Below are 53,019 nucleotides of genomic sequence, written 5' to 3' on the forward strand. Positions count from 1 at the left end.
TCGATTTTTAATTTCAGGATGTGGAACTATTAATCGTTCATCGTTAAATACATCATTTGCATAATACAAGATGTCCAAATCAATGCTTCTAGGTCCCCAATGAATTAATCGCTTTCGATGCAATTTTTGCTCAATCTCGTGGATTTTATCAAGTAAATCATACGCTGATAATGTGGTTTTAATGCTTACCGCAAGATTCAAAAAATCATCTTGAACAACGCCACCAACTGGTTCCGTTTCATAGACACTAGAAATAGCTACAACTTCAATTTTATACAATCTTAATCCGTCAATTGCACCCTGTAAATTAGCTATTCGATCACCAATGTTGGATCCAATACTTAAATACGCGCTAATCATTGGAATTACTTCCGGATACTTCAATTTCAATATTATCGAAAATCCCCGCAATTGGGACACTATATTTTCTAACTTTTAAGGTAATCTCGGTAATCATTGGGTAGTCAGCTAATAACGTTTGTAGTACATTATTGGCTAAGCTTTCAATCAAGTTATAATTATGGTTCAATACAAACCGTTCGATTGTGTCATAAACATCCGCATAACTGACTGTTTCTGTTAAATCATCATTCTTAACTTGTTCCTCAATTGGATAAGTTAATTCAACATCAATTTCTAATCGCTGACCCATGCGTTTTTCTTCTGGAAAAACCCCATTGTAGGTATGAAAACTCATATTATTTATTCTTATCTTACCGATTTTAATCACGTCCTAATAGTTATTGAATACATGAGATTATCATATCACGTTTGATTAGTTCACAACAAATTTTGAACTAAAAGACTGGCTTTATTTTGAATAATTTTTATTTGTGCTAAAATAATTAAAAACAATACATTGGAGGAACTTAATATGTTTCAAACAACTGGTGGTATCGGACAACCTCATGAAATGCTTGGAATCGTCAATGCAACTGCACATTTAATGCTATCTTCAGAAACAATTGATGCTTTTGAATCAATGGATCAATTATTTGTTGAAGTTCAAGAAAAAATGGCAGAACGTGCTGCTGCTAATGGTGCAGATGGCATTATTAACGTTCGATTCAATACTCAAACGGTAAGAATGCAAATCGCACCTAAATTTTTAGTGGTTACCGGTTATGGAACGATGGTTAAATTGGTTGAAGCTTAAACTTTCCTTTTAAATATAATATTAATGGTGTAAACTGTTAATGTTATTCAGCCGCAATGGCGGAACTGGCAGACGCGCATCGTTCAGGTCGATGTATGGTTTTCCATGTGCAGGTTCGATTCCTGTTTGCGGCATAAAATAGTAATATCTTATTAATAAGATTAAAGTTAATATAGCAGTCTTTACATTGATATACTTGGCTTCAATTGAATTTTAAAACTTTTAAATAATATTACAAAGTATCAAATAAATTAAACTCATGGCACAAGTTTGGCACACATAATAAAAAAAGTATTTTCATTTATTTGTACTATCTGGTATAATTTGCACCAAAGTCAAGGCCATTTGGTCTCTTCTTTGGTCATCTTTTACAAGATGAATTTTATTTCGATTGATAGGACCGTAGATGCTTATTTTGATGGTAACTTCTACACCTTTCAATCTTTTTTTGTACCTTGAATTGTCCAACTTATTTTCATAAAAAACTTCATATGGTGTTTTCCAACCTAAATATTTTCTAGGCCTATTAATCAATTTATTAGTAAAGTGATTAATGTATTCATCATCTATTGGATCAATATCTTTTGTTTTTGGTAAATATTATCTAATTAAGCCATTAGTATTTTCACATGCTTCTCTCTGCCAAGGAGCATGTAGATTTGGAAAATAAAACTTTGCTTTGAATTGTTCAGTTATTTGACCATGTTTAGATAATTCTTTACTCCTATCAGGTGTAATTGTCTTTATTCTATTTTGAGGTAATGGTTTTAATAAGGTTGTAATAACGTTTGCAACTGGTTCAGAACTTTTTTGCAACTTTACCAACTAATGTGTACCTTGATTTCATATCAACCATTATAACGACACTTTAGTACCTTTTACCAGGTACTTAAAGTGCAAATTCAATCCATAAAAAAGCACCTCACTATCATTAGACTATTTGTCTAATGATTATGAAGCACTTCATAGGCATTCAAATCGATACTTTTTACAAATTTTTTTTATTTTATTCCACACGCCTAATTCTATCAATCGAGATTAATTGATTATCATTAATCACAATATCATTTTCATTGTATCCAGATACAATTGCCTTTATGTCAGGCACATTGACATTATCTTTATTTACCTCTTTTAATTGAATAACTACTTCTCGTTTTTCATTATATGATTCAGCTAGGATTTCTGAAATTTCTTTCAAAGTTTGTTGCAGACCAACTTCATAATCTTTATTTAATTCATCATTTCTTTTTTTAATAGCGGCTGTATGATCAGATAAATAAAACCCCTGCCACTTAACCATCCCCCGATCATAATAATCATGTTCAAAAAATTGATTAACTACATCCATATCAAATTCATAATCATGATTACTCAAGATGATTTTTCTCCCACTGAATTTTCTTTTGACTATTTGGCCAAACTTCCCCAGTAAATCCTACATATTTGATCGTTAAATTTGATTGCTTCCTAAATCCAGTAATAACTTCTTCCAGGTATTCAAGCTTATATTCATCAATTTTATGCACTGGTGTCGAACGTAAATGACTACCTTTTTTTTGCTGGCAAAAAAAGACATTATAGCTTTTATCATATTTATCGTTCACCACTTCTATCCAATACTGCGTATAGCTAATTCGTTTAAACAATAACGAAATTCGGCTTACAATTACATCTAAATCTTTATTCATAGCTATTACCACCTGAATGACCACCAACTAATTTAGCCCGGTCAATCGCCGTTCCGCCTTCTTTTAAACTGGTTGCATATACTAATTTAGTAAACCCAAATTTTTTATGAATATCGTCAACCACACCATTTAATTTTGCATTCTGAATTTGTCGCGTTGGTGTATCAAAGATATTAAGTTGCTGCCCCTGATTTTCAACTAAACCACTTCCGTAGACCGCAATATTTCTAACTGATTGATTAACCCAATTCTTTTCAAACAAAAATAATAATTGACTAGTAATTACACTATCTTCATTAGTCGGTTCAATCACGATTGTATGACTAAAGCCATTCTTTTCGTTTCCAGTTGCTTCTGCAAATGAAAATCCAATGCTTAACGATAAGTGGGTTGTCAATTTATTACGACTTCTTAATCGAGCGGCTACCTGCTCGCCAATTTCTTTGATTACCGTTTCAATTTCAATCTTTTGATTATAATCACGTGGTAAAACTTGTGAATTACCAATACTGGCTGATTTTGTTACATGTTTATATTTCATGTTAGATCGATCGACACCCCACGCAGTCGCAAATAACTGGGATCCAATAATCCCAATTTCTTGCTTTAACATATACGGATTTGCATGTGCCAATTCATTCATATTAAAAATCCTTAAACTATTTAACCGTTTTTCCGTTCTTGAACCAATACCCCAGACATCCGTTAAATGCTTAATCTTCCAAATTTTGTCTGGTACCGATTCATAATTTATTTCACCAATCAAATCTGCATCATGCTTAGCGTATATATCTAACGCAATTTTAGCTTGCACTGGATTATCACCAATTCCAACGGTTGTATACAACCCTAATTCTGTTCTCACTGTTTTCTGCATTAATCTAGCAACGTCTTTCGGTGAATCACCAAACAGATGCCAAGAATGGGTCATATCAACTAAACTCTCATCAATTGAATACGGTAAAATATCTTCTTCAGCGGCAAATTTAGCAAAGATTCCATTGACTTGTAAATTCTTCTTGATATATAAATTCATTCTTGGCGGTACAATCAATAATCGCGGGTCAATTGGTAAATCACGCTTTCTTGAAACATTAGCTTTGATATTGTACATTGCTTTGGCCGCTGGTGAAGTTGCTAAGATTAAACCACCATTGGTATTCCTAGCTTCACTAATCACAACCATCGGCACTTTTAACGGATTGAAGCCACGTTCAACTGCCTCGCAACTTGCGTAAAATGACTTATTATCAATTAAGAAAAATACCCCATGTGGTTCTTTATCTGTAAACAATTTCATCACCGCCTTTAATTCAATTTATATTTTATCACAAATACGAACGCACGTTTGCTAAATGTGCAAAAAAATACCCACAAACTAATGTGAGTAGTTTTTAATTAATGTTCTGCTGATTCAATTTCTTCATTCATATTGGCTAAATTTAAATTAGCTGAACGAAAGTTTTTATCTGTAACTGGTAGATGTTGCAATAAATTTTCAAGTTCTTGAACTTCTAATTGAGCTTGGTCAATTTCAAAATCTAGAATGTGCCCACCAAAATCATGATCATCATTGATAAAGTGTAAATGAAATCCACCGACCGTGGCCCCTTGGAATAAATATGGTGCATAGTAACCAACAATTGTTCCGGAAACATTATCCCGCGTAAATTCAGGTTGCACTTTAATTGCTTCTGATAACATTGGATATGGTTTTGATTGCTTCGGAACTACCCGCGTATGCATATGCTTAAAGGTTCCACGCATCGTAATAGCTGCAAAATAATTACCTAATTGATGGTCTTCTTCAATCTTAGTTTGTACTTGCGTGCTATTAATATTTTGCACCGCTTCTTTTACTTGTGGTTCATAGTAATTAACTGAAGCAAACGGTACTGTATCCGATGGTCCTAATACATTAACTTGACCAGATTCAACAACTTGATAAACTGTTCCATCAACAATTACAACTTCGCCATCGAAATCATTTGCAGTTCCGATACCCATATCTCCATGTTTAACTAATTCACTAACTGGTAAAGTGCCTTCAAAAAGTCCGACTACCAGCATCGCTAACGTTCCATGTTGATAAACCGTTGTTGTATCTTTCATGCCTATTATCTCCCTTGATGTTTAAAATTGATCAACTAACATTGTCTTTCCTAAGTCTGCATTATGTGAGTAGTCGATTGGAATATCGATCACAACTGGACCTTCTGTGGCAAAAGCTTCGTTTAAAACCGCCCCTAATTGGTCCGGCGTTTCAACTCGTAAACCTTTAGCACCGAAGCTTTCTGCATACTTAACATAATCAATTGGCCCAACTTTAACCCCAGCGTCTTGACCATATTTCATAATTTCTTGAAAACGAACCATATCATAATAACCATCATTCCAAATTAAATGAACGGTATTTAGTTTCAAACGAACGGCCACTTCTAATTCTTGTGATGAGAACGTAAATCCTGCATCCCCAGAAACTGAAATTGACTTCGCATTTGGTCGTTCTAATGCGGCTGCAATTGACCAAGGTAGCCCAACGCCAAGTGTCTGCATTCCGTTACTAAACAATAGATGACGTGGTTGATAGCTTCTAAAGTGACGAGCCATCCAAATATAATGACTACCAATATCAACTGAAACGGTCATTTCATCAGTTACTCGTGCCTGTAATTCTTTGATAACTGCTAACGGGTGATTCAAATTATCTTTTCCAGCTGGTACTGGTTGTTCAACATCGGCCGCAATTTCATGATGTAATTCAGTTAAATATTGACGTGAAGCATCATCTGGTTGATAATTTTCAACTTTATCCGCTAAGCTTGAAATAGTTGCGGCAATATCCCCAATTAATTCAGTTTCAGGTTGGAAGTGTTTATCTAACTGTGGAGACGTTGAATCAATCACGGTAATATTAGCTTCTTGTTCCGCATTCCAGTTACGTGGTTCATATTCAATTGCATCATAACCAACCGTAATTACTAAATCAGAATGCTTTAATAATTTATCCCCTGGTTGATTTCTAAATAAGCCAACTCGGCCAAAGAAGTAATCATTTTCTAAATCTCGTGAAATAATTCCCGCGGCTTGGAAAGTTTCAACAACTGGTAATTTAGCAGCTTTAACTAACTTTTGAATGGCTGCGGTGGCCTCCGGTGAAGAAGCACGCATTCCAGCTAACAATACAGGTAACTTAGCGTGTTTAATCTTATCGGCTAAATCAGAAATCGTTTGTGCATCAGCTGATCCAAGTTTTGGTTCATTCATTGGCTTCAAGCTTGGGGTTGTTACCTCACCATCATCAATGTCTTGTGGAATACTAATAAAACTAGTTCCTTGTTTACCTTCTGAAGCAATTCTAAAAGCATTCGCAAAGACTTCTGAAATATTATCCGTATCCGCAATTTCAGCACTGTATTTAGTGATTGGTTCAAATAACTCTTTATTGGCCATACTTTGATGAGTTGAACGGAACAAATCTTGACGTGGCACTTGACCAGCGATGGCAATCAATGGATCACCTTCAGCAGTCGCTGTCACAGCAGGTGTAGCTAAGTTAGTCGCACCCGGTCCAGAAGTTGAAATTACTACTCCTGGTTTTCCAGTAATTCTTCCCATTCCCGCGGCAATAAATCCCGCGTTTTGTTCATGTCTCGATACAACTAATTTTGGTGTTCGTGGGTCAGTTGGATGTTCTAACAATTCAAATAAGCGATCAATCTTCGCACCCGGAATCCCGAAAACATATTTAACCCCATGATTAATCAAACTCTCAACAATTGCATCAGCACCATATCGTTTTGCTTCTACCATCTCTACACGCTCCCAATCACAAATTTAATATTAATATTCAAAGAATACCATTAATTTTTAATAAACAAAATTAATTATTACGCTTGTGAAATTATCATTTTGTCATTGGCTTGATCTGCTAGTAATTCACTGCTGATACGCATTTTAAAAAGCACAATATAATTATTTATTTCACATTATAAAATTCACAAACTTAAATATTTGTTTCAAATTTTTTTATCATGTAAAATAGACGATGAAAGATACTAAGGAGTTAACAATTATGAAATTTGGCCAACAAGACCTCATTAACATGGATAAACAAATGTGTTTTGCTCTATATAATGCAAATAAGCAATTCAACCATTTTTATTCAGAAGTACTCGAACAATTTAATTTAACCTACCCACAATACTTGGTCTTATCAAGCTTATGGGACAACAATGACGCCATGACTGTTAGACAACTGGGACAAGTGGCTCGCCTTGATGGTGGTACTTTAACTCCACTGCTCAAACGGCTTGAAAATCACGGTTGGGTTGTCCGTAGTAAAGACCCCAATGACAATCGCCACGTCTTAATTAGCTTAAGCACTTATGCTATCGAGCAAAAATGTGACATCGTTAATTTAATTCAAACTAAATTAAATCATTTAAACATGACAGATCAAGAATATCGTGAACGGGTTCAAGAAGTTAACGATATTTCTCACCGCTTAGAACAAATCCTCACAACCTTTTAAATAAATCTCCACAAAAAAAGTTATCAAGCAGCTGATATTTTGCTTGATAACTTTTTGTGTTTATTTTTGTAATAAGATCAACATTTCGGCAATCGCAACGGCGTTATTAACCATATGCAACATAATTGAAATTCTAATTCTTCCTGTCTTAACATAGATAAAGGCCAGCACCGCTCCCATATAAAAGTAGACTAAGAAACTAACAATATTGGTACTAACATGGCCTAAGGAAAAAATAAAACCAGATAAAATCACTTTTGGCCAAAATGTATTTACTTTAAAGAACAGATTAGTAATTAGCCCCCGAAAGATTAATTCTTCCGCAAACGGCGTTAAAAAGATAGCTGAAATACTCAATGCAATTAAAATAACTGAATTGTCTTTCATCATTGATTCAATGACTTGGTTATTAGCGGTTTGACTTTGATTAAAAAACAACTGGTTTAAAATTCCAAAGACAATTTGACCACCAAAAATAGCTAAATAACCGGTAATTACAATCCCAATATCAGCAATAAAAATGCCCGGACGAACTGGAATTTCACGATATCTTCTATATAAACGCCACGTACCAAAAATAATTACGCCAAACAAAGCAAAGTAACCAACGACTGATACACTAGTTAACCACACATTATTCTTAATATATTTAATAAGTGCTAACACCTCTGGTGGTAATTGGATAACTACAAACATGGCTAAGATGATCATGATCCGCGTAAACAGACTTGGACGTTGCGGATGACTACTAAGATATTGACTATTATTCATCATTTCGTTTCTTGTCCTCCTCATTCAAAGCTCGTAGTTTTTCTTGTGCCACAATATATGTAATCACAACTGATGCAATTAAAAAACCAATAATCCACACCACAATCAACCAAATTCCTGAAAAAACGTTTAAATAAGTTAAGACGCCAATAATAATAAACATCACTGCTGGAATTAAAATAATTGGATAGATAATTTCTTTTTTCATTAATTACTCCTTAAATTATATTTGAAATTATAACACGAATTATCTTAACTGTTGACATTAATATATTCACTTGTTATATTATAAAAGAAATCAATACTATATTGAATATAATATGACAGGAGGAATAATCATGAGTATTTCGATAACTACAGAACTACTAGATGGTTGTGTACTAGCCCTATTGAGTAAAGAAGATTACTATGGATATACTTTAACTCAGCGAGTCCAAGAATTTTCACCAGTCTCTGAATCAACTATGTACCCAGTCCTCAGACGTTTGAAAAAAGATAATTGGTTGGAAACATATGATGAAGCCTACCAAGGACGTAATCGTCGCTACTACAAAATAACTGATACTGGATTAGATCGTTTAATTGAAATTAAAAGTGATTGGCATGAATATAAGCAAACATTGGATAATGTTTTAGGGGGAGAAAAATAATGGAAAACACTAAATATATTGAGGAGTTAACAGGTTACTTATCGAACTTAACGGCTGATGAACAAGCTGACGTAATCGACTTTTATAACGAGTACATTCTTGATGCTAACTTAACCACGGATGAAGATATTATGGCTCAACTTGGAAATCCTAAGCAATTATCTCGTAAAATTTTAGCCGACTATTCAATCAAAGCTACTAATGATGAAACTGCTGGTACTCCACACTACGAACCAAAACCTAAAAAGAATATTCGCATGATTTGGCTAGTTATTTTAGCCATCTTCGCAGCCCCAATTGCCTTACCACTCGCAATTGCAATTATCGGTGTAATCAGCGGATTATTAGTTGTAATTTTTGCAGTTGTTGCTTCAGTTTTCATTATTATCATTTCTTTCTTCGCAGCTGGAATTGCAGCCGTTGTGGCCGGATTATCAATTTGGTCCCAATCAGTTGCCACCGCAGGATTATTCATTGGTAGTGGTTTAACAATCTTTGGTTTATCTCTAATCGCCTTACCAATTAGTTACCTAGTCGTCAAAGTTCTGATTCAAATGACTGCTAACTTCTCAAAATTTCTTTATAATCGCTTCGTTACTTCAAAAAATACCACGAAGGAGGCTAAATAATCATGAAAAAGTTTATTAAATTATTAGCCATCTCCAGCGTTGTTTTGGGATTGTCCGGACTTATGTTTGGGATTATGACATTGGGCCATGCTTTAGTCTTAACTATTGCTGGTACCATTTTACTAATTTTAGAAGTTGGTGGTTTAACGATTACCTGCTTAATATTTGATAGTATCGTTACCTTATTATCATTATTCAACATCCTCATTTACAAACTATTCGTGCATGAACATAAAACCCCACAGGAGGCCAAATAATTATGAAAAAGACTATTATAATTGGTGTAATAATCACAATTATCGGTTCAATTATCGCCTTCGTTGGTCTATCTAATGGAGCTTCAACTAGTTTAATTTGGAACAACGGACTAAAAATTAACAAAACTGTTCATACTACTAAAACTGTCTCTGACTTTAAAAATATTCAACTAGATTCTAGTGGCTATGAAGTTGAAATTAAATCGGGTACTAATTACTCAGTTGAAGTCAAAGGATCTAAAGAAAACCGGCCAAAAATTTCAGTTAAGAATGATACCTTAACCGTAACTTCATCAGACAACAGCTCAAGTAGTTTTGGCTTTAATACATCTGATAATAAAATCATTATTACCGTTCCTAATGGTACCAACCTTGAAAATATTACTGGTACATCAAGTTATAACGAGCTTGAAATTAATAACATTACGACTAATAATATCGATTTAGATAATGCTGGATCACTTGAAGCTAACAATTTAACCGTTAAAGCCGGTGGCCGCATCAATAGTACTAATACTGGTATAGATTTTGAAAACTCAAACCTTACTAACGTCACGATTAAAAATGATAATGGTTCCTTATCGTTTGAAAATGGTTCCTTAACTGGTGGTAGTGTTGTAAATAAAAATGGTTCTTTAGAATTCGAAGATACTCATTTCTTACAAACTGTTACCCTAAATGATGATAATGGTACAATTGAAATTGATAATCCAACTACTGATGGCTATCAATTATCATCAACTAATGGCTCAATCAAATTATTTGATAAAAATGAGACGACCTCACTAAATCAAAACGAAACTGCCACTAACAAAATTATTGCTACTACTAACAATGGCACAATTGAAATTTCAAACTAAAACTAAACGAGATCAAAAACATAATTTGTTTTTGATCTCGTTTTAATTTGCTTAACTATTCGGTTCATTAAAAACTTCTCTTAAAATCGACTGACTATTGTGTGCCTGCATCCCCTTAACTCGAATATAATCAATGTCAGCTAATAAGATTGGGCGCTCCCATAATGATGATAAGTCTTCAAAATTTAAATAATGAAGCGTTAATTTAATCGGCGTTAACTCGGTCACCAATCCATCAAAATCATCTTGATCTTTAAATTCCTTAGTTCCAATTACAACTGGTTCTTTTACCGCAAATGCTTCAGTCAATAATTGAACAAGAATCGGTTGCAACCCGTACTTGGCATTAGACAGATATTTTTCTAACTCCCAAATATCATAATATCCATATTGACGCGCATTTTCTTCTCGAATTCTGACATTCATCAAATAATCATTATCTCGTTTTACATCATGAATACTTGATAATCTAACCGCGTTTAGTCCATTAATTTTACTATCCGTATCTAATCCTAATACCAAGACAAATACGCTATCGATTGCAACAATGTACCCAACCGTAAAAGTGTCATCAGACTTGAAATTGTATATAGCAACTAATTCGTTATTTTGCTTTGCTAAAATTAATTCCTGCTTTAATTCATTATTCATTAATTAATTCACTTTCCTGTCTCGTCTGCTTTTGGCATTACATTTTAATATGTTATATTTATTATACATTAAAATACAATCCCACCGGAGGACTCATATGCTTTCTGAATTTAAAAATTTTATTTTACGCGGTAACGTTTTAGACTTGGCCGTTGGAGTTATTATTGGTTCTGCTTTTACTGCCGTCGTTAAATCCTTTACCAATAACTTAATTAGTCCTTTATTAGGGATTTTCTTAGGTAAAGTCGATTTTTCAAAAATTGTACTAACTGTTGGATCAGCTCAATTTAAAGTTGGGATGTTTGTTAATGACATCATCAACTTTATCATTATTGCGTTTGTTATTTTCATTATTATCAAAGCAGTCAATAAAATTGTTAAAAAACAAGATGCTGCGGTTATTCCATCTAAAGAAGAAGAATATTTAAAAGACATTCGTGATTTATTAGAAAAGCAGGCTAAATAACTCATCACATTGATACCTAATTGTAATAATTACGTTTATCCTATTTGAATAGCTTTTTGCTATATACAAATCAATCATAGCTATGTTTTATTATCGACGAAAATGTAGTAAGCTTTTATTCGTTGAGTTTTTTATTCTAAAGTAAAGAAGGACCATTATGGTGATTATAACAGCAGGTATGATTGGTGTCGGTAAAACTACCTTAACCGGACAAATTGCCGAACATTTAGGTACAAAAGCATTTTTTGAACCCGTTGGTGAGAACCCCGTTCTCCCACTTTATTACAAAGATCCTAAGCAATACGGATTTTTACTTCAGATTTTCTTTTTAAACAAACGTTTTTCAATGATTAAAAATGCCCTTGCTGATGACAACAACGTGCTCGATCGTTCCATCTATGAAGATGCATTATTTACTAAAGAAAACAACGCTGAGGGTAATATATCAGATACTGAGCTTGGTGTTTATCTTAACCTTTTAGATAACATGATGGATGACCTTCAACGTCTTCCTAAAAAAGCTCCCGATTTGTTAGTTTATGCTGAAACTGATTTTGAAACGATTCTCTATCGTATTAAAAAACGGGGACGTGATTACGAACAATTCGATAATAATCCTGAACTTGAATCTTATTATCTTAAAATGTGGACTGCCTACAAAGCTTGGTTTGATGACTATGATGTCAGCCCTAAAATCAAAATTGATCTTCAAAAGTATGACCTTGAAGATCCCCAAAACGTAGAACTCGTTCTTGGACAAATTGATAATGCTTTAACTACATTACGTTAATTATAATTGCCAATTGTCATTTCCTGACAGTTGGCTTTTTTAATACCATGATTATGACACCAATAATGATGATAATTATCATCACTACATAAATAGTACTTGGTTCAGTTTTTGATTTATGATTAATTACTTTAGACTGACGATTTTTAACTGGCGCATACTGTAATTTTAATCTGGGCAATGCAATTGGCTTTACCTTTGAACAAACTGCTTGCCGATCATATTTGTCTAATTGGTATGTTTCAATAATTTGATTTAATTTCCGATCATATTGTGTATCAGTCGCATAAGTTCCTGTAAGCTTACGTGTTACTTCATGATAATCACCACATAATCCTCGTTTAGCCGCCGAGAACAATGGTTGATTCATAACTTCCGCATAATCATTTAACGATTCAAAATAGGAGTTATATTGCCTAAAATCATCATTAATATAACTTAAATTACCAAAACCATCATCTTCTTGCGTTTTCATTTGAATTGACTTGCCTTTATAGCCACCTTTTACTCCAAAAAGATTATATACGTGGGGTCTTGCCAAATCGCTCGTCCCCCAAGAACTTTCTAAAGCGGCTTGTGCAATCATTACTGAAGCATATAGGTCATTTTTTTGTGCAATACTAACTGCATCAACCGCTATCAATTCAATAAATGCCTGGTGACTTGGGATCATTGGTCCAAGCGGCAATGGTGGCAATGTAATTACCGGTACAGAGTCCTCCGTAGTTTTTATTTCTTTTAGCGGTTCCACATTCTCTTCTTCCCGACTTTGATTTGAAAAACTAACTATCCCTGTTGGTTGATCCTCTTTAGTTTCATTAAATGGCTGACTACTTTCAGTCTGATTTGTATGCCTGCTTTCTGAAGAGCTAATACTTTTAGATTCATCATGTTCTAATTGATAAATTTCATTAGTTAACTGAAATCCTTTTTGATAACCTACCTGAAAAATTTCACTTTGTTTACTTACATTTTTAATTTTATTTTTATACCCATTTATCCGGCCATTCTTCATTCCTTTTTGATATTCATTCTTTAATTGATTATATCCGTCCATATATAATTGATAATCTTGTTTACTTTTAAAATCATCTAGTTTACTTAAATGACCATCCATAATATCATCAATCACTTGTTCATGTATCAATTGATTAGTGAATGAAGCGGTACTCGATTCAATTTGGCTAGCTTCAGAAACTGCACTAGTGACTTCATCTTTGGTTTCAGAACTCGCATAAACTAACTGACTAGTTATGTTAATAATTGAAATAATAATCACCATTACTAATAATATTTTTCGATATTTCATTACTTCACCCCTAATAAATACTGCCATTTATTAAGTACGAAATAATTTAACGATTTATTTTTAAAACAAAAAAGGAATCATCTTGCGATGATTCCTTCAAATTATTAATTATTATATTTCAGGATAAGTTGTCTTTTGTAAATCAACTGGTTTATTATCTTCATCAGTTTTTACGACGATTACATCACAAGGTGCTTCCTTGATTACATAAGCAGCCGTCGAACCAACGAGCATCCGTCCGATAAAGTTAAGTCCCGTTGCTCCCACAACAATCAAATCAATATCATTATCTCGTGGGTAATCACTACCCAGTTCAACTTTAGCATTACCAATTTTAACGTCAATATTAACGTCTTTAACGCCAGCATCCATCGCAGTTTGTTTATATGTTGCTAATTTCTTTTTCATTTCAGAAACCGAAGTATCATAGACACTTCTATCAATAAATCCATATCCAACCGTACTGGTATTCGGAAATCTTTCCCCATTAATGACACTTAATAATGATAACGTGGCATCATTTTGAGTAGTAATCGTCACGGCTTTATTAAACGCCATCTCAGATTGTTCAGATCCATCAATTCCAACTAATACATTTGTATATTTTTTCATAAACGTCACCTCCATAAGATTTGGCTACATACTAACAATTATTATTTCCTAATTAAATTGTATCAGAATTATAATCTTAATGGTAATGATATGGTCATTTAGTCCGTAATTAGCTTATTAATCGCAGCCATATAAATAGCCATTGCTTTAATTAAATCATTAACTGGTTGAAATTCATTAGCCTGATGCATCGTATCAAGCGTCGTTGGAAATAGTGCACCAAAAGCCACGCCGCGGTCCATCATTCGGCCATAAGTTCCACCACCGACTACTTCTGGTTGTGAATCATAATCGCCGGTAACTTCTTGATAAGCATCCATTAGTGAAACAACCAATGGATCATCAGCAGGTACAAAATGTGGTTCCATACCTTCTAATTGATATACAAATGCATTTATCTTATCAGTTATTTTTGAAATACCTGCTTGAATTTCATTAGGCGTAATCCCTTGAGGATAGCGGAAATTCAAATCAATTTGACCACCATTAGTGGCTTTAAAGTTCATTAACCCCACGTTCATGGTTAAATCACCCATTAAATCATCGGTAAAAGCCAAATCAAATTTTTCCATTCTCGAATCAAGATGTAAGTATAAGGCAATAAATTTAAGAAAATCGCCTGCTTCACCTGTGATATCTTGATGTTTTAAGAAATTAGCTAAATAGGTTCCCGCATTATCCCCATTTTTAGGTTCCATTCCATGCGCTGCTTTACCTACAAAACTGATGGTATATTGATTTTTAACTTGCGTAATCTTACCAGTAACTGGTGTTTGCGCAAGGTATTCATCTAATGATTGAGTTAATTGGGTTAATTCAGCCCCTTCAATCACAGCCTCAGCTTCTCGAGGAACCATGTTTGTCCGTAAACCAGAATCAAATGAAATTAACTTAACTCGTCCTTCATTAGAACCATTAAAATCAACTTTCATTGAGAAGTTTCCCTTTTCACCATTAATTAATGGGAAACTAGCATCCGGAGAAAAGCCCAATGTTGGGGCTGGTTCAACTTCAAAGTAACGTTTCATCCCCGTCCAATTGCTTTCTTCATCGGTACCGACAATAAAGCGAACCTTCTTATTAGGAACTACATTCATATCTTTTAAAGTTTTCATGGCGTAGTATGCGGCCATTCCTGGCCCTTTATCATCAGATGCTCCACGACCATAGATATTACCGTTTTTAATTACTGGTTCAAATGGATCAGTATCCCAACCATTTCCGGCAGGCATTACATCAACATGCGCCAAAATAGCAAGGGTTTCATCACCTTCACCCCATTGTACGTAACCGACTATATTGTCAATGTTCTTAACTTTAAATCCATCTTGTTGCGCCATTTCTAGAAATACTTTTAATGCCGTTGCTGGCTCTGGACCGAGTGGAAATTCTTCTGTCGCGTTACTATCATCGCGTACACTTGCGATTCTCATCATTGTGGTGAGATCATTTAAATATTCTTCTTGTTGTTCTTGGGCTTTGGCTTGCCAATCGATCATCTCTAAAATATCCTCCAATTGCTTAAAAAACTTATTTATAGTGTAACATATTTTACGATTTCTTTAATTAAATTTAGCATTTAACTCAAAAATGCTATAATTAAGGAAACTAATAAGGACTGAATAACAATGTTGACTTTAACTGAAGAGATTCTGACAAAAACAATTCGTGTACGTCCAAATGATAGTTATAAAGGAACTTTTGGTCGCGTCGTCTTAGTTGGTGGTAATGCTAACTATGGTGGTGCCATCATTATGGCCTCTACAGCCGCTGTTTATGCTGGGGCTGGTTTAGTCACTACTGGAACTGATACTAACAATTTAAGTAGTTTACATGCTAGCTTGCCAGAAGCCATGTTCGTTAACTACTATGATAAAGTTAAATTAAGCCACTTGGTATCATATGCAACCACCGTCGTAATTGGACCTGGGTTAGGTGACGATTTTCATAGTCAAGAAGTCTTAGCCTCTGTGTTAGCTAACATTAATCAATCACAAAGTGTCATTATTGATGGCTCAGCAATCAGCCTTTTGGCAGCAAACCCATTGGATATTCCAGATACTAACCTAATCTTTACCCCGCATGAAATGGAATGGCAACGGCTATCTGGTATCAAAATTAGTGACCAGACATCTGATGCAAACCAACTAGTCCAACAACAATTAAATGCAACGGTTGTGTTAAAAAAACACCATACCGAAATTTACACCGGTAAAAATATCTATCAACTTCCAATTGGAACTCCTGCCCAAGCTACTGGCGGTATGGGTGATACTCTTGCGGGGATGATTGGTGGCTTCACGGCTCAATTTGATAATCAAGAAAATGCTGTTTTAGCAGCCGTATACGCTCACAGTGCGATTGCTGATGAACTGGCACGATCACAATATGTGGTGTTACCACATCAAATTAGTCATGCCCTCCCGATGTTTATGAAACGATATGCAAATTAAAAATAGCGGTCCAGATAAATTTTATCTGGGTCGCTATTTTATTTTCTTAACATTTCAATTTCTTCAGTTGTTAACTCACGATATTGCCCTGGTTGTAAGTTATCATCGCTAATACCTGCAAATGATTGCCGGTGTAACTTCACTACTTTTTCACCTAGTGCACCAAACATCCGCTTAACTTCATGATATTTTCCTTCATGCAACGTTAACTCAATAATTGATTCAGTCTGACTTTCCAGTAACTTTACATCATCTGCAACTGCAGTCGTTCCGTCTTTTAATTCAATTCCATTTCGTAATTGATCTAAATCGGCTTCAGAAACCTTACCAGTCACCGTCGCAATATATGTCTTGCGTGTTTTACTCTTAGGGGAAGCTAAACGATGACCTAATTTACCGTCCATCGTTATAATCAACATTCCAGTTGTATCTTTATCTAATCGACCAATTGGAAATAAATCCTTCCTAAAATCATCGGGCGAAAATAAATCCATCACGGTCTTTTCCTTATTATCACTAGTTGCAGTGATAATGCCGGCAGGCTTATTTAATAAATAACAATACTCAGCTTGGTATTGAATTAATTTCTCGTCAACCATAACTTGATGCTTCTCTGGATTAACATTAAAGCCAAATTTTTTAGCTACATCCCCATCAATCATTACGCGATTATGCTTAATTAATTCATGAACTTCACTTCGAGATCCTACTTGTTGTTCACTTAAATATTTATCAAGTCTCATTCATATCTCCTATTTAATATGCAATTTACGACGCACACCAGCAATTCTTGGCCCTAACAGCATATCTGCTAATCTAGATTTTAAAACCAAATATACATAAACTAATCCACCACCTGCAACTGCTGGAACGAGGACAAGCATTGCAGTTAAACGACCACTTGGATCAATCACTAAATATAATCCCATTACGATTAATTTAGCTACCACATACGTAATAATCGAATATAACAAAATTTGATTAGTTGTTTTAGTCATTTTTTTAAATGGAATTTTGAATTCTTTATTCAGTGAATGAATAATCAAATAACTCGTCACTGCCATCCCAATTCCAGTTGCCATTAATGGTCCAATAGTTTTAAAGATCATAATCATTGGATACTGCAAAACTAGTTTAACAACAATTCCAATTCCTAATAGTTTTAGCGTTTTAATATTTTCTGATACACCCTGCATAATTGCAGATGCAATCGTAAATAGACCAATAAAGATGGCAACAAAGGCGGATAATTCCAAAATTGTTGAACCACTATCATTAAATCGATAGAACACCGTATAGATTGGCGTTGAAACCGCAGCTAATCCTAATGCCGATGGAATCATTACAAAATAAAATAGCATTAATGCGTTCGCAATTTGTTTCCGAATATCATTATTATCTTTACGTGCTCTAGCTGCTGATAATAACGGAATCACAGCTTCTGACATTGCTGATGCCAAAGAGATCACAATCATAATTAGTTTGTTAGCATTGAATGAAAATAGTGCCCACAATTGATTTAACTGCCAAATTGAATAATGTCCTACACGACCCATTGCATCAAAAAAGGTATATTGATCAATTAATTGAAAGATAACGGTTCCCGAACTAACAATAATAAATGGAATTGCCTGAATTACGATGTCTTTGATTAAAGTCCAAGATGAAATGACTAATTTATTATCACTGTTATCTCTTAGTTCATTCATTTGATTTCGATTACGTACCCAATAAAAACCGAGAATCAAAATTCCACCAATTGCCCCAATAAATGCTGCAAAGGTTGAATGAACCACTGCCGTTTTCCAACTACCATGCATAATTTTCATAATAACAAAAGTGCTTGCTAGCATATAAATCACACGGAAAACTTGTTCTAAAAATTGTGAAATCGCAGATGGTGCCATTTGATGATAGCCCTGAAATAGTCCACGACTTAAGCTCATCCCTGGAATAACTAATACTGCTACTGCGAGTGAGCGAAGCACTGGAATCACATTAGGATCCCCACCATCAAATAGTGGCGCTCCAAAGAATAAGATAATCGCCGATAACAACCCGGTAAATGCCGAAACAAACATTCCGTGTTTATACAGGCGACGACCAACCCCATATTCATTTAATTCATTGTAATGCGACACTAATTTGGAAACGGCCGCCGGAATCCCTGCCGTTGCAGCCATTAAAAATAAGCTATAGACATTATATCCTTTACTAAATAAAGCATTTGCTTGATCGCTATATGCTCCTAACCATGTTACCCATGGAATTATATAGATGGCACCCAGAATGCGCGAAAAGATACTTCCAGCCGTCATCCAAACTGAGCCTTGGACCATTTGCTGTTGAGCATCAAGATTACCTGATAAATTTAATTTCCCGCCATTTTCGCGCAATATATTAGTACCCACTTCCTTTTGTTTCAATCCTTACTATTCTATCGTTGAAACGTACCGTGTGCAATCGAATTTTTACTAAGATTTAATAAAACTTTAAACCAATTCTCAATAATCTAACAATCACTACAAAAAAATAGAACCTTAACGGGTTCTATTTTCTATAATGAACTTATTTAAATAACGATATTAACGATTTTACCAGGGATCACAATTAATTTACGGATATCTTTTCCATCAATTGTTTCTTGTACCTTTTCGTTAGCTAAAGCCAGTTTTTTAATTTCCTCTTTACCTAAATCCTTGCTAACTTTGAGATGGCCTTTAACTTTACCATTAATTTGAATAACCATTTCAACTTCATCTTCAACCAATTTTGATTCATCAAAAGTTGGCCATGTTTGATAGGCAATGGTATCACTAATCTTAAAGAAGCTCCAAAGTTCTTCTGACACATGCGGCATAATTGGCGAAATCATTTTAACCAATCCTTGCATATATTCAACTGGTAACTTATCAGCTTTATAGGCTTCGTTAACAAAGACCATCAATTGTGAAATTCCAGTATTGAAATGCATCCGATCAAAGTCATCAGTAACCTTCTTAACGGTTTGATTATAGATTTTATCCAACTTACCATCATTATCACTAGTTACTTCGTCTCTTAACTTGCCATCTTCATCAACCATTAAACGCCAAATTCGTTGAATCCATTTGTAACTACCATGTAATCCTTTTTCGCCCCAAGGAACAGATTCTTCAAGTGGCCCCATAAACATTTCATAGAGACGAAGTGTATCTGCACCATATTGGTTAACGATATCATCGGGATTAACTACATTACCTTTAGACTTCGACATTTTTTCATGGTTCTCACCTAAAATCATACCTTGATTAACTAATTTTTGGAATGGTTCTTTGGTTGGTACCACGCCTAAATCATAAAGTACCTTGTGCCAGAAACGAGCATATAGTAAATGTAGCACTGCATGTTCAGCTCCTCCAACATATAAGTCTACTGGTGACCAATATTTAAGGGCTTCTTGACTGGCTAATTCCATATCATTATCTGGATCAGTATAACGTAACCAGTACCATGATGAACCAGCCCATTGTGGCATTGTGTTGGTTTCACGTTTTCCTTTGCGGCCATTTTCATCAACTACATTGACCCAATCGTCAATATTAGCTAATGGACTTTCACCAGTTCCTGATGGTTCGAGATCATTGGTATCTGGTAACTGCAATGGTAATTCATTTTCTGGAACTAATGTGGTTTCACCGTCTTCCCAATGAATTACAGGAATTGGTTCACCCCAATAACGTTGACGAGAGAAAATCCAATCACGTAAGCGATAATTAACTTTCTTCTCACCAGCTTGATGTTCTTCTAACCAAACAATCATTTCACTAATTGCTTCAGCTTTTTGTTCTCCATCCAAGAAGTCAGAGTTGATATGTGCGCCATCACCAATATATGGTGCTTCTTCAACATTTCCACCTTCAATTACAGGTTTAATGTTTAGACCAAATTTCTTAGCAAATTCCCAATCACGTTCATCATGGGCAGGGACTGCCATAATTGCTCCGGTACCATATGAAGCTAATACATAATCACCAATCCAGATTGGTAGTTTTTCGCCATTAACTGGATTAATTCCGTATGCTCCAGTGAACACACCAGACTTATCTTTATTTAAATCAGTTCGCTCTAAATCAGAACGACGAGAAACTTCATCTTGATATTTCTTAATTGAATCGGCTTGATCAGCAATCGTAATTTGCTCAACTAATTCGTGTTCTGGAGCTAAAACAATATAAGCAGCACCAAATAAAGTATCCGGACGAGTTGTAAAGACTTCTACCTTAGCATCTTCATGCCCGTCAACGTTGAAGAACACACTGGCTCCAGTTGAACGTCCAACCCAATTACGTTGTTGTTCTTTAATACTTTCAGGCCAATCTAAATCATCTAAGTCATCAACTAAACGATCGGCATATTCCGTAATTTTTAGAACCCACTGACGCATTGGCTTCCGATAAACTGGATAGCCACCCCGTTCTGTCTTACCATCAATAACTTCTTCATTAGCAACTACTGTTCCACCCATAAAATCAGGTGCCCAGTTAACCATAATTTTATCTTCATAAGCGAGGCCTTTTTTGTAAAGTTGTTCAAAAATCCATTGCGTCCACTTATAAAATTTAGGATCAGTCGTATTAACTTCACGATCCCAATCATATGAAAAACCAAGTGACTGAATTTGCTTTTTAAAAACTTGAATATTTTTGTTGGTAAAATCTTTAGGATTATTTCCGGTCTTTAATGCGTATTGTTCTGCAGGCAAACCAAATGCATCCCATCCCATTGGATGAAGCACATTGAATCCTTGCATCCGATGCATCCGTGATACTGCATCAGTAGCCGTATAGCCTTCAGGATGACCCACATGTAATCCTTGCCCAGATGGATAAGGAAACATATCTAGCGCATAATATTTTGGCTTACTAGTATCTAAGATTGCCTTAAAAGTTTTATTGTCTTGCCAATATTTTTGCCATTTATTTTCAATTGCAGTATGTTCGTATGCCATATTATTATCTTCTTTCCTAAAAATATTATGTGTTTTGTTGTTGAAAATAAAAAATCCCATAGGAAAAATTCCTATAGGACGAATAAACTCCGCGGTACCACCCATTTTCTACATCACTGTAGCGCTTATCTTTCGTAACGCGAAATCACGTTTTTGCCTACTAACTTCAGCAAAAATTTTTAAAGGCGAGTTCAAAAACTAACAAATCTATGTTCACACAACCACATAGTCTCTTAAAGATATCAGTAATTTACTATTCCTTTTCAACAATCAAATATTGGTATAATACTATCAAAGGATCACATGATTTGCAAGGTACACTCTGTGGTAAACTGTATCTATTAAACAAACAAGGATGATAAATATGATTACCCAAAGAATTAGTAAGCTTCAAGCTTCATTATTTGTAATTGCCTTTTTAATTTTCACTTCATTAATGGCTGGTATCAGTCTGCATGCCCAATGGATTCACATTTTCGATCAAACAATTATTAATTTCATTCGTCAATTTTCACCATCAAAAACTGCTTTTTTTAAAGCCTATACCGTCTTTTTTAATACCTTACCAATTATGTTAGTTGTAGTGGTTGGCGTTGCAGTTTTATTTCTATACAAATTTTATCGGATTGGCTTTTTCTTTTTACTAATTCCACTTGTTGGTTCCGTCATTAATGTTGGTATTAAAGATATTATTGATCGTTCCCGGCCACAGGTTAACCAACTAATTCATTATGGTGGTTATAGTTTTCCAAGTGGTCATTCAACAATTGCCGCTCTAGTTTTTGGCTCAATCATCTTATTAGTTCAACGACTTTCACTACCACGTTATATTAAATGGATTTTAATTTTCATCTTATTATTTGCTATTTTACTCGTCGGAATTTCAAGAATTTATATTGGCGTTCATTACCCAAGTGATGTCTTAGCTGGCTTCTGCTTGGGCTTTATGGTCATTACTTTAGGACAATTTATCTTTAAAATAAAGAAGGCATAAATATGAAATTATCTCCTGCATTACAATATAGTCATGACTTACTAAAACAAGTGGTTACCCCCGGTGACACGGTTATTGATGCCACCGTTGGCAATGGCCATGATACCTTGTTATTAGCTCAACTAGTTGGTAAAGGTGGCCATGTTTTAGGCTTTGATATTCAAACTAGTGCAATTAAAGCTACCACTACCAGACTGGAAGCCGAACATTTAAATAATGTTTCCTTGCATCTAACTGGTCATCAAAATGTTGATCAGTACCTAAATGAACCGCTAGCAGCTGCTATCTTTAATTTAGGCTATCTTCCAAGTGGCGATAAATCAATTATCACTACCGGTAATACTACTATCGAAGCGGTTGAAAAAATGCTCCCCAACTTGAAACCTAACGGGATTATCTGTTTAGTCATTTATTATGGCCATCCAGGTGGTGATAATGAACGCGCAGCCGTTGAAAAATTTACAGCAACCTTACCCCAACAAAATTTCAATGTACTCGAATATCAATTCATTAATCAAGTTAATACCCCACCTAAATTAATCGTCATTCAAAAGCGTTAAAAAGCCACTGACATAATTGTCAGTGGCTTTTTATCTGTAGTTATAACTAAAACTACACGTATTTTTATTAAGCTAGTTCTTTTTTTAATGCTTCGACTTTATCAAGATGTTCCCATGGTAAATCGATATCTGTCCGACCAAAATGACCATAAGCAGCCGTTTTCTTATAGATTGGACGTTGTAAATCAAGCATTTCAATAATCCCTTGTGGGCGTAAATCGAAATTATTTCGAATTGCATCAGTTAACGCATTATTTGAAACTAATCCAGTCCCAAATGTATCGACAGAAACTGATACTGGTTGAGCCACACCAATTGCATAAGCTAGTTGAACTTCAACTGTCTTAGCAAAACCAGCAGCTACAATATTCTTGGCAATGTAACGAGCAGCATAACTAGCAGAACGATCAACCTTCGTTGCATCCTTACCAGAAAAGGCTCCACCACCATGATGAGCAGCGCCCCCATACGTATCAACAATAACTTTACGACCAGTTAATCCAGCATCCCCTTGAGGGCCACCAATAACAAATCGACCAGTTGGATTAATGTAATATCTTGTCTGATCATCCAACAACTCTGCTGGAATTACATTCTTAATTACTTTTTCAATCACATCTTTACGAATTTGTTCTAATGTCACTTGATCATCATGTTGCGTACTCAAAACAACTGTATCAATCCGTTCTGGAACATTGTTGTCATCATATTCAACGGTTACTTCAGCTTTAGCATCAGGACGAAGATAACTCAATTCACCTGAATGACGAAGACTGGCAATTCGTTGCATTAATTTATGACTCAAAGCTAATGCTAACGGCATTAATTCAGGTGTTTCATCAGTTGCATAACCAAACATTAGACCTTGATCACCGGCACCAATTTGATCTAATGGATCAACTTCACCATCACGCTTTTCAAGAGCTTCATCAACTCCTTGCGCGATATCTGGTGATTGTTCATCTAATGCAACTAATACAGCACAAGTGTCACCATCAAACCCAATTTTAGAATCGTTATAACCGATACTTTTAATTGTTTCACGAACAACACTTTGAATATCAACATATGCAGTTGTTGATACTTCACCAAAAACTAACACCAATCCGGTAGTAACTGATGTTTCGCACGCTACACGTGCATGTGGATCTTGTTCTAACATGGCATCCAAAATTGCATCACTAATTTGATCAGCAATTTTATCTGGATGTCCTTCTGAGACAGACTCAGATGTAAATAAATGTCGTTCTGACATAAAAAATTCCCCCTATTTGCGGTTTGAAATTCAAAATAAATGAATCTCTAATTGCGGTTACAAGGCATCTTCACAGGCGTGAATCCTATCGGGAATGGACTTATAACTTTACAATCCTAACATAAACTTAACCCGAGAATCAATTTAATTTAACGTTAATAATCATTAATATAATTGACGTAGTGAAGATTATTAATTACCATATAAAGAATAAATAAATTATTTACGAGGTGTAACTTGCTTACTCAACTTCTATCTAGATGGCGTGAAATCAATTGGAAAATGTTAGTTGTTTCCACCGTAATTCAGTTAGCTATCTGGTTCTATATTCCCATTCAATACACAAAAAATATATCAACCGCTACCTTTGAGTTCAATTTATGGATAGTTGGTGCTTATGCAGCCATGATTGCAATTTCATCATTTCTGATATTCAGTTCAAATTTCAAATCACCCTTTGCAATGATCTCAATTTTAGCTAGTTTTATTCTCGCTTTCTCCGGAATTATTAAAGGAAATCTCACACTACTCTTGCTCTTGCTATTATTACCAATTTTCCTATTAATTGTTCAAATTGGCTATGCCCAATTAAAAAATGAATACGGTCTAATTATTTATAGCTTACTGGTTACGATTAGTGTCCCAGCAACAATTGCCTTTATGTCGGCCCACTTTTTATCATGGACCTTCATTAAAACTTTAATTCCGTTATTTTGGTTATCAATGCTGTTTCTCACGCCAGTATTTATTGAAAAAAGTAGTCGCTTGTTTTCGATTACTAATACAATCAGTGCCGTTATTTTTATTATTTTGATGTTAACTCAATCGGTTTCAATCCAAACTATCATCGCAATCATAATAGCAATTATCGGTTGGTTTGGAATGCATAACTTCCCCAACATGAAGCATAAATACGTTTCATACAGCTTATTAGAACTAATCATTATCTTACTAATTTATTAAACAACCTTAGACTAATCTAAGGTTGTTTTTTATACTCTGGCATCAACCATACCAATCGCTAACATAAACGAATAAATCGTCACCGGACCAACTAACCGGAAACCATCTTGATGCATTTGATTAGCAATTATCATTGATCGTCGCGTTTTTGATGGTAATTTTTCATTTTTATTAACCAAAATTTTGCTCGCTTTATAGTCAACAAAACCCCAAAGATAATTATTAAAGGTTAATCCATTGGCTTTCATCGCCATAATAATTTGTGCATTATTAATCGTCGCTTCCAATTTCAATTTATTTCGAATTATTGCCGGATTAATCAACATTAATTCAATATGGGTTGCTGTCATTCTTGCTACTTTATCAATTTGATAATCACTAAAATAATGACGAAAGCCTTCACGTTTATTTAAAACTACTTGTCGGTTTAATCCAATTTGATAAGATTGCATACAAAGCATTTCAAATAGCTTTTGATCATCATGCTCTTCAAAACCCCATTCATTATCATAATAATTTTTCAATAACATTGTTTGTTCAGCCCACTCAGGTCTATTAACCACTATAACTGCCTCCTTTAGTTCGATAGATTTAGCTACGTTAAAAAGGAGGTAATTCATTTAAATGAGTTTAATTATTTAGTTGTATAATACAATTAAATTTCAAATAAAAAAGCCGATTTTCATCGACTTTCCTTATCTTAAGCATGTTGTTTATCTTTATTCTTTTTTACAAAATAGAGCAAGAAGAACCAGACAACTGATAGTATCAGTGCAATCAATGTTTCCTGTTTAAAGCAAAGTATCACGGACACTGCTGCCAAGAATACAAGAATTAAGTAGTCACTAATTGGCGCAAATGGTGTCTTAAATTCAGATTCTTGTCCCTTTTTAGTTTTCTTAAACTTCAAATGAGTTAAAATTATTATTCCCCAAATGAAGATAAAACAGGTTGTCGCAACCGTTGAAACTAAAGTAAACACCTGACTAGGAATTAAATAATTCAATGCAACCGAAATTGCAATAATAATACATGATACATATAATGCATTGGCTGGTACATGGTGCTTAGATAATTTACTAATTTTACGAATTTTTTTATTTTTTGATGAAGCAGTTAATTCAGCTAACATTCGTCCAGTTGTGTACAACGAGCTATTGCAAGCTGAAGCAGCAGCCGTAATCACAACAAAATTAATCACACTGGCCGCTGCAGTAATCCCAATATCTTTAAAGACCATTACAAACGGACTTTGAGATGCCTGAAGTTGATTCCAAGGATAAATACACATAATAATAAATAGTGCACCCACATAAAAGATAATAATTCTAATTGGAATATCATTAATTGCTTTAGGTAATACCTTCTTGGGATCTTGAGTTTCTGCAGCTGTCATTCCAACCATTTCAATTCCGATAAAACTAAAAATTACCATTTGAAACGATAGTAAAAAGCCTTTCATCCCCGTCGGGAAAAACCCACCGTGACTAACTAGATTAGTCACCGTTACATGCCCAGAAGGAGTTTTAAAGCTCACCATAATCATCACGATCCCAGCGACAATTAACCCAATAATCGCAACAATTTTGATTAATGAGAACCAAAATTCAACTTCTCCAAATGCACCAACTGTAATTAAATTAACTCCTAATAGGATAATTAAAAATACTAGTCCTGGAACCCATTGTGGTACTCCAGGTAGCCACAGTTGAACGTAGATTCCAATCGCTGTCATTTCAGCCATCGCAATTGTTACCCAACAAATCCAGTACGTCCAGCCAGTAATAAAAGCTGCTGTTTCCCCTAAATAATCACGCACAGCTTCAACAAATGAATGATAACCTAGATTAGAAAGCAATAATTCACCTAATGCCCTCATTAACAAAAAACATACCATTCCAGTTAAAATATATGCTAGGATAATTGATGGTCCCGCTAATCTAATTGATTGACCTGATCCTAAGAATAATCCCGTACCAATTGTGCCACCAATGGCAATCAATTGAACATGTCGGTTCTTTAAATTACGCGCTAGTTCTGTGGTCTCTTGTGTTTCCATTTGATCACTCACTTCTCTCATCTTAATTGTTAATTGACTTGCGCATACGAACATCAATTAAATTCATATTAAAATTATAGCTAAAAATTGCCATAAATTCCAATTATTTAGTTATAAATCATTTTTCATAAGTCAGGAGAACCCCTACCAATGCTCAAATGGATGCCCTTTATTTTTATTTTTTTAATTTTAATAATCTTTCTAATTTATATTGTTTTTAAACACCATGACTCCTTATTCCCAAAAATTACTCTAATTTGTGCCTGGATTTATGCATTATTTATTTGCCGCATTTGCTTTTCACCAATCTCATTTGGTTTTACCTCACCAAATGAAATTCATTACTTTTTATTTGATGGCATTATTTTTAACTTAGTCCCGTTTCAATCGCTAGATACTGCATTTTGGATGAATATTTTAATGACCGTTCCGGCGGGGATTTTTTATCAATTAATTATTCAACCAACCAAATTAAAAAACATGATTCTACTTGGTATTACAACCGGACTTTTCCTAGAATGCACGCAGATGATAATTAACTTTATTGTTCATCTAGGCCGTTGGGTTGAAGTTGACGACTTAATTACCAATGCCTGTGGGGTTTGGATTGGCATGTTACTTGTCTACCTTCTCTTAAAATCACCATTTAAAAAAATTGTAACTACTTTTCAGATAAACAAGTAATTTGTATCATACAAAAAGCGGTCATACCAACATTTAATTGGTATGACCGCTTTTGCTTTATTTAAAATCAATCTCTTCATACATGCTGCATAACCAGCATTTCAGCTAATTTAGGTCTTAAAATTTTCCCAGTATTATTTTTAGGGAATTCATTAATTCTAAAGACCTGCGTTGGACATTCAAACGTCGCTAAATTTTCCTTGGCATATGCAATAACTTGATTTGAAAATGTTTCTTCGTCTATTTCTGAACTACTAACAATCACAGCAGTAACTTGTTCGCCATATAAATCATCGGGTAAACCAATGACAGCTACTTCATTAACCGCCTCTAATCGTGTCAGTACGCTTTCAACTTTTGCCGGTGCTACTTTTTCACCACCACGATTAATCATTTCTTTTTGGCGACCTTTAACGAACAAGTAACCATCATCATCTACATAACCTAAATCACCCGTTTTAAACCAACCATCTTCAAATGAATCTGGTTGCGATTCAAGATAATCATTAATCACATGATCACCTCGAAGCCAAATTTCACCAATTTCAGTTGCATTTTTTTGTAACTGTCCATTAACATTAATTGCTAGCTCAGTTCCAAATGGCTTACCCGCTGATCCTATCTTAGGAGCATTAAACGGATTAATAGTTGATTGACTTGTTGTTTCTGTCATTCCATAGCCTTCTAAAATTTGAGTATTAAATTGTTTCTCAAATGATAATAGTTGGTGTTCCGGTAAAGAAAATGAAGAGGAACGCAAAAATCTTAATGCTACTTTATCTTGGCGTTCTTCATACACTACTTTAGCTTTCTCATTCATTAATAATATTGAAACAATTGTTGGCACTACCGATACCCAGGTAACTTGATTATCTGTTACTTGATTCCAAAATTTACTGGCACTAAATTTTGATGTAGTCATTATTCGGCCACCGGCATATCGCATGGAAAGGCATGACATCACCTGGGCATTAATATGAAACATTGGCATAATTACCATCGTTGTATCTAATTTAGTTAATTCATGGCTCAGATAATCATGGATGGCCGCATTATTTAATAAGCGATGTGTCAGACCCACCCGTTTTGGTTTACCGGTTGTCCCAGAAGTATTTAAGATCATTGCAAGATCATCTTCATGTGGCGTAACCACTACTAAATGTTTTCGTGACAACATCTTGGTACTTACAAATAAATTCATTTTGAGCATTGTATTTAATTCTAAATTGTCTTTAATAAAATTATTTATTTGTTCCAATGATGATACAAAACTATCTTTCATAATTAAACATGCATAGTCTTGTTCAGCAAGTTCTGCTTTAAGCTGTGCAATGGGGGTTGTAAAAGCAATTGGATGTACTACAATTCCTAACTCCCAGGCAGCCTGCATAATTGTTAAGTATGCAACTGAATTATCTAAACAAACTAGAATTTGGTCTCCACGTTGGACTTTAGCTGTCATTAAAAATGAAGCAATTTGTTTCACATCTTGTCCAAATTGATCACCTGTAAACCACTGATCAAGTTCATCATCCCTAAATAAACGTCTACTTCCTTGATCCACTAATTGGCTTGTTAATACCTCAGTTAATTTTGTCATAATCATTACCTCTTTCCTAATTGCATTTCCTTACCAACGAGTGGTTTTCGTTTACTATGAATTGTTCAGATCAGTAATTCAAACCATCAATTTACTTAATAAGTTAAACTTTTAATCCCTAACATTTTTGCTAACGATGACAGTTCTGCCGCATAATTGCCATATACAAGTGCAAAGTGAGATTCATATCCATTTTCAACAAAGTCATCAATTAAGTTTTCTACTGGCGCTTTCATTTGGACCTTACCTGAGAAGCCATTAAATTGCGCTTTCGTATCCAAGACCTTACCGTTAGCAATAATTAATTGGTAGCCATCCAGATCATAATGAACTCTTAGCATTGTCACTTCACCTGGTTTTAAAACGGCCTGTGGACTAACTGGTACTTTCCGATTAGGATGAACACTCGCTTCAACACCATATTTGGGGTTTGCTAATGAATATGCCCCATAATCGTGCCAAGTGGTCACCGTATTATCTTCCGGATCCATATTTGAAAAATCACCTAAGAATGTTGCCGCTTGAGTTGTAGTCATTTGTTGCAAGATATACATTGATAACGCACCGTGGATATCACATTCCATTGCCGTTGGTAACTTTTGATCACTTAATTGTGACCAAGCAGCTCCTGGTGCACTATGATATGTATCAAAAAAATCAGGCCAACAACGAGATGCTAAGGCACCAAGATTATCTTTTTCACTATACTGTTTCATCAAAGCTGCAAATCTGACGAATTTATACGTTTCTGGTGCATTTAAATCTAAATTATTAAAGTTAGCTTTGGCATACTCTAACTCATCATGAAATTCTGGCTCCGATAAGTGATCAGCTAATTCAAAGGCCTGATCAATTTGATAGTGAACCAAATTAGTTCCAAAAGTTTGTTTTAAATGCTTGGCATTTGAATCTGAGAAAAAGAATCCAGGCGGAAAGGTTCCCACCACACCGATATTTAAATTAGCAATATCTTGTTTAGTACTAGCTGCTTTAATAAAATCATTGATTTTTAATTCAACATTTTTTTCTGTAACGTTACCATAAATATGTTCATATTGATGCTTTTGACTGTTTAAATAATTACCTGAACTCATAATGCCGGTTAATGAATTTAATCGTAACCAGCCACCAACACTTGGTTCTCTGGGTGCTAACAATAAGATCGGCAATAATGGATAATACTCATGTACTAATTTAATAAATTCGGCATCCGTGAAGGTTAAATTTTGAAAGATAATCCCAGCAAATGTTTCACCACTAATCTCGCTTAAGTATTGAGCCAATTCCTCTGGGGTTCCTAACGCAGTGGTTGGTGAAATAAGTGATACTTTTTTTAATTGTTGTAGTGTATCCGCCATTACTTGATCAGCTGCATTGGCATCGAATTTACGACGAACGACTGGTAAATATAAAATTGAATTCATTATATCCAACCCCTTTCTATTTGTTATTGACAGTTGCAATTTTATTAATCATATAATTATCACCGCGAAGGCCAATTCGTGCCCCTTTATCAACCATGCGTTGATTATCAGCATGTGTTAATAACCATTTATTTTTTTGAAAAACAATTGAATCTGCTTCGGGATCATCAAGCGATCCATTAGTCCCTGCGGTTAAAATAACTAGGCAGCGAAATCCATCACTATCAATCGCACATGGTGCAAAATGCAATGTTGATGCATAAACTTCAATTGCCGTTCCTTTAGGAACAAAAAATGCTTGCGATTCGTCAGTTTCAACCCACATTTTATGAATCACACTTCGATGGGTTAGAAATAATACTAAATCAGTACCAGCTAAATTAAGTTCTGAGCAATTATGAAATTCGAAGGCATTTAAATGATCACTATGACCATTACAATATCCAATTTCAATTTTTTGTTCGCCATAAAAATCACGTTCGATTTCTGTTCGTTGCTCCGCTAACCAACTTTTTTCTTCACGAATATAAACATTATTCACACTCGGAATTTCCGTTTTGGCCAGCAAATTACTCAATACCCTTTGCTGTGGTAATTCCACCACACGACCGAAATCTTCAAACTCTTCATCAAATACCGAGCGGACATCAAGTTCTGGATTAGCTCGTCGAACTTCTTCTAAACTAGCCATTAAATCACCTGCTCAGTCTTTGTGTTATCCCATGCATCTTGAAAAGTTTTTAAGCCAAAATCAGTATATGGATTTTCAAAACTTGCTTCGAAAACTGATAAACCACAAGTTACAATGTCTGCACCCATAAGTGCCGCCTCTTGAATCTGTTTAGCAGTTCTAACAGCTGCCACAATAATTTCCGTATCAAAATGATACATTTTATAAATATCAACTACTTGTTTAACGGACGCTAAGCCTTCATCCCCAAAATCCTCTTTCCAGCCGACAAATGGCGAAACATACTTAGCCCCAATTTTACCGGGCATAATGGATTGTGCTGCTGAAAATACTAAAGTCATATTCGTTTTAATTCCGCGAAGTTCAAGTTGGCGAGCAGCAATTATTCCTTGCTTATTAGTCGGGATTTTAATCACAAAATTATTTGAAAATGAGCTAACCTCTTCGGCCATCTGAATCATTTCATCAGCTGTTTGTAAGTGTGGGTTAATTTCTACTGAAACGGGAAATTCAGGCTTATCTGAAACATAAACTGCAATATCACGGATAGCACGATTGAATGACTTACCACTATTCATAATATGTTTCGGATTTGTCGTCACACCATCAAATCCATATTGTTCATATGCAATTTCAATTTCATCTAATTTTGCGCTATCTAAAAAATATTTCATATTATTCACCTAATCTTTCAATTTCTAGTTAACTTAGTTTTTATTTATCGCTGCGGTTGCCATCACGGCACCGGTACTCTTTTTCGCAAGTAACTCGCCCATAATGTTTTTATAGCGTTTTTCAGTTAATGGATATAATTTCCACATTACAACGATGGTCACAAGTGCCAATGTGGCTGAATAAAAGAACATTAGTTCACGAATTCCCATTAAGGCAGTTGCTGTTTGGGCTTGATTTGGTACATATCCAACTAAGGCTAATACCACACCTGGAATGAATCCGGCCAATGCTTGTGATAATTTACGGAAATAAGTAAAGAATGAATATACGAGACCTTCTGAACGAATCCCAGTTTTCCATTCACCATATTCAACACAGTCAGAGACTAATGCCCAATTTAATGCGCTGGTAAATCCATTTCCTAAATAAGCCACGCTTGTTAATAGAACTAACATGAACGTATTACTTGCTAGGAAGAATCCTAAAATATCACCGATGGCCCAAATAGCACATCCCAACATATAAACAATTTTCTTATCAAATTTCCTCGTTAAAAATGGGGTTAAAAAGACTGAGACGAATACCATTCCAATACTGAAGAAACCTAATAATGATTCCGCCGTTAAATCTTTGATCACGTATTGGCAATAATAAACTTGTACCGCCAACTTGAGATTAAATGCTGAAAAGGTAAATAAATTAACGATACTAACTGTAATTAACGGCTTATTTTTAAAAAGTGCTTTATACGATTCTTTAATTTCTTCTTTTGAAAATTTAGGTTTTGGCGCTGATTGATAAACTTCCTTAGTATTAGCATATGCAAACCACTGACATAAAACGCCCGCAATTGCGAAAATCACTACGGCAACGGTATAACCAACTTTTTCATTGGGTAATGCTGTGACAATCGGCATAAATGCAATTGTTGCCATCATTAAACCAAAGTTTGAGCCTGCTTGCCGATATGAAGCTAATTCTGAACGTTCCTGACTATTCTTCGTCATTGCGGTAATCATTGAACCAAACGGTACATTTGAAATACTATAAACGGTTCCAAAAAGCATATATGCTACATAGGCCCATACCAGTTTACCGGTAACCGAAAAGTCCGGCATGGTAAAATTAGCAATTAACAATAATGCTAGTGGAATTGCCGCCCACAACATAAATGGTCTAAATTTACCACGCTTACCAATATTAGTTCGATTATCAATCCACGTTCCAACACTGATATCCATGAAGGCATCCCAGATTTTAGCTACCAGAAATATGGTTCCAGCAACGGCACTGTTTAAACCTAACTGATCAGTAAAATATTTAAGTAAATACAATTGACCCATATCAAACAGGAAGTTATTACCCACATCCCCAATCATATAGCCAATTTTGTTACGAAATTTTAAGGTTTTCGGTGCTTCGTCTAAATCAGTTTGTATCGAGCTCATTTCTTGTCTTTGCATTTTTCCTCACCTCTCAAAAAATCATTATTTCGTTTTAAAATACTATCTAACCCAAAGCAATCATTTTTTGATTAGCAAATTCAAATAATGCTAATTCACTCATTTCCCGACCAAAACCAGAATTTTTTACACCACCAAATGGTAATTCTGGATAGCCGTTGGATGGTTGATTAATGAATACTTGACCAGTTTCAAGTTGGTTGGCTACTGATTTAGCTTCTGCAATTGATTGTGAATATACCGCACCAGCAAGACCATATTGGGACTGATTAGCAAGTTTGATTGCTTCCTCATTACTTTTAACGACATAAACTTGGCCGACCGGTCCAAAAAATTCTTGATCAAACATTGGATTACTTCGTTGAATGTTGGTTAATAATACTGGTTTAAAAAAGTTACCATCTTGATTTAAGATACCGCCATCGACTAATACTTCGGCTCCATTCTCAATTGCGGTATCAACTTGCCATTGCAGCATATCGGCTCCTTTTTGCGAAGCTAATGGCGCTAACGTAGTTTCCTCATCATTTGGGTCACCAATCACTCGCGAATTAAATTCATTAATCATACCGTCAATAAATTCTTCCGCAATTGCTTCATGGATAATAAATCGTTTGGCCGATGTACATACTTGACCAGCATTGCGTAATCGAGAAATCGCGCCATCTTTAACTGCTTGTTGCACATCTGCATCTTCCAAGACAATAAAGGCATCATTACCACCCAATTCTAAGGTTACTTTGGTCAGTGATTGACCAGCTTCACTTGCAACTGAACGACCAGCACCGGTTGAGCCAGTTAAAGCAACTCCTTGGATCCGTTGATCCTTAATTAATTCTGCAACTTGATCATTCGTTAAAAACATATTTTGAATGGCTGCTGGATCAACATTGGCATTAATTACCGTTTGTTCAAATTTCAACGCACAGCCGGCAACAATTGATGCATATTTCAAAACGACTGGATTACCTAATAAAAAGTTAGGTGCAAAGACCCGCATAACCTGTGTATATGGGAAATTCCATGGTTCAATTGCAACTACAATTCCCGTTGATTCATACTGAATTTCAGCATGTTTTTCACCAGCATAGGTATAAGGCTTAGATTCTAATGCGTGTGGCCCATTTTTGGCATAGTATTCTGCAATCTTGGCTGCTGCTTCAACTTCGGCTAAACTTTCTGAAATTAACTTACCCATATTATTAGTTGCCGTTTGTGCCAGCTGCAGTGCATTAGCTCGAAAACTTGCGGCAATTTCCATTAATTGTTGTGCACGATATTTTACCGATACTTGTCGTTGACGTCGATAATATTTATCTCCTTCGACTAATGCATTATGTAGATCTTCTTCGTTATTCAATGAAAATACCATCTCTTGCATTCCAGTTGTTGGATTAATCACTTTATTACTCATAAGCTTGCCCTCCGTCTATCGATTTTCATAATTAATATAAACTGTTGTTGCGACTACTGCTGTGATAACAACACTTGCTAACGCGATAATCTTATTTTTATGCTTTTTCATTTCATTACCTCCACTAAATCTAAAGAACAAAATCGATTACTTTATTCAATAACCGGTACTTTACTCGCAAATTTGGAATATTTGCGGTGTTAAATTTGAAGAAAAGTGGTGAATTTCACCTAATAAAATGAATATTTATTGAAAAGTATGAATTTTTAACTAACACTTATTTGACTGCTTACGTTTAAATACTTTCATATCAAGCTTTGATATTATTTAACTGCACAAAAAAGCACCAGTACCGATAAATAATCGGCGCTAGTGCTGAATCATATTAGTTATTTAATTTAATGAGCTGTCGAAGCAATACATTCTAAGTTACCTGTCATCGTCCATTCATCAGCTTCATTCGTCAACATGAAGTGTTGTCCCTTTATTAAGGAATATGATTGTCCACCCACTGTTAAGGTCCCTTCACCATCTAACACCGAAACTAATGTATATGGGTATTCTTTAGCAAATTGAACGGTACCATGAATATCATAATGATAGACATTAAAGTATTTTGAAATGGGATCAGATACCAACGTTGTTAAAACTGAATCACCAATTTTTAGAACACTAGGTTCTTGTTGGACTGTCTTAGCTGGAATCGTTGTGACGTTAAACGAATCCTCTAAGTGTAATTCCCGTTTTTGACCAGTCTTTTGATCAACCCGATCAAAATCATATAGTCGATAAGTAGTATCACTACTTTGTTGCGTTTCAAGAACCATCACGCCCTTAGTCAAGGCGTGGACTGTGCCACTAGGAACAAAGAAAAAATCACCTTTTTTAACTGGGACTTTATTTAATAAATTATCCCAATCACCAGCAGCTACCATTTTTTCAAATTCTGCACGGGTTTGAGCATGATGACCAAAAATCAAATATGAACCAGGGTCTGCATCAATAACATACCAGCATTCCGTTTTACCGAGATCGTTAGCATGTTCCTTTGCGTACACATCGTCTGGATGAACTTGTACTGATAACGAGGCTTCCGCATCGAGTATTTTAACTAGTAACGGAAATCTCTCAAGTTTACTATGACCAAAAAGTTCCTGATTAGTCTGCCATAAAGATGCTAGTGTTTGACCCGCAAAAGTGCCATTTTCAACTTCTGTCGTCCCATGACTATGACCTGAAATTGCCCAACACTCACCAATATCACCGGCTGGTAAGTCATATCCAAAGCTAGTTAACTTTTTCCCACCCCAAATTTTTTCTTTAAATACTGGCTTGAAAAATAATACTTCATCCATCTCTCTACCGCCCTCAATTTCTGTCTTAAAAAACAAGTCTTCTATGTAAGCCCTTCCTAAAAGTTACCATTTTACTTTTCGAAAGTCAAAACATGTTTAACCAGGCCTAAAATTAGTAGAAATAAAGAATCCATTCACCGCTAAAGATTGAATGGATTCTTTTCAGTCATATTCTGTTGTAGGTTAGATCCAAAATATTGCTGTTCGACGATTTTTCGTGCGGTAACTGCCTCTTGAAAAGTTGCAAAACTTTTCAAAAGAACATATCGACCTTTAACCATCATTCTGGCTTGCCAACTATCAGTATCCACTAAATAAGTTACTCCTGTAACACCACTATGGTTACGTTTACTTAAAGATATACTTGAAACTGGAACTCCATCAGCCGTCCATAGATTATTTTTATTACCAATGTTAATTGCTGTTTTCTTGTTTGTTTTAATGGCTTGGCTAGATGTCTCACTTCGTAAACAACCACAACTTCTGGTTGTTCCATGTCGCAATCCATATGATTCGACAATGGTTGTATTACCACAACAGCATTGGCATAACCATAATGCATTTCCGTTTTTGGCCCGACCATGTCGTTCAATTGCTACCAGTCGACCAAATTTTTGTCCCGTTATATCGATTGTCATTACAAACACCACCATTAAATTTTATCTCAATTTTCAAAAGAAAAAAGAGCACCAGAATATTCCGATACTCTCATAAACATAGTCAAAGCTTAACTAGCGATTTACATATAAGCTTTTTATTATAATACGATATCAAAGTATGTTTTTTAGTATACATCAATATAGTTGCAAATGGAACGCATTTTTAAAATAAATCGCTTTTTATAAGACGCTAACTTGATCTTTGTTTCATTTTAAAAAAATTAAATTTATTGATAATATTTAAATAAATAGTTTATCGATTGAACAATTTATTAACTGTTTTAACGACATTTTCAGTTGTAAATCCATATCTTTTGACAATATCATCCCCATTACCACTGAGACCAAATGTATCAATCCCCATTGAGATACCATCAAGACCAACGTAACGTCCCCAAGCTTGGGTACTTCCCATTTCAATTGAAATCCGAGCTCGAACTTTGGTTGGAAGCACAGACTCCTGATATTCTTTACTTTGTTGACTAAACAATTTAATGCTTGGCATTGAAACAACAGATACATCTTTTCCTTGTTCAATTAGTTTTGCTTGTGCACTTATTGCTAGCTGTACTTCTGATCCACTAGCCATAATAATTGCTTCTGGTTGATCGCCTTGTTGAGCTGACACAACGTATCCACCTTTTGATAATCCTTCAGTTTGTTCTCTTGCTCCCTTAAGGGCTGGTAATCCTTGACGAGATAAGATTAAAACTGTTGGATGATCAGTAGCAGTGACTGCCCGTTCCCACGCATACTTGACTTCATTCGCATCAGCTGGTCGTATCACTTCAACGTTGGGAATTGCTTGTAAGCTGGCAACTTGTTCAACTGGTTCATGAGTTGGTCCATCTTCACCCACTGCAATTGAATCATGCGTAAAGACATAAATCACTGGCAATTTTTGTAATGCGGATAAACGAATAGCTGAACGCATATAGTCAGAAAAAGCTAGGAATGTACTTCCATATACCCGTGTACCACCATGTAACGCAATTCCATTTAAGACCGTTGCTTCTCCAAATTCTCGAACCCCAAACCAAAGATTACGTCCACCAGGATTTTCTTGACTAAACCGATCCGAATCACCAATTTCAGTTTTATTAGAAGCAAAGAGATCCGCTGATCCACCCCATAAAACATCTAAATTTTCAGCCATTGATTGTAGCACTTCAGAGCCAGAAACTCGTGAAGCTTTTTTGTCATTATCTTCATATTCTGGAAGAAAACTAAAATCAGTATCAATTTCGCCATTAAAATCTTTAACGAATTGTGCAGCTAATTCTGGATATTTCACTTGATAAGCTGCAAACATTTCATGCCAAGCATCATCATGATTGGCGCCGCGCTTACCTATTTTGCTATTAAATTGACTGTAAACTTCTGTTGGTACTGTAAATGCCGGCTCATTCCAATCATAAAACTGATGTAATTCTTCTAGTTGATCCGCTTTAAATGGTGCTCCATGAACTTTATTGGTTCCAGCTAATGGTGAACCATGACCAATGATAGTTTTAACTTCAATGATCGTTGGTTTACCGGTCTGTGCTTTGGCAGCTGCAATCATTGTATTAATTTCATCTAAATCATTACCATCTTCTACTCGTAAATAGTTCCAGTTATAGGCTTCAAATCGACCTTTAATATTTTCATTAAATGAATTTGATAGCGGTCCATCTAATGAAATATCATTTGAATCATAAAACATAATCAACTTATCTAAGCCATAATGACCGGCCATACTAGCAGCTTCATGTGAAATACCTTCCATCATTTCACCATCACTACAAATTGCGTAAGTATAATGATCCATAACTGGAAAGCCTTTTCGATTAAATTTAGCTGCCAAATGTCTTTCGGCCATTGCCATTCCGACTGACATTCCAATTCCTTGTCCAAGTGGTCCAGTCGTAGCTTCAACGCCATCAGTCAAGCCATATTCTGGATGTCCTGGTGTTTTACTATCTAGTTGACGGAACTGCTTGAGCTCACCCAATGATAATTCATATCCGGATAAGTGCAATAGGCTATATAACAATGCTGATCCGTGTCCTGGTGAAAGAACAAACCGATCACGATTAACCCATTGGCTATCTTTAGGATTAACATTTAAAAAGTTTTGCCATAGTACATAAGCCATTGGTGCGACCCCTAATGGTAAACCGGGGTGACCTGAATTAGCTGCTTGAACTTGGTCGACACTGAGCATTCTTAGCGTTTTTACGCTTAATTGATCTGTATTATTAAACATCATGAAGCCTCCAAAAATATTAATTAATTTATTTGTTGAACATGTAACACATCATACCAGTGTAGATTGGTACATTCAAGTGAAACTTGATATTACTGAATAAAATTAACTATATTTTAAATTGGTATACATAGTGCTTTCTTAAAGTAAGCATTATCATATCAACCTTTTCACAATTGTTTTCATAAAAAATAGCATTGTTTGGTTCGACATTAAACCCATAATATTATATTTATTTATCAGTAATAAAACAAAAAAATTGACGATATAATCATCATCAATTTTTGGTATTTCATATCATTTTATAATTTATCGTTTAATAATTTTTGAACCATTTCAGGATCTTTCTTACCTGGATTTAATTCAACTAGTTCACCAGAAGCATTATAAACGATCCATTCAGAAAGGTTAACAATATGGTCTCCCATTCGTTCAAGCAAACGCACAACCATCATGTAGCCAGAATTAGCGACTACTGTTTCTGAATCTTGTTGCATGGCGGCGGTAATGTTATTACGAATTAAAATATATTGTTTGTCAGCTTCTAAATCGCGTAATGCTACCTTACGAGCCATTTTTTCATCATTACGAACATAGGCATCTAGGGCTTCTTCCAACATTTCACGAATCAACTTGGTCATCTCGTCAATCGCTTTTTCAATTTCATTCACACGAGGATTCCCTTTAACTCGAATCGTCTCACGTGCAATATTAACTGAATAGTCACCCATTCGTTCCAAATCAGTACTAGCCTTTAAAATACTGATAATTGCTCTAAAATCACTGGCGACTGGTTGTTGTAGTGCAATCAATTTTAATGCTCGTTCTTCAAGACTAACTTCTTCTTTATTAGTCGTGATATCATCTTCGATTACTTTATTCGCTGCTTTTAAATCATGATCAATAAACGATTTGGTTGAGGCATAAATTTGTTCACTAACGTTAATTCCCATTTCCATAAAACGTCCACGCAATTTCTTTAATTCATCCGCAAATAATTCATGCATATAAATTTCCTCCTATCCAAATTTACCATTAACATAATCATCAGTTTCTTTTTTGCTTGGGTTCATAAATAATTTTTCAGTTGTATCAAATTCAATTAAGTTACCTAGGTTGAAAAAGGCAGTTTTATCTGATAATCGAGTTGCCTGTTGCATATTATGCGTCACAATAATAATTGTATAATCCTTCTTCAAAGCTAACAATGTATCTTCAATTTGAGCACTAGAAATTGGATCTAAGGCACTGGTTGGTTCATCCATTAAAATCACTTCTGGTCGAACTGCCAACACCCGAGCAATACTAATCCGTTGCTGTTGTCCACCAGATAATGATAACGCGCTATCATTTAAGCGATCCTTAACTTCGTCCCACAAGGCTGCTTGGCGCAAACTTTCTTCCACTCGTTGATCGATAAATTCTTTTGCCACATGACCATTTAGTTTTAATCCATAGGCCACGTTTTCACGAATTGATAAGGGAAATGGAATTGGTTGTTGAAATACCATCCCCACTTTTCGTCGTAATTCCACAACATCCGTTTTTTCATCATACATATCTAGATCATTTAATTTAAATGAACCTGTAATTGTCACGCCATCGATTAAATCATTCATGCGATTCAGACAACGTAAGTATGTTGACTTGCCACAACCCGAGGGTCCAATTAAAGCGGTAATTTTATTTTTCTCAAAATCTAAGTTAATATCGTGCAATGCTTCAAATGATCCATATGATAATTTAACATTTTTCGTTGTGATAATCGGTTGCATATTCTCACTCCTAACCAAAATTTCCAGAGATATAATCTTCCGTCATTTTCACATGCGGTGTTTGAAAAACATCTTGAGTCCGGTTAAACTCAATCACTCTTCCTTGATGAAAGAAAGCTGTATAATCACTAACTCGTGAAGCTTGTTGCATATTATGCGTCACAATAATGATGGTATAATCTTTTCTCAGCTTACGCATTGTTGCTTCCACTTTTTCGGTAGAAATTGGATCTAAAGCACTGGCTGGTTCATCCATTAATAAAATATCAGGTCGTAATGATAATGACCGAGCAATACATAATCGTTGCTGTTGCCCACCAGACAACTCCAACGCACTCTTATCTAAATCATCCTTAACTTCATCCCATAAAGCCGCTTCTTTTAAACTAGTCTCAATTCGTTCTTCCAAAACACGTGAATCAGTAATGCCATTTTTCTTTAAGGCAAATGTAATATTATTTCGAATCGATTTAGCAAATGGATTAGGTCGTTGAAATACCATCCCAATTTGTTTCCGAACTTCATATTCATTAATCTTGGGTTGATTAATATCAACGGAACGATATATGATTTGACCATTAACGGTCACACTCTTATCATGCATCCGGTTGAGACTACGTAAATAAGTTGATTTACCAGAACCAGATGCCCCAATGATAGCCGTGATTTTATGCCGTGGAAATTCTAAACTGGAATCAAAAACTGCTTGATTATCCCCATAAATTACTTCTAAATTTTTAGTTTCAATCGCTAACTCTAAATTGGTTGGTGCTATGAATGTATCCATGTCATCCCTCCGCTATTTACTTGAAGTTAACTTGTTATAAAGCCGATTACCCAACATCCGTGCACTGATATTAAAAATCAAAATAACAATGATTAGGACCGCTGCCGTTCCATTTGAAACCGCATCAATATCAGGGACAATCCCTTCTGCATTAACTTTCCAAATATGGACTGCTAACGTTTCAGCTGGTCGTAATGGATTTAAAAAGCTATTGGGATCAAAGGCATTCCAGTTACCATAATTTAAAACTGGTGCACTTTGACCAGCTGTATAAATCAAGGCAGCCGCTTCACCAAATACTCGCCCAGCACTTAAAATTACCCCCGTTAAGATTCCTGGGACCGCAGCTGGTAAAATAATTCCCGTTGTTGTCTTCCAACTAGATAATCCCAATGCAATTCCGGCCTCACGTTGTAAGTTAGGCACGGCTGATAACGACGTTTCAATATTTCTCGTTAACAATGGTAAGTTAAAAAATGTTAAGGCGATGGCACCTGCAAGAATTGAAAATCCCATTTGAAACTGGATAACAAACAATAGGTAACCAAACAATCCAACTACCACTGAAGGTAAAGAACTTAAAACTTCAATAGCGGTTCTCATCACACTTGTTACCCAATTGTCGGGTGCATATTCAGCGAGATAAATCCCAGCACCCAACGCAATTGGAAATGAAATGATTAACGTTAAAATCAATAAGTAAAGTGAGTTAAATAGTTGATCGCGAATCCCACCACCAGCGGCAAACGCTTTTGATGGCGTCGTTAGAAAGTGCCATGAAAGATGTGGTACCCCAGATACTAAGATGTATCCAATGAGGCCAAATAAAATTAATACCACAATTGCCACGAAAGTATAAATCAAACCAGTTGCAAGGTGATCACTTCGTTTTGCATTCATTATTTGATCCTCCCTTTACGTGCAATGAGTTTCACGACTAAGTTAAATACTAATGACATAATCAATAGTAATAAGGCCAATGACCATAAAGCATTATTTGGTAATGTTCCCATAATGGTATTACCAATTCCCATCGTCAATTGACTGGTTAACGTTGCCGATGGTGAGGTTAGATTTTGTGGTAACATTGCTGCATTTCCAATCACCATTTGGACTGCTAAAGCTTCACCAAAGGCGCGCGCCATTCCAAAGACCACGGCGGTTAAAATCCCTGGTGTTGCAGCTCGTAAAATCACCTTATATATCGTCTGCCAACGTGTCGCCCCTAAAGCTAATGAAGCTTGCCGATAATGCCGTGGTACTGCTTTTAAGCTATCCACGGTTAATGACGTAATGGTTGGCAATACCATGACAAACAAGACAATCGCTCCAGCTAAGATACCAAATCCAGTCCCACCATAAATTGTTCTGACTGCTGGAACTACGATTGCTAGCCCAATTAATCCATAAATTACTGATGGAATTCCCACCAATAATTCAATAATCACTTGTAAGAATTTTGCTCCACGTTTAGGTGCAAACTCAGTCATAAATAACGCAACTGCGATTGCAAATGGGGTCGCAATCAGCGCTGACAATAATGTAACTCCGAATGAAGTGACAATCATTGGTAAAGCCCCAATTAACTTTTTACCGGGATTCCAATCAGTTTTAAATAAAAAATCTGATATTTTCATCCCATTTTGGGTAAACATTGCTAGTCCATGAATCGTGATGAAAACGAGAATTGAAATTACTAGTACAGCAATTAAGCCAATACTCAAATAACTAATAAATTTTCCACGCTGGTCTTCATGCGTGGCTTTTGATGGTTTTAAAAGTCGATCTTTAATTTCGTCCATAGCAGCCTCCTATTTTGAAACATGATTATTTGCGTCTTTAGAAACTTTCATATCATGAATACTGATATATCCCAATTGCTTCACTAGCTTACTTTGCACTTCATGCGATTGAATATACTTAAGAAATTTATCAACCTCTGTTCCCGGATTCTTTCGGGTATACATATGCTCATAAGACCAAATCTTCCAAGCATTCGTCGTCACATTAGTAACATTTGGCTTAACTCCATCAATTGAGAGTGGTTGAATTTTATTATTTACATATGAAAATGATACATAACTTATTGCTCCCGGAGTGCTACCAACGATTTGTTGCACCGTTCCATTAGAATCTTGTTCCTGTGATTTAACTGCTGTTTTCTTTCCCAGTACCGATTGTTCAAATGTGATTCTGGTCCCACTACCTTGAGCTCGATTAATTACAATAATTTCTTCATTTTTGCCACCAACTGATTTCCAATTAGTGATCTTACCAGTAAAGATATCTTGTAATTGTTGCATCGTTAAATTTTTAACCCCAATTTTTGGATTGACTACGGGGACAATTCCGACGACTGCAACTTCATGATCAACCAACTTATCCGCATCAATGCCATCTGCTTGAGAAGCAAAGACATCTGAATTACCAATTAACACGGCGCCGGTTTGAACTTGACTTAATCCAGTTCCAGAACCTCCACCTTGAACCGTAATTGAAATATCTTGATTCTTTTCACTATATTCACTCGCCACTTGTTCTACCAATGGCTGTAGTGCTGTCGAGCCGACAATTGTCATCTTCTTACTCTGTGATTGCTTATTTCCGCATCCAGTGACAATTATCAACAACGTTAACAACGATAATGCAATTGTTATTGATCGTTTCATCGCCTAACCTCTTTCATATCCACTGTTTTCTATTTCAAAATTAGTATATTTTAACAGTGTAAATTTCATGTTTGCATCATGTAAAGAACTTGTAAATTTTTACATACAAGCTACAAACAATTAATTTAATGGCCTTTAGAGGTTAAACAAAAAGGCTCTAAGAATGTCTTTCATCCTCAGAGCCAATCAGTAAGTTTAACTATTTGATTTGATTGTTAGCGTCTTTAGATACTTTCATATCCTTAATTGCAATGTAACCAAGTTTTTTAACTAAAGTCTTTTGTACTTTGTCTGATTTAACATACTTCACAAACTTTTTAGTTGAAGCATCTGCATTTTTAGTTGTATACATATGTTCATATGACCAAATCTTCCATGCATTGGTTTTAACGTTAGCATCAGTTGGTTTGACGTTATCAATTGAAACTGCTTGAATCTTACTATTTACATATGAGAATGAAACATAACTAATCGCTCCGGAAGTACTAGAAACTAATTTTTGAACGGTTCCATTTGAATCTTGTTCTTGCGCTTTAATAGCTGATTTACCATCTAAAACGTTTTGTTCAAATGTAATACGAGTTCCACTACCTTTAGCTCGGTTAATGATCGTAATTTCTTCATCTTTACCACCAACTTGGTTCCAGTTAGTTATTTTACCAGTAAAGATATCTTGTAATTGTTGCATGGTTAAATTTTTTACGCCTGTATCTGGATTAACAACTGGTGTAATTCCAACTACAGCAACTTTATTATCAACAATTTTTTTAGTATTTACACCACTGACTTGAGAAGCAAAAACATCTGAATTTCCTACTGACACCGATCCGTTTGAAATCTGGCTAAGTCCGGTTCCTGATCCACCACCTTGTACTGTGATGGAAGTACCACTATTTTCATCTTGATAATTATTGGCGGCCTGTTCAACTAATGGCTGTAATGCGGTTGACCCAACAATTGTTAATTTACTCGAATCACTTGCACTTTTACTGGAACACCCTGCAATAAATACTCCTGCTAGTAATAATGAAGAAACCAAAATCAGAATTTTTTTCATGTTCTTAAACCCCTTTTTTATTTTTTGCTTTATCAGCATCCTTAGATTAACCGTCTAACGTAAATCTAAAATGTTATTTATGTAAAAGCCATGTAAATGAATAATGTAAATAAAGTGTAAATGTATCGACAATTATTCACATTTGTGCGATAAATAAGGTATACAAAATATTGGGAGTCTAAGGGAGAGTCATTTTGGCTGAACGAATATTACTATTAACCAATCAATTAGCACTATTTACTTCATTAAATGAAGTTGCAAACCAAAATAGTTGGTTTGTTAATAATACAGTTCTACCACAAGAAGCTTTAAGAACAGTAAAAGAACAATATATTTCGGCTGTGGTTTGGGACTTAAACAGTCTCGAATTTCAGCTTAGTTTAACTGTTTTAACTCAAATTAGAGAACTAGTTCATGGCCCAATTATTGCGTTGTTTAACTCACTAAACAGTAGTATGCGTGATTCACTATACGAAATTCATATTGATGACTTTTGTTCAATGCCGGTTGATTTTAACCATATTATGAAAATAATTAAGCAACGAACTTGGGTTTATCAACAAATCCCCAATGATACAGATCAAGAGTCCATATCTGCTCCTGATGAACCAGACATTTCTCATCTAGTTAGATTTCATGATTTAACGATTGATAAGAATCACTACTCAGTAATGAAAGATGGCGCTGATTTAAACCTTACTCCCAAAGAATTCAAGCTATTTAAATACTTAGTTAATCATCCCAATCAAGTCTTAAGTCGAGACCAATTACTTGAAGGTGTCTGGGGATACGACATCATGGGAACTTCTCGGATGGTAGATATTCATATTAGTCACCTTCGTGATAAAATTGAAGCTGATCCTAAAAATCCAATCTGGATTAAAACGGTTCGTGGCTTTGGATATATTTTTTCTGATAATTAATTTCAAAAAGCTAATTTCAACAATGAGATTAGCTTTTTTATTGCACAAAAAAAGGATATCGCTAACGACATCCTTTAAAATTATTCAAGTTTAAATCTTAATACCAACCATTTGCTTGCCAGAATGCTTGTGCAGCAGTCCATGAACCATAACGGCTTGATACATAGTTATCAGCAACTGCTTCTTGGTTAGCAGCTGAGTAATCACCATTTAAGTATGATGAGCTCAATTGATATTTACCATAATATTGACCATTTGAGGCAGTGTATGAACCACCAGATTCTTTGTTAGCAATCCAAGATTTAGCAGCTGAATCTGATCCAGCAACTGTACTTGTATAGTTTGATGAAGCTGTGCTTGTAGAAGCAGTTGAAGTTGCAGCAGCTGAAGTTGTATCAGTTGTTGTACTTTCATCAGCTGCTGGAGTTGTAGCAACTTCTTCATCAGTAGCTTCACGAATTGTACCATTGTCAGTGATCATTAATTCTGCACCAACATAAATCAAATTCTTATCTGCAATGTTATTGTTTGAGGCAAGTGAATCAACTAAGCTATCGTTATTAGCGTAAGTGTATGAAATACCTGAAAGCGTGTCACCTGATTTAACTGTGTAAATCTCATCGGCGTTAGCTTGGATTGATGTAGCGGCAAATCCTAATGTAAATGCGCCTGCTACTGCAACAGAGAACTTGAGTGCGTTCTTCTTTAAATTCATAAATTAAAAAACCATCCTTTTTCTTGTTTTCCTTATGCAACGAGGATTACTTTACAGGATGAATATTACAAACATATAACAAAGCTTTTTCTATTTTTACCAATTTTGTTTTCTTTGAAATAAAAAGTATCAAATCACGAATACTCGTTCTACTTTGTTAAAAAGTGCACATTTATCAAAATTAAGTAAATCGTTTTACGTATTATTATATCGGCGTTTTTATTAATCAGTTGATACATCAGTCGTAGCAACGCTTTATCCCAATTATTCAGGCTAATCAACTAGGTTTACTATCGACTAACTATTATTACGTGTTAAAAAAGCCGATTTGCGTTTTTACTTAAATATCGGTTGATTGCAAATATTACAAAAATGACCATTTTTTGATAAAAATTTCAAAAAAACATGAAATAAATATGAATTTTTTCTGTTTATCCGCGTATATTCAATCTTTTTTGATATTTAATCGCTCATATGAACACCAAAATTACTGATTTTGTTGGTGATTCATCAACTAATAGCACTAAAAAAGGTATCAGCAATTTGATTTGCTGATACCTTTTGCTCACTTATTTAACTAACTTATCCCAAATCACTACCTGATCTTGGGCTAATGATTTTTTAACATCAATAATATTTTGATTGCTACTACCTCGAAACTGTAAGGTTAAATCTTTTTTTGATTCTAAGAATCGACCATCAATTAAAATATCAATATACTTTAACATTTCTAATTTATCATCAGATTCTTGCATTAATTCATCCCATTTATAACCAGTCCATGACCATATATCTTTAGTATCGCCAAATTCTTGTCGAATTCGTTTTAATAATTTAAGGCAAACTTGCGTATTCAAAAATGGTTCACCACCAAGTAATGTCAATCCTTGAACATACGACTGACTTAAATCATCAATAATCTGATCCTCTAATTCTTGCGTATACTCATGTCCATAATTAAAGTTTTGTGCGACCACATTGTAACAACCTGGACAGCTAAATAAACAGCCACTTACATATAAACTACAACGAACACCTTCACCATCAACAAAATTAAACGGTTTATAACTAGCTATCTTTTGTAGACTGTGTTCACTTGCCAGCCATTCTTTGGGCATCGGATTGTTTGGCTCTTTCATGTGTTGCGGCATTCTTAATCATCTCCCCGTTCATATGTTTTTCACGTGATGAAATTTCAACATGCCGCCCATGAACCATTGGACGTTGTTGTGGATTACCTAAATAACCACATGTCCGTTTAACTACATCACAAGTTTTCGGATCATGATTACCACATGATGGACAGACAAAGCCCTTAGCAGTTGGCTTGAAGTCACCTGTAAAACCACACTTAAAGCATTGATCAATCGCTGTATTAGTTCCTAAATAACCGACATGGTCATAAGCCCAATCCCAAACTGATTCAAGTGCTTTAGGGTTATTTTGCAAACTAGGATACTCACAGTAATGAATAAATCCACCAGCAGCATATTTAGGAAAGACCTCTTCAAATGTTAACTTTTCAAATGGTGATGGTTTTTTACGAACATCATAATGAAAACTATTCGTATAATACTCTTTATCGGTAATATCTTGAATCTTACCGAATTTTTTCAAATCTGCTTGCGCAAAAGTATCTGTTAATGATTCTGCTGGGGTTGAATATAAACTATAGTGATAACCACTTTGCTTTTCCCAGTCTTTACAATATTCATACATTCGCTTAACGACTTCTTCAGCAAAATCACGTGCTTCTTGCTTATGTTCCCAGTCATCACCGTAAAATAGTGTACACGTTTCATAAATTCCAATATAACCCAATGAAACCGTAGCACGACTATTTTTAAAAACTTCATCAACTGAATCCGTAGCTTTCAATCGTTTACCGAATGCCCCATACATATATAATAGCGGTGCATTTTCGGGTTCCGCTTCCTTAGTTCTGGCAATTCGATATTCCAGAGCTTGATAACAAATCGTCATTTTCTCTTCAAAAATATCCCAGAACAAATCTTTTTTTCCTTTTGATTCAATCGCTACTCGTGGTAAATTAACTGTTACAACACCTAAATTCATTCGTCCTGAGTTAACTTCAACCCCATCATCATTCTTCCAGCCTTGTAAAAATGAACGGCATCCCATTGGGGTTTTAAAACTACCGGTTAACTCAACAATTTTGTCATACATTAATAAATCTGGATACATCCGTTTAGTCGAACATTCCAAAGCTAATTGTTTAATGTCATAATTAGGATCGGTTACATCTAGGTTAAGTCCTCGCTTGATAGTATAAACTAGCTTAGGAAAAATAGCCGTCCGATGTTCCTTACCTAATCCTTTAATCCTAACTTTCAAAATAGCAGTTTGGATTTCACGTTCAATCCAATTTGTTCCCAAGCCAAAATTAACCGTCGTAAATGGAGTTTGTCCTTGTGATGAATACAGAGTATTAATTTCATATTCGAGTGCCTGCATGGCATCATAAATATCTTTAATTGTCTTTTCTTTAGCAAACGCATCACGTTTATCTTCAGCAATCCATTTTTTTGCATCAACTAAATGCTTATCATAATTAAGTTGGGCATATGGTGCTAATAATTGATCCACTCGATTAGCAGAACATCCACCATATTGTAGCGATGCAACGTTAGCAATAATTTGCGACATTTGTGCGGTTGCGGTTTGGATTGACTTTGGTGAACTAACCCAAGCATTCCCAATCTTAAACCCATTAGTCAACATTTCATCAAAATCAATTAAACAACAATTAGTTTCTGGTGTTACTGGTGAGTAATCTAAATCGTGCCAATGAATATCTCCTCGTAAATGAGCTTGTGCAACTACTTTGGGTAGCATCTTCAAGCCTATTGCCCGACTAACTGCTCCAGCCTCTAAATCACGTTGAGTATTAAAGACCCTACTATCCTTATTAGCATTTTCGTGAACTACGCTTGAATTTTTATCAAATAACTTTTGTAGTCGTGCCTCTGGATTAATAGCTCTTTCAAAGCTTTTAACTTCATTTTCATAAAATAGAGTATATTCCTGAGCTAAATCATGTTGTTCCAAACTTTTTAAAATGTTAACAATCATTTCCGCAATCACAGCTGATTTTACTTCTTGCTTACCACTTAATTCGGTATATAGTGATTCTTCAATTTGATTAATCATTTCAGTATCATCAGTTAACTTATGTAGTACAAAGTCAATTTTATAAGCATAAAATGACGATTTAGATCCATCACGTTTAACGACCGTAATCTTTTTAAAATCATTTAGTTCAGCAACTCGATCTTTTATAATATCCATTGGCACTCACTCTCTTTCATTTAATGCGATAAGTTAATATTAAAGCAAAAGAGAGAATAACACAATATGTTGTGTCCCATTTCATTAATCATCACTATATATAGTGATAAATTAATGTTCTTAATCAAGATTGATTCATGTTATCTATTGATACTAGTCAATTCAATAAAACCTAAGCCTGTCATAACGTTAAACTAGTTTTTCACTCAATAAATAAATTTTATAATTATTACATTATATTTCAAAAAAATTTTAAAAAAATTTTTTATCTTAAATTATAGTAATGACAAAACGTAAAATTAACACAATCTGTGTTTTTATCATTATGTAATCGTATTAGTCATTTCAATTTGATATGCTGTTATTGTTATATCACACATAATTTAATATGAAAGGTCATCCAGATATGAGTACATATAAAAAATATTGGCATAATATTTTAAATTTTTCAGGTACTACTACCCGTTCAAATTATTGGTTGCCTATAATCATCAATATAATTATCACCTTTTTTTTAGTCATCGTTTTTCAATCCCTAATTGGTCAGCCAATAACAGAGATATATTATGATTCAGATGCAGATTATTCATTCGGTTCTAGTCTGATTGTATTTTTAGTCAGTCTAGTTAACTTATCAGTATCGGTTCGCCGACTTCATGATAGTAATCATTCTGGATCATGGATTTTCATAAGAATAATTCCAATAATTGGATCTATTGTGTTCTTTATTTTAATGTTATTACACAGTCATCGTCCCAATAAATACTGTAATTAGATTTTCATCATTTAACTCACTTAATTGGTGAGCTTTTTTATTTCAATAATATTTTAGTAAACAAAAAAGCCTTGTAAGTTATACTTACAAGGCTTTAAGGTTATCATTTTTTAGTACTATATCATTAATCGTCTATCTTATCTATGCCGCCGGTGGGGGTCGAACCCACACTCCCGTGAAGGAACTGGATTTTGAGTCCAGCGCGTCTGCCAATTCCGCCACAGCGGCAAATGATATAGATACTTAAAAGGTGGTAACCGGATTTGAACCGGTGATGAAGGTTTTGCAGACCTCTGCCTTACCACTTGGCTATACCACCATCAAATACCCACGATTGGAACTACAAACCGTTAAAAATGACGACGGAGTCAAAGTCTTCTTCATTACTACCTGGCTCAAACCCAATCAAGGGCGGTATATGGGAATCGAACCCATGCGTGCCGGATCCACAAACCGGTGTGTTAACCACTTCACCAATACCGCCAAAATATTAAAAAGCAGGGATAGAGGGAGTCGAACCCCCACTGATGGTTTTGGAGACCATAGTTCTACCATTAAACTATATCCCTATAAAAAATGGAGGGGAGAGGATTCGAACCTCCGAACCCGAAGGAGCGGATTTACAGTCCGCCGCGTTTAGCCAACTTCGCTACCCCTCCATCAATGGCGCGGGACAGAATCGAACTGCCGACACATGGAGCTTCAATCCATTGCTCTACCGACTGAGCTACCGAGCCAATTTTTTCGGTTGATACTTTATGATAATTAAACATAATGAGATGTGGATCTCATTACATATGGAGGATACAGGGTTCGAACCTGTGACATCCTGCTTGTAAGGCAGACGCTCTCCCAGCTGAGCTAATCCTCCATCAAGTGACCCGTATGGGATTCGGACCCATGATACCGCCGTGAAAGGGCGGTGTCTTAACCACTTGACCAACGGGTCATAAACGGAGAGTAAGGGATTCGAACCCTTGAAACAGGTATAACCCGTTTACATCATTTCCAATGATGCTCCTTCGGCCAACTCGGACAACTCTCCAGGTATCCAAGTAGAGAACATAATGTTCTAAAAGCCAAAAACTTTTGCATGGCGACGTCCTACCCTCGCAGGGAGCGATCCCCCAACTACTATCGGCGCTT

General features: G+C 35.2%; 54 protein-coding genes, 10 tRNA genes, 1 riboswitch and 1 other annotated feature (1 of these 66 cut by a window edge). Of the genes, 16 read left to right on the forward strand and 48 right to left on the reverse strand.

Annotated features, from left to right (window positions below):
- Positions 1–360, reverse strand: the 5' portion of a protein-coding gene (folK, locus tag FC70_RS09225; protein ID WP_057889589.1) for a 2-amino-4-hydroxy-6-hydroxymethyldihydropteridine diphosphokinase. Its footprint begins 129 nt before the window's first position; the window shows 360 of its 489 coding nt (coding positions 1–360); the start codon lies at positions 358–360; the stop codon falls past the left edge of the window.
- Positions 353–721 (reverse strand): dihydroneopterin aldolase, encoded by a 369-nt coding sequence (gene folB, locus FC70_RS03310; RefSeq protein WP_083478624.1) that lies wholly within the window; start codon positions 719–721, stop codon positions 353–355. Before folB ends, folK begins: the two co-directional genes overlap by 8 nt.
- 153 nt (positions 722–874) lie before the next feature.
- Here folB and FC70_RS03315 point away from each other — a divergent pair, with 153 nt between their 5' ends.
- Both FC70_RS03315 and FC70_RS03320 read left to right on the forward strand, forming a co-directional pair.
- Positions 875–1,156: a heavy metal-binding domain-containing protein gene (locus FC70_RS03315; RefSeq protein WP_057889591.1), complete on the forward strand. Its 282-nt coding sequence runs from the start codon at positions 875–877 to the stop codon at positions 1,154–1,156.
- A 50-nt stretch (positions 1,157–1,206) separates the two neighbouring features.
- Positions 1,207–1,290, forward strand: a tRNA-Leu gene (locus FC70_RS03320).
- Between the two features lie 466 nt (positions 1,291–1,756).
- Here the strand turns inward: FC70_RS03320 and FC70_RS03325 are convergent.
- The 6 genes from FC70_RS03325 to alsS all read right to left on the reverse strand — a co-directional run bounded on the left by FC70_RS03325 (position 1,757) and on the right by alsS (position 6,660).
- Complete coding sequence (locus tag FC70_RS03325; RefSeq protein WP_057889592.1) at positions 1,757–1,981, reverse strand: IS30 family transposase; 225 nt, start codon at positions 1,979–1,981, stop codon at positions 1,757–1,759.
- Between the two features lie 181 nt (positions 1,982–2,162).
- Positions 2,163–2,507 carry a hypothetical protein gene (locus tag FC70_RS03330; protein WP_420835986.1) on the reverse strand — a complete coding sequence of 115 codons (345 nt, stop codon included), beginning with the start codon at positions 2,505–2,507 and terminating at the stop codon, positions 2,163–2,165.
- A gap of 19 nt (positions 2,508–2,526) precedes the next feature.
- A complete protein-coding gene (locus FC70_RS03335; RefSeq protein WP_057889594.1) occupies positions 2,527–2,847 on the reverse strand; it encodes a hypothetical protein in 321 nt (106 codons plus the stop codon).
- Positions 2,840–4,147: a Y-family DNA polymerase gene (locus tag FC70_RS03340; RefSeq protein ID WP_057889595.1), complete on the reverse strand. Its 1,308-nt coding sequence runs from the start codon at positions 4,145–4,147 to the stop codon at positions 2,840–2,842. Before FC70_RS03340 ends, FC70_RS03335 begins: the two co-directional genes overlap by 8 nt.
- 98 nt (positions 4,148–4,245) lie before the next feature.
- Positions 4,246–4,959, reverse strand: a complete 714-nt coding sequence (gene budA / locus FC70_RS03345; RefSeq protein ID WP_057889596.1) for an acetolactate decarboxylase — start codon at positions 4,957–4,959, stop codon at positions 4,246–4,248.
- A gap of 21 nt (positions 4,960–4,980) precedes the next feature.
- Positions 4,981–6,660: an acetolactate synthase AlsS gene (gene alsS, locus FC70_RS03350; RefSeq protein ID WP_057889597.1), complete on the reverse strand. Its 1,680-nt coding sequence runs from the start codon at positions 6,658–6,660 to the stop codon at positions 4,981–4,983.
- A 262-nt stretch (positions 6,661–6,922) separates the two neighbouring features.
- On the opposite strand from alsS, the gene FC70_RS03355 reads away from it, so the two are divergent.
- Positions 6,923–7,381: a MarR family winged helix-turn-helix transcriptional regulator gene (locus FC70_RS03355; protein ID WP_057889598.1), complete on the forward strand. Its 459-nt coding sequence runs from the start codon at positions 6,923–6,925 to the stop codon at positions 7,379–7,381.
- Positions 7,382–7,441: 60 nt separating this feature from the next.
- Here FC70_RS03355 and FC70_RS03360 read toward each other — a convergent pair whose 3' ends face one another.
- Together FC70_RS03360 and FC70_RS03365 are read right to left on the reverse strand one after the other, a co-directional pair.
- Positions 7,442–8,155 carry a CPBP family intramembrane glutamic endopeptidase gene (locus FC70_RS03360; protein WP_057889599.1) on the reverse strand — a complete coding sequence of 238 codons (714 nt, stop codon included), beginning with the start codon at positions 8,153–8,155 and terminating at the stop codon, positions 7,442–7,444.
- Entirely contained in the window at positions 8,145–8,360 is a 216-nt protein-coding gene (locus tag FC70_RS03365) for a hypothetical protein (protein WP_057889600.1), read from the reverse strand. Before FC70_RS03365 ends, FC70_RS03360 begins: the two co-directional genes overlap by 11 nt.
- A 130-nt stretch (positions 8,361–8,490) precedes the next feature.
- On the opposite strand from FC70_RS03365, the gene FC70_RS03370 reads away from it, so the two are divergent.
- Genes FC70_RS03370 through FC70_RS03385 form a run of 4 tightly spaced genes read left to right on the forward strand, consistent with a single transcriptional unit; the run spans position 8,491 to position 10,548 of the window.
- Positions 8,491–8,802, forward strand: a complete 312-nt coding sequence (locus FC70_RS03370; RefSeq protein ID WP_057889601.1) for a PadR family transcriptional regulator — start codon at positions 8,491–8,493, stop codon at positions 8,800–8,802.
- Entirely contained in the window at positions 8,802–9,431 is a 630-nt protein-coding gene (locus FC70_RS03375; protein ID WP_057889602.1) for a DUF1700 domain-containing protein, read from the forward strand. The genes FC70_RS03370 and FC70_RS03375 overlap by 1 nt, the downstream gene beginning before the upstream one ends.
- 2 nt (positions 9,432–9,433) lie before the next feature.
- A complete protein-coding gene (locus tag FC70_RS03380; protein WP_057889603.1) occupies positions 9,434–9,688 on the forward strand; it encodes a hypothetical protein in 255 nt (84 codons plus the stop codon).
- Positions 9,689–9,690: 2 nt separating this feature from the next.
- Complete coding sequence (locus FC70_RS03385) at positions 9,691–10,548, forward strand: DUF4097 family beta strand repeat-containing protein (protein ID WP_057889604.1); 858 nt, start codon at positions 9,691–9,693, stop codon at positions 10,546–10,548.
- Between the two features lie 51 nt (positions 10,549–10,599).
- Here the strand turns inward: FC70_RS03385 and FC70_RS03390 are convergent, their stop codons facing one another.
- On the reverse strand, positions 10,600–11,199 hold the full coding sequence (locus FC70_RS03390; RefSeq protein ID WP_057889605.1) for a hypothetical protein: 600 nt from the start codon (positions 11,197–11,199) through the stop codon (positions 10,600–10,602).
- Between the two features lie 97 nt (positions 11,200–11,296).
- On the opposite strand from FC70_RS03390, the gene mscL reads away from it, so the two are divergent.
- Both mscL and FC70_RS03400 read left to right on the forward strand, forming a co-directional pair.
- Positions 11,297–11,665: a large-conductance mechanosensitive channel protein MscL gene (gene mscL / locus FC70_RS03395; RefSeq protein WP_057889606.1), complete on the forward strand. Its 369-nt coding sequence runs from the start codon at positions 11,297–11,299 to the stop codon at positions 11,663–11,665.
- 157 nt (positions 11,666–11,822) lie between these two features.
- Positions 11,823–12,455, forward strand: coding sequence for a deoxynucleoside kinase (locus FC70_RS03400; RefSeq protein ID WP_057889607.1), 633 nt, complete (start codon positions 11,823–11,825; stop codon positions 12,453–12,455).
- A gap of 16 nt (positions 12,456–12,471) precedes the next feature.
- Here FC70_RS03400 and FC70_RS03405 read toward each other — a convergent pair whose 3' ends face one another.
- The 3 genes from FC70_RS03405 to pepV form a co-directional block, all read right to left on the reverse strand.
- Entirely contained in the window at positions 12,472–13,764 is a 1,293-nt protein-coding gene (locus tag FC70_RS03405) for a glycoside hydrolase family 73 protein (RefSeq protein WP_057889608.1), read from the reverse strand.
- Positions 13,765–13,875: 111 nt separating this feature from the next.
- Entirely contained in the window at positions 13,876–14,376 is a 501-nt protein-coding gene (locus FC70_RS03410; protein ID WP_235804071.1) for a universal stress protein, read from the reverse strand.
- A 98-nt stretch (positions 14,377–14,474) separates the two neighbouring features.
- Positions 14,475–15,875, reverse strand: a complete 1,401-nt coding sequence (pepV, locus tag FC70_RS03415; RefSeq protein ID WP_057889610.1) for a dipeptidase PepV — start codon at positions 15,873–15,875, stop codon at positions 14,475–14,477.
- A gap of 129 nt (positions 15,876–16,004) precedes the next feature.
- Here pepV and FC70_RS03420 point away from each other — a divergent pair, with 129 nt between their 5' ends.
- Positions 16,005–16,829, forward strand: a complete 825-nt coding sequence (locus tag FC70_RS03420; protein WP_057889611.1) for an NAD(P)H-hydrate dehydratase — start codon at positions 16,005–16,007, stop codon at positions 16,827–16,829.
- 38 nt (positions 16,830–16,867) lie between these two features.
- On the opposite strand, the gene FC70_RS03425 is transcribed toward FC70_RS03420, so the two are convergent.
- The 3 genes from FC70_RS03425 to leuS all read right to left on the reverse strand — a co-directional run bounded on the left by FC70_RS03425 (position 16,868) and on the right by leuS (position 21,819).
- Positions 16,868–17,572, reverse strand: coding sequence for a pseudouridine synthase (locus FC70_RS03425; RefSeq protein WP_057889612.1), 705 nt, complete (start codon positions 17,570–17,572; stop codon positions 16,868–16,870).
- A 9-nt stretch (positions 17,573–17,581) separates the two neighbouring features.
- Positions 17,582–19,168: a putative polysaccharide biosynthesis protein gene (locus FC70_RS03430; protein ID WP_083478625.1), complete on the reverse strand. Its 1,587-nt coding sequence runs from the start codon at positions 19,166–19,168 to the stop codon at positions 17,582–17,584.
- A 233-nt stretch (positions 19,169–19,401) separates the two neighbouring features.
- Positions 19,402–21,819: a leucine--tRNA ligase gene (gene leuS, locus FC70_RS03435; RefSeq protein ID WP_057889614.1), complete on the reverse strand. Its 2,418-nt coding sequence runs from the start codon at positions 21,817–21,819 to the stop codon at positions 19,402–19,404.
- 71 nt (positions 21,820–21,890) lie between these two features.
- Positions 21,891–22,095: a binding site (T-box leader), on the reverse strand.
- Positions 22,096–22,183: 88 nt separating this feature from the next.
- On the opposite strand from leuS, the gene FC70_RS03440 reads away from it, so the two are divergent.
- The gene (locus tag FC70_RS03440; RefSeq protein WP_057889615.1) at positions 22,184–22,813 is read left to right on the forward strand and encodes a phosphatase PAP2 family protein; all 630 of its coding nucleotides are present in this window, start codon (positions 22,184–22,186) and stop codon (positions 22,811–22,813) included.
- Between the two features lie 2 nt (positions 22,814–22,815).
- Complete coding sequence (gene mnmM, locus FC70_RS03445; RefSeq protein ID WP_057889616.1) at positions 22,816–23,373, forward strand: tRNA 5-(aminomethyl)-2-thiouridylate-methyltransferase MnmM; 558 nt, start codon at positions 22,816–22,818, stop codon at positions 23,371–23,373.
- A gap of 67 nt (positions 23,374–23,440) precedes the next feature.
- On the opposite strand, the gene metK is transcribed toward mnmM, so the two are convergent.
- Complete coding sequence (gene metK, locus FC70_RS03450) at positions 23,441–24,628, reverse strand: methionine adenosyltransferase (RefSeq protein WP_057889617.1); 1,188 nt, start codon at positions 24,626–24,628, stop codon at positions 23,441–23,443.
- Positions 24,626–24,739: riboswitch (SMK box riboswitch) on the reverse strand. It overlaps the preceding gene by 3 nt.
- 126 nt (positions 24,740–24,865) lie before the next feature.
- Here metK and FC70_RS03455 point away from each other — a divergent pair.
- On the forward strand, positions 24,866–25,591 hold the full coding sequence (locus FC70_RS03455) for a hypothetical protein (protein WP_057889618.1): 726 nt from the start codon (positions 24,866–24,868) through the stop codon (positions 25,589–25,591).
- A gap of 29 nt (positions 25,592–25,620) precedes the next feature.
- On the opposite strand, the gene FC70_RS03460 is transcribed toward FC70_RS03455, so the two are convergent.
- Together FC70_RS03460 and FC70_RS03465 are read right to left on the reverse strand one after the other, a co-directional pair.
- Positions 25,621–26,154: a DNA-3-methyladenine glycosylase I gene (locus tag FC70_RS03460; RefSeq protein WP_057889619.1), complete on the reverse strand. Its 534-nt coding sequence runs from the start codon at positions 26,152–26,154 to the stop codon at positions 25,621–25,623.
- 137 nt (positions 26,155–26,291) lie between these two features.
- Positions 26,292–27,650 carry an amino acid permease gene (locus FC70_RS03465; RefSeq protein ID WP_057889650.1) on the reverse strand — a complete coding sequence of 453 codons (1,359 nt, stop codon included), beginning with the start codon at positions 27,648–27,650 and terminating at the stop codon, positions 26,292–26,294.
- 162 nt (positions 27,651–27,812) lie between these two features.
- Here FC70_RS03465 and FC70_RS03470 point away from each other — a divergent pair, with 162 nt between their 5' ends.
- Positions 27,813–28,334 (forward strand): VanZ family protein, encoded by a 522-nt coding sequence (locus FC70_RS03470; RefSeq protein ID WP_235804072.1) that lies wholly within the window; start codon positions 27,813–27,815, stop codon positions 28,332–28,334.
- A 76-nt stretch (positions 28,335–28,410) separates the two neighbouring features.
- Here the strand turns inward: FC70_RS03470 and FC70_RS03475 are convergent, their stop codons facing one another.
- The 16 genes from FC70_RS03475 to FC70_RS03550 form a co-directional block, all read right to left on the reverse strand.
- Positions 28,411–29,934 carry an AMP-binding protein gene (locus FC70_RS03475; protein ID WP_057889621.1) on the reverse strand — a complete coding sequence of 508 codons (1,524 nt, stop codon included), beginning with the start codon at positions 29,932–29,934 and terminating at the stop codon, positions 28,411–28,413.
- 95 nt (positions 29,935–30,029) lie between these two features.
- Positions 30,030–31,358 carry a hypothetical protein gene (locus tag FC70_RS03480; RefSeq protein WP_057889622.1) on the reverse strand — a complete coding sequence of 443 codons (1,329 nt, stop codon included), beginning with the start codon at positions 31,356–31,358 and terminating at the stop codon, positions 30,030–30,032.
- Between the two features lie 16 nt (positions 31,359–31,374).
- Positions 31,375–32,049 carry a DUF4867 family protein gene (locus FC70_RS03485; protein WP_057889623.1) on the reverse strand — a complete coding sequence of 225 codons (675 nt, stop codon included), beginning with the start codon at positions 32,047–32,049 and terminating at the stop codon, positions 31,375–31,377.
- Positions 32,049–32,723: a transaldolase family protein gene (locus FC70_RS03490; RefSeq protein ID WP_057889624.1), complete on the reverse strand. Its 675-nt coding sequence runs from the start codon at positions 32,721–32,723 to the stop codon at positions 32,049–32,051. Before FC70_RS03490 ends, FC70_RS03485 begins: the two co-directional genes overlap by 1 nt.
- A 33-nt stretch (positions 32,724–32,756) precedes the next feature.
- Positions 32,757–34,187, reverse strand: a complete 1,431-nt coding sequence (locus tag FC70_RS03495; RefSeq protein ID WP_057889625.1) for a glycoside-pentoside-hexuronide (GPH):cation symporter — start codon at positions 34,185–34,187, stop codon at positions 32,757–32,759.
- A gap of 46 nt (positions 34,188–34,233) precedes the next feature.
- The gene (locus FC70_RS03500) at positions 34,234–35,601 is read right to left on the reverse strand and encodes an aldehyde dehydrogenase family protein (protein ID WP_057889626.1); all 1,368 of its coding nucleotides are present in this window, start codon (positions 35,599–35,601) and stop codon (positions 34,234–34,236) included.
- Between the two features lie 398 nt (positions 35,602–35,999).
- Positions 36,000–36,956, reverse strand: a complete 957-nt coding sequence (gene manA / locus FC70_RS03505) for a mannose-6-phosphate isomerase, class I (RefSeq protein ID WP_057889627.1) — start codon at positions 36,954–36,956, stop codon at positions 36,000–36,002.
- 140 nt (positions 36,957–37,096) lie between these two features.
- Positions 37,097–37,594 carry an AP2 domain-containing protein gene (locus tag FC70_RS03510; RefSeq protein WP_057889628.1) on the reverse strand — a complete coding sequence of 166 codons (498 nt, stop codon included), beginning with the start codon at positions 37,592–37,594 and terminating at the stop codon, positions 37,097–37,099.
- A gap of 274 nt (positions 37,595–37,868) precedes the next feature.
- Positions 37,869–39,863, reverse strand: a complete 1,995-nt coding sequence (tkt, locus tag FC70_RS03515; protein ID WP_057889629.1) for a transketolase — start codon at positions 39,861–39,863, stop codon at positions 37,869–37,871.
- Between the two features lie 302 nt (positions 39,864–40,165).
- Positions 40,166–40,870, reverse strand: coding sequence for a phosphate signaling complex protein PhoU (gene phoU, locus FC70_RS03520; RefSeq protein WP_057889630.1), 705 nt, complete (start codon positions 40,868–40,870; stop codon positions 40,166–40,168).
- Between the two features lie 12 nt (positions 40,871–40,882).
- Positions 40,883–41,638 (reverse strand): phosphate ABC transporter ATP-binding protein PstB, encoded by a 756-nt coding sequence (gene pstB, locus FC70_RS03525; RefSeq protein WP_057889631.1) that lies wholly within the window; start codon positions 41,636–41,638, stop codon positions 40,883–40,885.
- A 10-nt stretch (positions 41,639–41,648) separates the two neighbouring features.
- A complete protein-coding gene (gene pstB, locus FC70_RS03530; protein WP_057889632.1) occupies positions 41,649–42,425 on the reverse strand; it encodes a phosphate ABC transporter ATP-binding protein PstB in 777 nt (258 codons plus the stop codon).
- Positions 42,426–42,437: 12 nt separating this feature from the next.
- A complete protein-coding gene (pstA, locus tag FC70_RS03535; RefSeq protein ID WP_057889633.1) occupies positions 42,438–43,325 on the reverse strand; it encodes a phosphate ABC transporter permease PstA in 888 nt (295 codons plus the stop codon).
- The gene (pstC, locus tag FC70_RS09230; RefSeq protein ID WP_057889634.1) at positions 43,325–44,227 is read right to left on the reverse strand and encodes a phosphate ABC transporter permease subunit PstC; all 903 of its coding nucleotides are present in this window, start codon (positions 44,225–44,227) and stop codon (positions 43,325–43,327) included. The genes pstA and pstC overlap by 1 nt, the downstream gene beginning before the upstream one ends.
- Positions 44,228–44,236: 9 nt before the next feature.
- Complete coding sequence (locus FC70_RS09235; RefSeq protein WP_057889635.1) at positions 44,237–45,094, reverse strand: phosphate ABC transporter substrate-binding protein PstS family protein; 858 nt, start codon at positions 45,092–45,094, stop codon at positions 44,237–44,239.
- A 199-nt stretch (positions 45,095–45,293) separates the two neighbouring features.
- A complete protein-coding gene (locus tag FC70_RS03550; protein ID WP_057889636.1) occupies positions 45,294–46,151 on the reverse strand; it encodes a phosphate ABC transporter substrate-binding protein in 858 nt (285 codons plus the stop codon).
- A 194-nt stretch (positions 46,152–46,345) separates the two neighbouring features.
- Between FC70_RS03550 and FC70_RS09475 the strand changes: the two genes are divergently transcribed.
- Positions 46,346–47,074, forward strand: coding sequence for a response regulator transcription factor (locus tag FC70_RS09475; protein WP_057889637.1), 729 nt, complete (start codon positions 46,346–46,348; stop codon positions 47,072–47,074).
- Positions 47,075–47,171: 97 nt separating this feature from the next.
- On the opposite strand, the gene apf is transcribed toward FC70_RS09475, so the two are convergent.
- The 3 genes from apf to nrdD form a co-directional block, all read right to left on the reverse strand.
- On the reverse strand, positions 47,172–47,789 hold the full coding sequence (gene apf, locus FC70_RS03560; RefSeq protein WP_057889638.1) for an aggregation-promoting factor: 618 nt from the start codon (positions 47,787–47,789) through the stop codon (positions 47,172–47,174).
- Between the two features lie 569 nt (positions 47,790–48,358).
- A complete protein-coding gene (gene nrdG, locus FC70_RS03565; protein ID WP_057889639.1) occupies positions 48,359–48,940 on the reverse strand; it encodes an anaerobic ribonucleoside-triphosphate reductase activating protein in 582 nt (193 codons plus the stop codon).
- Positions 48,882–51,098, reverse strand: coding sequence for an anaerobic ribonucleoside-triphosphate reductase (gene nrdD / locus FC70_RS03570; protein ID WP_057889640.1), 2,217 nt, complete (start codon positions 51,096–51,098; stop codon positions 48,882–48,884). The genes nrdG and nrdD overlap by 59 nt, the downstream gene beginning before the upstream one ends.
- 406 nt (positions 51,099–51,504) lie before the next feature.
- Here nrdD and FC70_RS09150 point away from each other — a divergent pair, with 406 nt between their 5' ends.
- Complete coding sequence (locus FC70_RS09150) at positions 51,505–51,873, forward strand: DUF805 domain-containing protein (RefSeq protein WP_083478621.1); 369 nt, start codon at positions 51,505–51,507, stop codon at positions 51,871–51,873.
- Between the two features lie 144 nt (positions 51,874–52,017).
- Here the strand turns inward: FC70_RS09150 and FC70_RS03575 are convergent.
- The 9 genes from FC70_RS03575 to FC70_RS03615 all read right to left on the reverse strand — a co-directional run bounded on the left by FC70_RS03575 (position 52,018) and on the right by FC70_RS03615 (position 52,918).
- Positions 52,018–52,101 (reverse strand) — tRNA-Leu (locus FC70_RS03575).
- Positions 52,102–52,121: 20 nt separating this feature from the next.
- Positions 52,122–52,192, reverse strand: a tRNA-Cys gene (locus FC70_RS03580).
- A 91-nt stretch (positions 52,193–52,283) separates the two neighbouring features.
- A tRNA-His gene (locus FC70_RS03585) sits at positions 52,284–52,356 on the reverse strand.
- Between the two features lie 15 nt (positions 52,357–52,371).
- Positions 52,372–52,442, reverse strand: a tRNA-Trp gene (locus FC70_RS03590).
- A gap of 8 nt (positions 52,443–52,450) precedes the next feature.
- A tRNA-Tyr gene (locus FC70_RS03595) sits at positions 52,451–52,532 on the reverse strand.
- 5 nt (positions 52,533–52,537) lie between these two features.
- Positions 52,538–52,610 (reverse strand) — tRNA-Phe (locus FC70_RS03600).
- 61 nt (positions 52,611–52,671) lie between these two features.
- Positions 52,672–52,744: transfer RNA gene (locus FC70_RS03605), tRNA-Val, on the reverse strand.
- A gap of 6 nt (positions 52,745–52,750) precedes the next feature.
- Positions 52,751–52,822: transfer RNA gene (locus FC70_RS03610), tRNA-Glu, on the reverse strand.
- Between the two features lie 5 nt (positions 52,823–52,827).
- Positions 52,828–52,918, reverse strand: a tRNA-Ser gene (locus FC70_RS03615).
- Positions 52,919–53,019: the final 101 nt, after the last annotated feature.

This window comes from Paucilactobacillus oligofermentans DSM 15707 = LMG 22743 (assembly GCF_001434315.1).
In the GTDB taxonomy this organism is placed as follows: Bacteria; Bacillota; Bacilli; order Lactobacillales; family Lactobacillaceae; genus Paucilactobacillus; species Paucilactobacillus oligofermentans.

Bases quoted from the DNA above. Each gene is read 5' to 3' on its own strand.
- FC70_RS03380 (WP_057889603.1), top strand. From the start codon at position 9,434: ATGAAAAAGTTTATTAAATTATTAGCCATCTCCAGCGTTGTTTTGGGA.
- FC70_RS03365 (WP_057889600.1), bottom strand. From the start codon at position 8,360: ATGAAAAAAGAAATTATCTATCCAATTATTTTAATTCCAGCAGTGATG.
- nrdD (WP_057889640.1), bottom strand. From the start codon at position 51,098: ATGGATATTATAAAAGATCGAGTTGCTGAACTAAATGATTTTAAAAAG.
- FC70_RS03475 (WP_057889621.1), bottom strand. From the start codon at position 29,934: ATGACAAAATTAACTGAGGTATTAACAAGCCAATTAGTGGATCAAGGA.
- metK (WP_057889617.1), bottom strand. From the start codon at position 24,628: ATGTCAGAACGACATTTATTTACATCTGAGTCTGTCTCAGAAGGACAT.
- FC70_RS03355 (WP_057889598.1), top strand. From the start codon at position 6,923: ATGAAATTTGGCCAACAAGACCTCATTAACATGGATAAACAAATGTGT.
- apf (WP_057889638.1), bottom strand. From the start codon at position 47,789: ATGAATTTAAAGAAGAACGCACTCAAGTTCTCTGTTGCAGTAGCAGGC.
- FC70_RS03390 (WP_057889605.1), bottom strand. From the start codon at position 11,199: ATGAATAATGAATTAAAGCAGGAATTAATTTTAGCAAAGCAAAATAAC.
- FC70_RS03370 (WP_057889601.1), top strand. From the start codon at position 8,491: ATGAGTATTTCGATAACTACAGAACTACTAGATGGTTGTGTACTAGCC.
- pstA (WP_057889633.1), bottom strand. From the start codon at position 43,325: ATGAATGCAAAACGAAGTGATCACCTTGCAACTGGTTTGATTTATACT.
- mnmM (WP_057889616.1), top strand. From the start codon at position 22,816: ATGAAATTATCTCCTGCATTACAATATAGTCATGACTTACTAAAACAA.
- FC70_RS03330 (WP_420835986.1), bottom strand. From the start codon at position 2,507: ATGGATGTAGTTAATCAATTTTTTGAACATGATTATTATGATCGGGGG.
- FC70_RS03400 (WP_057889607.1), top strand. From the start codon at position 11,823: ATGGTGATTATAACAGCAGGTATGATTGGTGTCGGTAAAACTACCTTA.
- FC70_RS03425 (WP_057889612.1), bottom strand. From the start codon at position 17,572: ATGAGACTTGATAAATATTTAAGTGAACAACAAGTAGGATCTCGAAGT.
- FC70_RS03500 (WP_057889626.1), bottom strand. From the start codon at position 35,601: ATGAGTAATAAAGTGATTAATCCAACAACTGGAATGCAAGAGATGGTA.
- pepV (WP_057889610.1), bottom strand. From the start codon at position 15,875: ATGATCGATTGGCAAGCCAAAGCCCAAGAACAACAAGAAGAATATTTA.
- manA (WP_057889627.1), bottom strand. From the start codon at position 36,956: ATGGATGAAGTATTATTTTTCAAGCCAGTATTTAAAGAAAAAATTTGG.
- FC70_RS03465 (WP_057889650.1), bottom strand. From the start codon at position 27,650: ATGGAAACACAAGAGACCACAGAACTAGCGCGTAATTTAAAGAACCGA.
- mscL (WP_057889606.1), top strand. From the start codon at position 11,297: ATGCTTTCTGAATTTAAAAATTTTATTTTACGCGGTAACGTTTTAGAC.
- FC70_RS03385 (WP_057889604.1), top strand. From the start codon at position 9,691: ATGAAAAAGACTATTATAATTGGTGTAATAATCACAATTATCGGTTCA.
- FC70_RS03410 (WP_235804071.1), bottom strand. From the start codon at position 14,376: ATGAAAAAATATACAAATGTATTAGTTGGAATTGATGGATCTGAACAA.
- FC70_RS03315 (WP_057889591.1), top strand. From the start codon at position 875: ATGTTTCAAACAACTGGTGGTATCGGACAACCTCATGAAATGCTTGGA.
- FC70_RS09150 (WP_083478621.1), top strand. From the start codon at position 51,505: ATGAGTACATATAAAAAATATTGGCATAATATTTTAAATTTTTCAGGT.
- alsS (WP_057889597.1), bottom strand. From the start codon at position 6,660: ATGGTAGAAGCAAAACGATATGGTGCTGATGCAATTGTTGAGAGTTTG.
- FC70_RS03430 (WP_083478625.1), bottom strand. From the start codon at position 19,168: ATGGTCCAAGGCTCAGTTTGGATGACGGCTGGAAGTATCTTTTCGCGC.
- FC70_RS03420 (WP_057889611.1), top strand. From the start codon at position 16,005: ATGTTGACTTTAACTGAAGAGATTCTGACAAAAACAATTCGTGTACGT.
- FC70_RS03375 (WP_057889602.1), top strand. From the start codon at position 8,802: ATGGAAAACACTAAATATATTGAGGAGTTAACAGGTTACTTATCGAAC.
- FC70_RS03405 (WP_057889608.1), bottom strand. From the start codon at position 13,764: ATGAAATATCGAAAAATATTATTAGTAATGGTGATTATTATTTCAATT.
- FC70_RS03470 (WP_235804072.1), top strand. From the start codon at position 27,813: ATGCCCTTTATTTTTATTTTTTTAATTTTAATAATCTTTCTAATTTAT.
- FC70_RS03550 (WP_057889636.1), bottom strand. From the start codon at position 46,151: ATGAAAAAAATTCTGATTTTGGTTTCTTCATTATTACTAGCAGGAGTA.
- FC70_RS03490 (WP_057889624.1), bottom strand. From the start codon at position 32,723: ATGAAATATTTTTTAGATAGCGCAAAATTAGATGAAATTGAAATTGCA.
- pstC (WP_057889634.1), bottom strand. From the start codon at position 44,227: ATGGACGAAATTAAAGATCGACTTTTAAAACCATCAAAAGCCACGCAT.
- FC70_RS03340 (WP_057889595.1), bottom strand. From the start codon at position 4,147: ATGAAATTGTTTACAGATAAAGAACCACATGGGGTATTTTTCTTAATT.
- FC70_RS03440 (WP_057889615.1), top strand. From the start codon at position 22,184: ATGATTACCCAAAGAATTAGTAAGCTTCAAGCTTCATTATTTGTAATT.
- phoU (WP_057889630.1), bottom strand. From the start codon at position 40,870: ATGCATGAATTATTTGCGGATGAATTAAAGAAATTGCGTGGACGTTTT.
- pstB (WP_057889631.1), bottom strand. From the start codon at position 41,638: ATGCAACCGATTATCACAACGAAAAATGTTAAATTATCATATGGATCA.
- FC70_RS03335 (WP_057889594.1), bottom strand. From the start codon at position 2,847: ATGAATAAAGATTTAGATGTAATTGTAAGCCGAATTTCGTTATTGTTT.
- pstB (WP_057889632.1), bottom strand. From the start codon at position 42,425: ATGGATACATTCATAGCACCAACCAATTTAGAGTTAGCGATTGAAACT.
- FC70_RS03495 (WP_057889625.1), bottom strand. From the start codon at position 34,187: ATGCAAAGACAAGAAATGAGCTCGATACAAACTGATTTAGACGAAGCA.
- FC70_RS03510 (WP_057889628.1), bottom strand. From the start codon at position 37,594: ATGACAATCGATATAACGGGACAAAAATTTGGTCGACTGGTAGCAATT.
- leuS (WP_057889614.1), bottom strand. From the start codon at position 21,819: ATGGCATACGAACATACTGCAATTGAAAATAAATGGCAAAAATATTGG.
- nrdG (WP_057889639.1), bottom strand. From the start codon at position 48,940: ATGCCGCAACACATGAAAGAGCCAAACAATCCGATGCCCAAAGAATGG.
- FC70_RS03480 (WP_057889622.1), bottom strand. From the start codon at position 31,358: ATGAATTCAATTTTATATTTACCAGTCGTTCGTCGTAAATTCGATGCC.
- tkt (WP_057889629.1), bottom strand. From the start codon at position 39,863: ATGTTTAATAATACAGATCAATTAAGCGTAAAAACGCTAAGAATGCTC.
- FC70_RS03360 (WP_057889599.1), bottom strand. From the start codon at position 8,155: ATGATGAATAATAGTCAATATCTTAGTAGTCATCCGCAACGTCCAAGT.
- FC70_RS03485 (WP_057889623.1), bottom strand. From the start codon at position 32,049: ATGGCTAGTTTAGAAGAAGTTCGACGAGCTAATCCAGAACTTGATGTC.
- budA (WP_057889596.1), bottom strand. From the start codon at position 4,959: ATGAAAGATACAACAACGGTTTATCAACATGGAACGTTAGCGATGCTG.
- FC70_RS09235 (WP_057889635.1), bottom strand. From the start codon at position 45,094: ATGAAACGATCAATAACAATTGCATTATCGTTGTTAACGTTGTTGATA.